Consider the following 56,560-nt stretch of genomic DNA (forward strand, 5'->3'; position numbering starts at 1 on the left):
CCGCGTCCTGGACAGCACCGCGGCGGGCTTTCCGAAGGATCGGGTGACCACCCTCGCCGAATCCCGTACGGCCGTCCTGCTGGGCGAGATCCTCGATCTCATCGCCGCCCGCCCCGAACTCGAGGACCCGCGCCTGACCGCCCTGTTCGATTACGACCGTGGTCACGCCGCGCAACTCGAGGCCAGCGTCGAGCGCTATCTGCGCCATCACGGCGACGTGCGGGCCGCGGCCACCGCGTTGCGCATCCACCCGAACACGCTGCGCTACCGCCTGCGCCGCGCCCAGGACATCACCGGCATCGACCTCGACGATCCAGCGGATCGCCTACTGCTCGAGCTGCAACTGGCCCACCACCGCCGCGGCGCGGACCGGACTCGGCACCGGCCGACCCAGCGCTGAGCAGCCACCTGGCGCGGTGTCTATTCCGTCAGCGCCGCTTCCAGGCTCGGCCACGATGATTACTGCGGATTGTCAATGGCCCGGACCGGTACACCCCGGCGGCACCAGCCGGCCGGCCAGCAGATCCTCGATCCACCCGGTGGTCAGTGGAATCGAGAGCACGCCGACGATGTAGTGCTCCCCCGGGAGCGGCTGCAATCGTACGCGGGCGCCCCGCGCGCACCAGTCGTCGAACAGGTGCTGCGCGCCCGCGAAGGGAACGAAGATCTCATTGACGCCGTGGAAGAGGAACACCGGCACGCCCGGCGCGCTGCCGCCTGGCCGGTTCTGTGCCAGAATCCGCTGCACCACAGGCAGTTTCAGTGGATCCGGCACGACCGAGAGCTGTTCCACCCGCAGCGGCGCGATGAGCCCGAGCGCCGTCTCCGGCGAAATGCAGATATCGCGGAACATCCGCGCCAACCGCCACCCGTTGTCGTTGAACAGGCCCAGCAGTTCGGGGTACTCGCGGGACAGCCCGAGCACGGCCGCCAGCAGGACCCCGGTACCCCAGGTGCCGTCCATGGCGGGCAGCAGGGTCTGATAATCCGCCGGGGTCCCCCCGATTATCGCGCCCGCCAGCCGGATCTCCGGCGCATAGGTCGGCGCCAGCTGCGCCGCCCAGCTGGTAGCGATCGAACCGCCGGAATAGCTCGTCATCACCACCGGCGTCTCCGGCCCGAGCCCTGGCATGTTCGCGCGGGTCACTCCCCGGATGGAATCGAGCACGGCGTGCCCGCCCATCAGCCCCGCCGCGTACGCCTGCCGCGGGCCCTGGTGGTCGGGAACGACCACCGCATAGCCCTTGGCCAGAATCAGCCGAATCGCCACGACATCGGCCGACATACTCCGCTCGAGATCCGCGGAGGGCGCACAGGACTGACCCAGCGAGGAGATCGGAAGGTTGTACGACACCAGCGGTCTCGGACCCGTTCCCGGCCACGCCGCGTGCGGCACCAGCAGGGTGGTCACGATGGCGACCGGCCGATCGTGGGAGTCGGTGGATCGCACCAGAAACTGGTTGGCGTCTGCGGCGGGAAACTGGCCGTCGATCGTGCGGGCTGCCAACACGCTCCCCGGCGGCCGGGCCTCGAAACCGGGCTCGGGCGTGAAGAAGGGGTCGGCCGGCGGCGTCGGCATCACGCTGGCCGGATCGTGTGCGGGATTCAACAGATCCGAGATCGGGTCGGCGTGCGCATGCAGTGGGAGCAGCGCCGTCACCAGCGCCACCAGCATCCATATCCGTGTGAACCGGACAGCCGCCACGAGGAGAGATCGTCACACACCGTTCGGTGCACGGCCCGGATTTGCCTCGGCACGGCGATTCGGGTCCGCCGGAAACGTGCACAACCGACAAATCGCCGGGGTGTTCTGGCACCCTGTCCCAATGAGGTGGTCAATCGTCCTGGTCGCCGTTCTGGTACTGGCGGCCGGGTGTGCTGTGCGGGAATCGGATTCGCCCTGGCGCGAGGTATCGCTGCCGCAGCACGGGGCGCGGGTGCTGGATTTCGCGCCGATCGCGGGCGGCGTGCTGGCACTGGGCTCGATCCCGGCCGGCGACGGACGCGCCCCCGCCGCCTGGTCCTCCCCCGACGGCACTCGCTGGACATCGGTCCCCGTACGGCCCGACAGCCCGTACGGCGCACTGGCGGAACTGATTTCGGCGGGCACCGGCACGCATACCGTGGTGCTGGGTCAGGCTTTCGGTGGCGCGCACAGCAATCCGCGCATGACCATCTGGAGCGGCGACGGCCGGGGACTCACCGAGCACACCCAGGCCATGGAGATGTTCGGCGGCCCGCACGCCATCGCGGTGACCGCGGCGGCGGCGCACGGCGCCACCGATCTGCTGGTGGGTGGGTGGGACGGCGACAACGGCCGCTACGGCGCCGCGTACTGGACCTCCGCCGACGGCGCCGACTGGCGGCGGCACGCGGACGATCCGGCGCTGTCGTCCGCACCCGGCGAACAGACCGGCGCGGCCGGGGTCGGCACCGGCGCGCAGGGCTTCGTCATCGTCGGGGAAACCTTGCGCGACAATGTCCTTCGGCCACTGGTGTGGACCTCGCCCGACGGCCTCGGATGGCAGCGTCACGAGCTGCCGGGCGCGAATGCCGTCGCCGCGCGCGTCGGCTGCGGCAATACCGGCTGCACGGTGCTCGGCCAGTCCATCGGCGCCACACCACACGTGCTGTGCTGGCCGTCGGCCGACGCCGACGCCGTGACCGGCCCGGGCGCGTCAACGGTCGACGTGCTCCAGGTCCTGCCGACCGCCTCGCGCGTGCTGGGGCTCGTGGCACTCGACCACGTCGCGCAACTGGCGTCGATGGCGCCGAATTGCACTGAATGGCAACAGATCTCCCTGCCCGCGAGCGCGCCCGGGGCTCGCATGGTCGCGCTGCCTGCCGGCCTGCTGCTGGCCACCACCGAGGCCGACCGCAGCAGACTCTGGCTGCATGCCCTGCCGTGACGGCAGGGCACCGCTCACCGCATCACCACACGACGGGCAGCGACCGCACCCCGTACACCATGGCGTCGTACTTGAAGTCGATCTCCTCGGTCGGCACGGACAGGCGCAGCCCCGGCACCCGCCGGAACAGCGTCTGCAGCACCATGCCGAGCTCGATGCGCGCGAGCTGCAGACCGATGCACTGGTGCCGGCCCGAGCCGAACGCCAAGTGCTGCGCGGCATTCGCGCGCGCCAGGTCCAGGGTGCCCGGCTCGGCGAAGACCCCCGGGTTCCAGTTCGCGGTGGCCAGGTCGAACACGATCGGGTCGCCTGCGCGGATCACCTCACCGCCGACCTCGATGTCCTCGATGGCGACCCGCCGCAGCCCGGTGTCGACGATGGTCATGTAGCGGATCAGCTCGTCGACCGCATTGCCGAGCACCTGCGGGTCGTCGGTGTCGCGAATGATCGCCAGCTGCTCGGGCCGGTCGAGCAGCGCGATGACGGCCAGCGAGATCATGTTCGCGGTGGTCTCGTGCCCGGCGACCAGAATGCCGACCGTCTGCAGCGCGGCCTCCCACACCTGCAGTTGACCGTCGCGGACCAGTTCGGCGACATCGGAGAGCAGATCCTCGGCCGGGTTCTCGGTCTTGGCCTCGACCAGCTTGTTGAGGTAGCCGAGCACCTCCAGCGTCGACTGCTGCTGCTCCTCGGCGGTCGCGTTGCCGCCGAAGCCGAGTTCGGTGGCCTCCTGGAAGAACGCGTGGTCCTCGTAGGGGACGCCGAGCAGTTCGCAGATCATCAGCGACGGTACCGGCAGCGCCAGCGCCTTCATCAGGTCCGCGGAGTTGCCCTGCTCCAGCATGGCGTCGATGGTCTCGTCGATGTGCTTCTGGATATTGGGCCGCATGGCCTCGAGCCGCTTGGGGGTGAACGGCTTGGCCAGCATGCGCCGGTAGCGGGCGTGCTCCTGGCCGTCGGTGTTGAACATGGTGCGCGGGCTCATCTCCGCGACCGCCTTCATCCCCTCGTGGATGTGCGGGTAGGAGGGGTGGTGGTTGTCGGCGCTGACGCGGGAATCGGCGAACAGCTCACGCGCCTCGGTGTAGCCGGTGATCAGCCACGGCTGCTTGCCCTCCCAGGTCCGGACCTTGGAGATCGGGCCGGCGTCGGCGAGTTCGCGGATCTCCGCGGCGGGCGCGAACGGGCAGCTCGCGGAGCGGCGACCGGGATAGAAGGTCGGCTCGGCGGGGGTCTCGGTGCTGGACTCAGGCATGTTCGGGTCAATCCTCGATGTGTATGGCTTGCGCTGGGCAGAATTCGGCGGCCGTTCGCACGGCCGGGGCCTGCTCCGGCGCCGGATTCTCGTCGAGCAGCACGACGACGCCGTCGTCGTCGCGCTGGTCGAAGACTTGGTCGGCACGCAGCACACAGTGACCGGCTGCGATGCACTTCTCCTGGCTGACAGCAACTCTCATGGCGCGTCCGGCCGCGAGTCAGCCACGATCCGCGTCGGCGTCGCAGACGCGACGGACCTGCTCCCGGATCGCCTCGGTCACGCGGCCCATGAGGGCGTGACTGTTGCGAGTGGTGTCGTAGTTGACGTGGATGATGAGCCGCTCGGCGACGGTCCACACGGTCAGCTTCGGCGGCATGCCCAGGGCCATGCCGAACGCGTCATCGGAGACGAATTCGAGTCCGCCGGGGATCGAAGGCGTCTGTTCCACACCGAGATTCGCCATACCCAGCGTGGGCTGCGCACCGAAGATCGCGGCGGTCTCCGGGTCGAACGCGCGCTGTGAGGCCCGCATGAACAGGGCCGGGAACCGGGCGTCGAGGGCGGCGCGCATGGCCACCTCGGTCGCCTTGGCCAGCTCGATCGGATCGGTGTCGGCGGCGGCGAAAACCGGGGTGGCCACCCCACCCGCGCAATTGAGCAGTGTCGACTGCGGGATCGGCTCGGCGAGCGAGGCGCGCAGATCCACCGCGTGCCCGAACACCATCGGTACCGGCCCGGAGTCCGACTCGAGCTGGCCGCGCACCGCGACCATGGCCACGCCGGTGACCAGGCTGTTGACCGAAACACCCTGCGCGCGTGCGACACCGAAGAGGGCCGCGCTCTGCTCGGGGTCCACCTCGATGCGCTGGATGGCGAACCGGCCCACCGGGTCGCCGACGCCGTCGCCGTCGCGGGGCAGCTCGAGTGGCGCGGGCACCGCGTCACCGGCGGCCGCGATACCGCGCAGCATCGCGACCAACTCGTCGACCTCGGTCTCGGTGACACTGCCCGCCAGCAACGTATCGATACCGTCGACCAGTGCGTTGTCCGAATTCGACGGCGGCAGTGGCGAACCCGCCAACTGGGCGCCGTAGCGCTGCCACATGTCGTCGCGCAGCGCCAGCGCCGACCGTCCATCGCACATGCCGTGGTGCATGATCAGCACGATCTGGTCGAGACCGCCCTCACGCAGCACGTGAGCCTTGAAAAGGCCGGTGCTCCAGTCCTGTTCGATGTTGACCAGCCGCTGATAGCCGTCGGGTCCCCACTCGGTGACCTCGAGCGGGGGCTGGTACTCCTCGCGAACCCGGAAGACCGGCTCACTGCCGGGCTCGTGGACCATGACCGCGCGCAGCAGCGCGTGGTCGGCGGCCAATTCCGCCAGCACCCTGCGCATGACGTCGGGGTCGATCTCACCGCGTACCGTGGTCGCGACGAACAGCGGCACACCGGCTTTCGGCACATCGCCCCAGCGAGCGTCGGGGTCGAAATGCTTGAACTCGAAAGACGACAGCGGTCGTTGACTACTCATAAAGCCCTGGCACTCCCCATTGTGAAACATGCCCTTCCGACCATACACACGACTGGGACAATCGTCAGGACTGTTGTCAGTAACCGGTTCCGGCTCCGAGTGCCCGAATGTCTTCCGGCACAAGAATGTTGCCTGGCCTGCCCAGATGCTACGGGCGGACGAGATGACCGGCCCGTGCGCTGAAGGCAAGGGCGCCGGCACCTTCGAGTTGCGGCGCTGAACTGAACCACAGCTCGTTCAGAATGATCGCCATCCTCTCGATGGTCGAAATCCCAGGGCACGCGCCTATGCGAGGGCTCGGTGGGCTGAACGGCGCTGAACGGCACTCGCAGGGATACCGCCCTGCGGCCCGGACGGTTCCGCACACCAGGCGAGTGACGCACATCACCGTGCCGGGATGTCACAACGGTGGGAGTCGGCGGCACTTTGTGTCGTCGAGTCGTCACCACCCCGAGGAGTAATCGACATGACCAGAATCGGCATCATCATCGGCAGCACCCGGCCCGGCGGCATCGGCGAGAACGTGGCTCGCTGGGTGCAGGCCATCGCCACCGAACATGCAGGCGAGACAGCCGAATTCGAGCTGATCGATCTGCAGGATCACCGGCTCCCCCTGCTGGACGAACCCGTCCCGGCGGCCCGCACGCCCGGACAGCACCCGTACACCCGCCGCTTCGCCGAGCACGTCGGCTCCTGTGACGCCTTCATCTTCGTGACCGGCGAATACAACACCGCACCCCCGTCCTCCCTCACCAACTGCATCGACTACCTGTACGCCGAATGGGCCTGCAAGCCGGTCGCCTACGTCGGCTACGGCATCTACGGCGCCGTGATGGCGATCCAGAAGCTGCGCGCCCAGGCCGGTGTCCTGCGCATGGCCGACATCGGCCCGCAGCTGGCCCTGACCCTGCGCGACGACTTCGTCGCCTACACCGAATTCCGGCCCCAGCCACCGCAAACCCCCGCCCTGCACGGCGTGATCGACGAGCTCCTGGCCTGGACCCACGCCCTGACCCCGCTCCGCGAACCCGCCACCATCGCCTGACCAGAGCGGGCAGACATCCTGCGCCCCAGCATGTTCGGAGCCGATGGCCGACCGCGTCGTCATCGCCGCCGGCGCAACCCCGCCGGGATCCGGTGGATCCGGCACGGAACCGCGATCAGCTAGTCGCCGCTGGCCGCGCCGATCAGAATCTGCCACGGCCAGGCCGGGTCCGACGGATTGTCGGGTAGCTCGGTGAGCAGGTCGGCGGCGGTGCCCGAGACGGGGGCGGTGAGCATGCCGACGGTGGCGTCGATGATGTTGGTGGTGAACAGCGCGGTGCGCGGATCGTCGGCGGCCGGGGCAGCGTGTTCGAGACCGGCCAGGGCGCGGACGGCGAGCATCATGCTGAACGACAGGCGGGTGCGCAGGACCGGGCCGGGAATGCGAGTGAGCCGCTCGGCCAGGGCCGCCAGGACGGTCCGGACGCTGTCGGTGACGGCGGGGTCGGCCTGGGTCAGGGCGTAGACCCAGGGGGGCGTGGAGACCTGGGCGAGGAAACGCAGGTAGTGGGCGTCCGGGCGGGTGGCCTGTTCGGCGAGCGGGCGGATCAGGGCGTCGGCGAGTTCGGGGACGCCGAGGCGGCGGCTGTCGTGGCCGAGTTCGGCGAGCAGCTCCCAGCGGCGCTGGTTCACCTGCCCGGTGTGCTGCTCGAAGATCTCCCGGACCAGCTGTTCCTTGGTGCCGAAATGGTATTGCGCGGCAGTCTTGTTGCGCTGACCGGCGGCCGCGGTGAGCTCACGCAGCGAGACCGCATCGATGCCGCGCTCGGCGAACATGCGCAATGCGGTCGAAGCCAGGATCTGCCTGGTGGATGGGCCGTCTGACACTCCGACATCGTAGTGATCCGGTCCCGGTCCCCGAGCGAGGCGCACCCTGCCCGGGGGTCGGGACGGTGAGAACTATTTGGCCGCAGGCGTATTGGGCACGAACGGCTCGTTGATCGTGGTGAAGTACTGGATCACCGACGCCACCGCCACCGGCGCGGTGACCAGGAGCGCACCCGCGAATGCGCCGATGCCCGCGCCGATGGCGATGCCGGCCAGGCAGCCCGCCAGCGGACCCGCCCCGAACAGGGCGGCGAGAATCCCGGTGACGACCGTGCCGACCACCGCGCCGCCCACACACCCGGCAACGCCGCCGATGGCGGTCCCCAGGGCCGCTCCCCCGGCCGCGGCGCTGGTGATCTGCAACGAAGCACGGGAGAAGGCCGCCTGCTCACGTTCGTACCGGGTCCGCCACGGCGCCTCCTCCTGATACGGCAGGGCGACGGGCGTCAGCGTGGCGGTGTGGCCGTCCACCGACGCCTGAATCGGGTAGTCGGCGTTGTCGATTCGGACGGTCAGGGGAATCCCGGCCAGCACCTGACCGCTAGCCGCCTTGATCTTGAATACGCCGTCCTCGACGACCATGCTGCCGGCGTCGGTGGTGATGACCGCGGCGGAATCGGTTGCCTCGACACGGTAATTCACGCCGGTATCGGGTGCCGCCGCTTCCGTCGTGGCCTCCGCCGCCGCGGTGGCGGCGGTCGGGGTGAGTGCGACGGTGGCCAGGGTGGCAGCGGCGATGAGGCTTCTGGTGTGCACGGGGATCTCCTCGTAGAGCGCGCGAAAGGGCGAGGTGGCGGGAATGGCCCGCGGACCACCTCACCGGTGATGTGCAGGGAATCAGGCATGTGGAACCTGTCACAGTGCCGCCGCCGAGCGAAGGCATAAGTCCCGGTCAGCGGGACTCTCGGGCTGCGCGTGGGACCTTCCGATCGGATGTCAATACCCAGGCCCGGGGACCAGACCGGCCTTTGACAAGTTGCCTCCTCGAGGCATACGCCTTAAGGCAGTCGCCTTACAATTCGGATCTATCGAGGAGGGTTCCATGAGACCTGTCCGAGGCAACCGCGCTCTCTCCGCTCGCACCGCACGGGCACTGGCCGCAATCGTCGTCACCGCGGCACTGGCGGCCTGCGGGACCACCTCCGGCCCGGCCGCGCCGGCCGATACGGACACCACGATCCGCACGGCCTACGACTACGCGTTCCCGCTGTACTTCCTTTCGCAGCTGCGATGGAACGCGCTCGAGACCACCGGCGGCCGCACCAGCACCACGCTCGATCGCTTCGCGCACTCCCGCACCGTGGCCGGGCCGCAGGACACCTGGGCCAACGCGCCGCTGGTCGACGCGCTGTATTCGACTGCGTGGACCGATCTTTCGCGGGGACCGGTCTTCCTCGACACCCCCGACACCGGCAGCCGCTACTACGTGCTGACCCTCATCGACTTCTACTCCAACACCTTCTTCTACGCGGGCCCGCGCACCACCGGCAGCGGCGCCCTGCGCTATCTGCTGGTCGGACCACAGTGGAACGGCCAAGCGCCCCAGGGGGTCTCGGTCGTGCACGCGCCCACCAACGACGTCTACGTCAACCTGCGGGTCCAGACCACCGGCCCCGCCGATCGGGCCGCCGTCAATGCCGTGCAGGACGGGTTCACCTTCACACCGATGCGGCCCACCACGACCGAGCCGACCACCCGCGTCCGGCCGGTTCCCGGCGACCCCGAGAACTACCTGGCCGTGGTGAACCAGATGTTGACCCTCGATCCCCCGCCGGCCGCCGACCGTCCCCTGCTCGACACGCTCCGCCGAGTCGGCATCTGCGGCGCGGACTGCAGCTTCGACCGCCTGCCGCAATCGGTGAAAGACGCCTGGCACAGCCTGTTTCCACAGCTCGGCACCTACATGAAGCAGTACGCCGAACAGACCGCGAAGGCCAAGGGCTGGATCGACTACAGCCCGCCCGGATCCCTGCTGGGCACCACCGGCCAGCACGACTACGGGCAGCGCGCCCTGGCGCTGGGCAGCGGCACCGGCATGCTCGGGCTGCGGCGCGAGGAGGCCAACTACTGGATCACCTTCACCGACGGTGCGGGACAACCGATGACCGGGAGCACCGCCTATACCCTGCACCTGCCGCCGGGCGGCATTCCCTCCCATGCGTTCTGGTCGGTATCGCTCTACGAGATCCAGCCGACGGGCCAGTTCCTGACCCCCAACCCGATCAACCGCTACGAAATCGCGGGCAACACACCGGGAGTCGTCACCAACCCCGACGGCAGCATCGACATCTGGATCCAACCCGAGACGCCGCGCCCCGACCGCCGGGCGAACTGGCTGCCCGCCCCGGCCGCCGGCCACCCGTTCATCCTCTTCGCCCGCTCCTACGTCCCCGGCCCCGACATCCTGTCGGGCCGCTTCACCATGCCCGCGGTCACGCCGATCGGCTGACCGGTTCCGGCGGCCGATTCCTTTCTCCGGTGGCGGCGGTCTATCTGGTGACAAACCGAGAAGGAGTGCTGATCACCATGACCATCCCCACCACCATGCGGGCCTTGCGGCAGACCTCGCTGCAGGGCCCGCAGGACCTGCGTCTGATCACCGATGCGCCGGTACCGGTTCCCGGTCCGGGCGAGATCCTGATCCGGGTCACCGCCGCCGGAGTCAACTTCGCCGACATCTCCCAGGCCCGCGGCACCTTCCTGGGCGGACCGCGGCCACCGTACACGGCGGGATTCGAGGCCGCCGGTGAGGTCGTCGCGGCGGGAGACGAAGTGGCCGAATCGCTTTCGGGGGCCCGCGTCATCGGCGTGGGGGCCGGTGCGTTCGCCGAATACGCGGTGCTGCCCGCGGCCGCGGCCGTGCCGATCCCGGCCGGATGGAACGCCGAGCAGGCACTCGGACTGGTCGTGAACTGGCCCACCGCGCTCGCCGCATTGAAACCATTGGGCCGCATAGCCACTGGTGAGACGGTGCTGATCCATGCCGCAGCGGGCGCGACCGGCCAGGCTGCGGTGGCCATGGCCAAGCACTACGGTGCGATCGTCATCGCCACCGCCTCGCCGGGCAAGCACGAGATCGTGCGGGGACTCGGTGCCGACCACGTGCTGGACTCGCGGTCCGAGCACCTCGCCGACGACGTCCTCGAGCTGACCGACGACGCCGGAGCCGATCTGGTGCTCGAATCCGCCGGTGGCTCGACCTTCACCGCGAGCCTCGCCGCGGCCAAACGGGTCACCGGACGGGTCGTCGTCTACGGCATGGCAGGTGGCAACAGCGCCATCACCAACTGGGAATTGGTGTACAAGTACCAGATTCACCTCATCGGCCTCAATATCGGCGTGCTGATCCAGACCGCACCCCACGTCTTCGGCGAGGTTATGGCCGAAATGTTCGCGCTCATCGCCGCAGGTGTTCTCGCACCCACCAGACCCACCGCCCATGATCTCGCCGACGGCCCGAAAGTCCTCGCGGAAATGGAATCCCGCGCCACCATCGGCAAATTGGCCCTGCTGCCCTGACCGCTCCGGACACCCGCTGACCTGGGTTTCGATTCCTTCGGACCGGCTTCCCGGTCGTCATGGGCGACGGACCCGATCAGCGGGCACACGATCCGGAAAGAGAGCAGCCCATGACGAGCAGCCAATCTGCAGCCCGGCGGCAGCCTAAACTCGCCGCATGACGGCGCACCTGGCGGAGGCGGCCGATCGGAGCCGCTTCACCGCCGAAACCGAGCGATTCCGCCGGGAACTGCTGGCGCACTGCTACCGCATGGTCGGCTCGGCCCACGACGCCGAAGACCTGGTCCAGGAGACCTACCTGCGCGCCTGGCGCGCCTACTCCGCTTTCGAGGGTCGCGCATCGGTTCGGACCTGGCTGTACAAGATCGCCACCAATGTCTGCCTGTCGGCGCTCGAGCCGCGCCGCATCCGAGTACTGCCCTCGGGCCTGGGCGGTCCCGCCGACGGGTCCGAGGGCGCGCCGAGTCGCCTTGCGCCGGGCGAGGTTTCGTGGCTGGAACCATGCCCCGACGGTTGGATCGCAACTGCCGCGGACGATCCGGCCGCCGCGGTGGTCGCCCGCGAGTCACTCCGCCTGGCCCTCATCGCGAGCCTTCAGCATCTCCCCGCCCGCCAGCGCGCCATCCTCATCCTGCGCGAGGTCCTGTCCTTCTCCGCCGCCGAAACCGCGGAACTCCTCGGCACCACAACCGCGGCGGTCAAGAGCGGCCTGCAGCGGGCCCGCGCCCGCCTGCACGAATTGCCCTCGGGGCCAGAGGAATTGCTCGAACCATCCGATGAGCGGGCGCGGGCGCTGCTCGACGGCTACATCGCCGCCTTCGAACACGCCGACGCTGCCCTCCTGCAGCAGGTGTTGCGCGCCGACGCGACGCTGGAAGCGACCCCGTTCCGAGATTGGCAGGCGGGCCGGGCGAACTGCATCCGCATGCTCGACGCCTACGTGATGGGTCGGCCCGGTGACTGGCGGATGCTACCCACCACGGCCAACGGCCGGCCCGCCGCCATCGAGTATCACCGGGACACCGAGGGCGTGCTCCGCGGCCACGGCATCGTGGTCCTGGCTCCGACCGCCGCCGGTGTTCGCGGTGTCATCTCGTTCCACGACCCGGCGCTGGTCGCATTGTTCGGATTCCCCGAGGTGCTCGCGGAGTGAGTCGGTAGAAAAGGGTTCTCGGCGAGCGCTACTGCCGAGATTCGCGAATCCCTCACGGTGCAAATGCATTTCATGCTCGATGGGTAGAAAAGTATACCCGTAATTCGAGCCGATAAACCATCGACATAACTTTTGAATTGCGACCGCCCAAATCGGACAAACATCACTTGCCGACCAGCGTCGTTCGTGGCACCGTATACGAGGGTTTGGCTCAGTTCAACTCACGACGAGGAGTTTCGAAATGAGTAGCGAACTTACGTGCGATGCCTCACTCGAGAACGCCTTCGACTTTCTGCAGCTACAGCCCGAAAACTCCGCTGTGTTCGGCGCGGTCAATTCCCGGAAGCAGTCGCTGCATATCGTTCTCGCCGCTCCACCGTATTTCGACATCCCACCGGTCGGCTACGGCGGTATCGAGGCTGTTGTCGCCACGCTGGCCGATGAGCTGGTCGATCAGGGTCACCGCGTCACGCTGCTCGGCGCCGGCCACGCCGGTACGAAGGCTCGATTCGTCCGGGTCTGGGACGAGATCCAATCCAAGCGGCTCGGCGAGCCGTACCCGGAGATCGTCAATGCCATGAAGACCTGGCAGATCATCGAGGCACTGCACGCCGAGGACCCGGTGGACGTCGTGCACGATCACACCTTCGCCGGCCCGGCCAACGCGGCCGCGTACCGGGGGCTCGGGATTCCCACCGTCGTCACCGTGCACGGTCCGGTCGACCCCGAGATGCACGAGTACTACCAATCGCTCGATCACAGTGTGCGGCTCGTGGCGATCAGTGACCGGCAGCGCGCGCTCGCGCCGGATCTGAACTGGATCGGCCGCGTGCACAACGCGATTCGCCCCTCGGAATGGCCATTCCGCACCGAGAAGCTCGACTACGCCCTGTTCCTGGGCCGCTACGCGCCCTACAAGGGACCCCACCTGGCGCTCCGGGCCGCACACTCCGCCGGAGTGCGCCTGGTCCTGGCGGGCAAGCTCAACGAACCGCCCGAGCACGAGTTCTTCGACAACTACATCGAGCCGCTGCTCACCGAGAGCGACGACGTGTTCGGCGAGGCCGACGCGACCGCGAAACGCCATCTACTCGCCGGCGCGCGCTGCCTTTTGTTCCCGATTCGGTGGGAAGAACCCTTCGGCATTGTCATGATCGAGGCCATGGTCTGTGGCACACCGGTGATCGCGCTGCGCGGCGGCGCGGTGGACGAGGTCGTCGAACATGGCGTGACCGGATGGATCTGCGACGATCCCGACGAACTACCCGGATACATCGCCCGCGCCGATGAGATCGACCCCTACGCCTGCCGGGAGCGTGTCGAAAGGCTGTTCGCGACGGACCTGTTCGCGCAGGGCTACGAGGCGGCCTATCACCGGGCGATCGAGATGGCGGCGGAACGGGCGTCGCGAACCTCTGTCCGGGTGCGGGTACCCGCGGGGTCCCGGATCCTCAGCAGCCAGGCGCCCGGCGGTCGCCCGTGAATGTATTCAATGCCGGCCCACCCGTTCTCATCGAGGGTGGCGCCGGCGTGATCACCCTCGTCGAGGCCGGAACCTTCTGCCTGTCCGACCGACTCGGGGACATCCACCCCGGCACCGCCCACGGTTTGTACTACCGGGACACGCGCATCCTGACCCGATGGGAGCTGCGCGTGGACGGTCTTCCGCCGGAACAGCTTTCGGTGGTCGTGCGCGAACCCTTCCGGGCGCGATTCGTGGCGCGCAAACCGCCACCGCACGGTATCGCCGACGCGACGGTGCTGGTCCAGCGCCGTCGCGTCGTGGGTGAGGGAATGCAGGAGATCATCAGCGTGCTCAATCTCGGCGACGAGGACACCGCCCTGACCGTGGTTCTCGATGCCGAGGCGGACTTCGCGGACCTGTTCGCGGTCAAGGAGGGCCGGGCGGGCGGTGGCGGCAGCGAGTCGGCCGCCACCGAGCAGGCGCTGCGCTTCACCGACCGCAGTCAGCAGGGGCGTGGCATCATCATCACCGTCGACGAGGACGCCGAGGTTCAGCCCGGATCGCTGACCTGGCAGGTGCTGGTCCCGGCACACGGCAGCTGGCAGACGGTGGTGCACTGCCAGCCGATCAACGACCATCGGGCCGTCCCGATGAACTTCGACGACAACGACGAATACAGCCCGGCGGACAAGATCCGCCGCTGGCGCGCCTCGACCACCACCCTCACCGCGAGCGGCGCCGGCCTCAACGCCATCCTGCAGCGCACCGAGACCGATCTGGGCGCGCTGCGTCTCGACGATCCCACCGACGGCACCTCCTATGTGGCCGCCGGCGCTCCCTGGTTCATGGCCCTGTTCGGCCGCGACAGTCTGCTCACCTCGTGGATGGCATTGCTGCTGGATTCGGACCTGGCCCTGGGCACACTGCGCCAGCTCGCGAAACTCCAAGGCACCGAGTCGAATCCGCTCACCGAGGAGGAACCCGGCCGCATCATGCACGAGCGGCGCTACGGTCCCGGCAGTGATCGGGTGCTCGGCGGCAGCATCTACTACGGCACGGCCGACGCGACCCCGCTGTTCGTGATGCTGCTCGCCGAATGCCGTCGCTGGGGTATCGGCGCGGCAGCCGTACAGGAGTTGCTGCCGGCCGCTGACGCGGCGCTGGCCTGGATCGACACCGACGCCGACCTCGACGGCGACGGCTTCGTCGAGTACCGGCGCAAGACCGACCGCGGACTCGCCAACCAGGGATGGAAGGACAGCTGGGACGCGATCGGATTCGCCGATGGCCGCCTCGCCGACCCGCCGATCGCCCTGTGCGAGGTGCAGGGCTATGTCTACGCGGCCCGGATCGGCCGCGCCGAATTGGCCGAGGAGGCCGGCGACCATGCGCTCGCCGAGCGGTTGCGCACACAGGCGGCCGACCTCAAAGCCCGCTTCGACGAGGCCTTCTGGATGCCGAAGAGCAGCTGCTATGCCCTGGCCCTGGACGGCTCGAAGCAGCCGGTCGATGTCGGATCGAGCAATCCCGGCCACTGCCTGTGGACCGGTATCGTGCCCGATGAACGCGCGGCCGAACTGATCGAGCGGCTGGGCGCGGCGGATCTGAACAGCGGATTCGGTTTGCGCACACTGTCTTCCAGCGCTCGCCACTTCAATCCCATGGGTTATCACACCGGTTCGGTGTGGCCGCACGATACGGCCATCGCGGTGGCCGGTCTGATGCGCTACGGCCATATCCCGGGCGCGGTGGACCTGAGCGTGAAGCTCGCGAGCGGACTGCTCGAGGCCATCCTGGATTTCGGGGCCCGGCCGCCCGAACTGTTCTGCGGCTTCGCGCGCTCCGATTTCAGTTCCCCGGTGCCGTATCCCACCTCGTGTTCGCCGCAGGCGTGGGCGAGCGCGGCGCCCCTGCTGCTCATGCGCTCGTTCCTGGGCCTGATGCCCGACGTCCCCGGACGCACACTCACCATCGCGCCGCGCCTGCCCGACCGGGCGGGCCTCATCCGGCTCGCGGACCTCCGCCTGGGTCCGGCGACCGTGACCATCGAGGCGTGCGGCACCGACGCGAAAGTCCAGGGCCTGCCGCCGGATTGGCAGCTGAACCGGAAATAGCGACAGGCGGTGTCGGTCGATCCCGGTGCCGACCGGTTGTCCCGTACAAGAATGGCGGCCAGGCGGCCGCCATTCTTGTACGGTCGGTACCTGTGACCGGAGGGGGTATCCATGGCCTGGACCCGGGCCGCGGGTACCAGGTATTCACCGCGGCCGCGGTGACAGCTGTGAAGACCTAGGTGTATCGACTCGAGAGGTTGGGAACGCGGCCGAGACACCCCGTGGAAAAAGCGGGCCTCGACTATCGCGGCCGGCTCAGGCTGGCCAGCACAGCTTTCCCGCTTGCTCGCCCGACGCGGCCGCGTCGGCGAGCGACGGCAGATCGAGCTGATAATCGCCGGCGAGGTATATCGATCCGAGCGGATTCCGCAACGTCGGAAGCGAGTTCCTGCGGCCCGGCGCCCAGAACGGGACGACCCGATGGTGCTCGCGCACAACGGCGTCGCCCAGCTTCCCGTCCAGCTCGGGGAATACGGTGAGCAGGTCCTTCGTGAATCGCGACAGGATTTCCTCGTCGGGCAGGTCCAGCAATGCGTCGGCGTGAGCCCCGCCGGCGGAACAGGCCAGTGCTCCGCCCGGCTTTCGATCGCCACCGTTGCGCATCGCGGCGGCGTGGTTGAATACCGCTTGGAACGACAACTGCGGCGTCGAGACTCCGAAGAAGTCGTCCCAGCGCTGCGGCCCCACCTCCTCGGTGAAGAACCCGACCACTACGTACCGGCCGTACGTGATGTCGTTGAAAGCGACGCGGTACCGCTGCTGCGGGAGGCCTGGAATGATCCGCTCGGCAATGTCGCCGGGCGCGGTCACGATTCGCACGCTCGGCGCGGATCCTCGCCGGACGGTCACCGTCGAGGTAGTCGACGACGACAGAGATCCGGCAGATGGTCGTTTCCCTCGGGAGGCTATGGCCATCAAAAAACGGGCGGTTCTGGTCGAAGATGATCCAAAACCGCCCGCAGGCCTACTGACTGTGTCCGGAGGGGGACTTGAACCCCCACGCCCTAATACGGGCACTAGCACCTCAAGCTAGCGCGTCTGCCATTCCGCCACCCGGACCGGTGATGCTCAGCAAGGTTATCGGATCGGACCGCCTGGACCAAATCGGTCGATGTCCTGCGTGTTCACCGAGAATTCGGAGGCGGTGGGAGTGGTTGCCGCCGGGCCGGTTCGCGACCCGGCAGGCCACCCCCCGATCTCAAGCCTTCAGCGCCTCCAGCAGCGCGGCACGCTGCCGGGAACCCAGGCCGCCGATCCGGCGGTCGGCGGGGATCTCGGCCTCGTCCATCAGCTTGGCCGCCTTGACCGGGCCGATGCCCGGGAGCGCCTTGATGACCGCCGCCACCTTCGTCTTCTTGACCAGGTCCTCCTTGTCGGCGCGCTTGAGCACGTCGGCGAGGCTGACCGACCCCTTCTTGACCTGCGCGATGAGTTCCGAGCGGGCCTTACGAACCGCCGCGGCCTTCGCCAGCGCCTCGGAGCGTTGTTCGGGGGTCATGGTGGGCAGAGCCATATGTCCTTACCTTTCACTCGTTCGCTGGTACGTCGCCGACGATTCAACATGACACCGGGCCCTCCGCAAGTACGACACACCGCGTGGACGTGGCCTACACGTCGATCGACCAGCGAAATGCGGACACCGGACATTGGTCGCACTCTCGAAAATACACCGGTCATGCGACCAGGAGTTTGCTGGAGAGCGTAGCTGGCAAATTCGGGACGCGGCGGGTGGTATCGGTACTACCGTGGGCCCGAACATCACCGGGCACCGGCGGAAGGCGGGGCAGATGAAGGGGTCGTATACGTACGCCGAGCCGACCACGACCGCACCCACACTGGCGGACCGATACGACAGCGCAGACCCCGTGACCTGGAACGGAGCGCAGGTCTACCCCCTGCACTCGGAGAGTCTCGGCGGCTCCCCCGCCACGGTCCGGCTCACCGTGCGCAGCGCGGCCCCGCTGCCCGGCGTCCGCAGCCTCGGTATCGGGCTCGCCGTCGACCGTGGTGATGTGTTGCTGGAAGGCCGCCGGCTCAGGGGGGTTGACGTCTGGAGCGATGCCATGTCGGGCGGCATCGAGCTCCAGGTGTGCCCTGCCGAGACCGATGCCGCCATCACCCTCACCCCGGTCTGGGTGGACGACACCGGGGCCACCGTCTCCTGGACCGGTAACTACGGCATGCTCATCGCCCGCGAACCCGCCATGACGGTCCTGCACTGCAGCACCGGCGTCGGCCCGCCCGACTTCGGCGAACTGGTCGTGGAGCTCACCAGCGGCCCCACCCCGCCGCCGCCCCCGGCTCCGCCCACCGATGCCAGCCGCTACCAGAACGCGCTCTACGAGCTGGGCGTGGCCATGCAGAGGCGCGGCGACGAGGAGCAGGCCTGCCAACTATGGACGCAGGCAGCCGAATACGGTCATCCGGGCGCCGCCTACGACCTCGGCGTCTTCCGCTATCGCCGGGGCGATTTCACCGAGGCCGAGCGCTGGTGGCGCACCGCCGCGACCCAGGGTGACCCCCGCGCCATGGCAGGTCTCGCCGAACTCCTCAATCGCCGCGGCAATCCCGATGAAGCCAGGGCGTGGCGGGCGGCCAGTACCGCGGATCATCAGTACCCGTGACGCACTTCGTCACGCGGACTTGTAGCGGCGCAGGTACTGCCCTGTCAGGGAGGCCGGATCGCTGAGCAGTTCGGCAGGAGTACCGGTGAACACGACCTCGCCGCCGTTCTTGCCGCCGTCGGGCCCGAGGTCGATGACCCAGTCCGCGTGTGCGACCACGTCCAGGTTGTGCTCGATGACAACGACCGTGTTCCCGCGCTCCACCAGGTTGTCCATGAGCGTGAGCAGGGTGTCGACATCGGACATGTGCAGGCCGCTGGTGGGTTCGTCGAGGACGTAGACCGTGCCGGTGTTCTGCAGCTGCGTCGCGAGTTTGATGCGCTGGCGTTCGCCGCCGGAGAGGGTGCTCATGGCCTGGCCCAGGCTCAGGTAGTCCAGGCCGACCTCGTTCATGGTGCGCAACTTGGCATTCAGTGTCTTCTCGGGGAAGAACTCCACGGCCGCCTCGGCGGAAAGCTCGAGGACATCGGCAATCGACTTGCCGCGCAGGGTGAGCGCGAGGACCCGATCGGAAAACCGCCGCCCGTCACAGGATTCACAGTGGGTGGTGACCGGGTCCATGTAGGCGATCTCGGTGATGATGACGCCGCGGCCGCCGCATTCGGTGCAGGCGCCGTCGGAGTTGAAGCTGAACAGGCCGGCCGGTTCGCCGGTCGCCTTCGCGAACAGCTTGCGGATCGGATCCATGAGCCCGAGGTAGGTGGCGGGCGTGGACCGGGAGGACGCGGCAATGGCGGACTGGTCCACGAAGACCGATTCCGGGTAGCGGACCAGGAATTCATCGCGGATGAGGCTGCTCTTGCCCGAGCCCGCGACACCGGTGACGGCGGTCAGGATGCCGGTCGGAATGGCGACGGTGACATCTTTCAGGTTGTGCGCGTTGGCATTCGCCACCGTCAGCGCGCCCGTCGCGGACCGGAAGTTCTCCTTGACCCGGAAGGTGCGGCGCAATCCCGCGCCCGTGGGGGTCTCGGCCACCCGCAACTCGGCGAAACTGCCGGTGAACACGACTTCGCCGCCGTGGACGCCCGCGCGCGGACCGACATCCACGATGTGGTCGGCGATCTGGATGACATCCGGATCGTGCTCGACGACCAGAACGGTATTGCCCTTGTCCCGCAGCGCCTCCAGCATGTGGTTGAGCCGCCCGACATCGCGCGGGTGCAGGCCGACGCTGGGTTCGTCGAAGATGTAGGTCATCCCGACCAGGGTGCTGCCCAGGTGCTTGATCATCTTCAGGCGTTGGCCCTCACCGCCGGACAGGGTCGAGGTGGCGCGGTCCAGGCTCAGGTAGCCCAGCCCGATGGCAGCGACGCGTTCGAGCGCGACCCGGGTGGCCGCGGCCAGCGGGACAGCGGCCGGGTCGTCGATCTCCCCGAGGACCTCTATCAGATCGGTGATCTGCAGCCGCGCCCAGTCGGCGATATTGCGTCCATTGATAGCGGTGGCCAAGGCCTTCGGATTCAGGCGCGCCCCTCGGCAGGCCGGGCATGTGCCCTCGGTGAGGAAGCGCTGGATCTGTTCGCGGGTCTTCTCCGACAGCCCCGAGGTGTCGCGCTTGAGCCGGGTGCGGGTGAATTTGTCGACCAGGCCTTCGTAATTGGCTTTCCAGGTGCCTTTCGCGAAAGACAATTCCACTTTGCCGCCGGTGCCATGTAGCAGGTCGCGCCATTCCGTGTCGTCGTAGTCGGCGAGTTTCTTGTCCGGGTCGAATCGGCCGGAGTTGGCATACATCTGCCAATCGCCGCTGCCGACGGTGTAACCGGGCACCAGCAGCGCGCCCTCGTTGAGTGATTTCGTGCGGTCCACGAGTTTGCCCGGGTCGGCGGTGATGGCCACGCCGAGTCCGTCGCACTCGGTGCACATGCCCTGCGGGGTGTTGAAGGAGTAGTCGTAGACCAGTCCGGTGGACGGAGAACCGAAGCGCGCGAACAGGGCTCGGATCAGAGCGTAGATGTCGGTCATGGTGCCGACCGTGGAGCGCGGCCCGCCACCGACCGCCTTCTGGTCGATGATGACGGGCGCGGTGAGGTTCTCGATGGCCTCGGCGTGCGGGCGTTCGTAGCGCGGCAGGAAATTCAGGACGAAGGCCGGGAAGGTGGCGTAGAGCTGCCGCTGGGATTCGATGGCGATGGTGTCGAAAACAATGGAGGACTTGCCGGATCCGGAGACGCCGGTGAAGACGGTGATCCTGTTCTTGGGAATGTCGATGGAGACGTTGCGCAGGTTGTGCTCGCGGGCGCCGAGGATCCGAATTGTTTCGGTGGAGGCCAGGGACATGCACCCACCATGCCAGTACGACCCCCCTCAACGTGCGGGGAAATGTGATATAAATCACAGCACACTGCCTGAATCTCCGGGTCCAGCCCCGATTGCCGAACCGTCGCGCCCATCTACAGTGGCGGTCGATCGCGCGGCCGACACCGCCGCGCACGACCCACGAGGAACCGCATGATGAACACCGCGCGATGGACGGCCGTGGCGGCCGCCGCACTGGCCGTAGCCCTGCTCTCGGGCTGCTCGGATGTCGAGAAGGCCCTCAACCAGGGCGGCGACACCAAGTGCAGCGACTACCTCGCCCAGAACGCCGACACTCAGCGGGTCACCATCACCAAGTTCATCAAGCAGCAGACGGGCAACGACCACGAGCCCGCCGGCACCCAGGTGGACCTGTCCATGGCCGCCGTCCAAGGCCTCTGCCAGATCCAGGCGAACAAGGACACCCCCATCAAGAACGCCAATCTGGCCGGCATCCTCCACTAGTCCCTCAAACCTGCCCTCGCGCACCCTGTTTCGCCTGGCCAAGCCCCGATTTCCGTTTCCGCCAACCTCTCCGCTAATCTTGTGCAGCATCACCGGTCCGGGTGGCGGAATGGCAGACGCGCTAGCTTGAGGTGCTAGTGCCCGTATTAGGGCGTGGGGGTTCAAGTCCCCCTCCGGACACAACGAGAGAGCGAGTTCCCAGGATTGACAAGGGAACTCGCTCTTCCTCATTCGTCGACGACGAAATCCAATGTCTTCCAGATAGTTTCGACGGCAGCCGGAACCTTGGTCGAGCGAGCCCGAACACGACGTTCGTGTCGGCCGGTGTCGCCGTCGCTGCGGCCGTGACACCGTCCTAACCGTTGCCGCGCTCCCCGATGCTGAAGGGCATGTGGGACAGGGTGTGGTGGACCATGTTGGTGAGGGTCACGATGTCGAAGACCGGGATGTGCAGTAGCTGCTGGATGGCGTGACCGTACGGCACGAGGTCGGTGCATTCGATGACCAGCGCACCCATGTCGGGGTTGTCGGCGGCCAGTCGGGACGCCTCTTCGAGGACTTCCGCACCGAGGCGGTCTGCGTCGAGGTTGTCGCGGCGGCCGTCGAGGACGACCTCGCGAAATTCCGGGTGCCCGGCCATTCCGGTGACACAGATCGGAACGGACTCGCCGCCGATGGCTTCCAGGTGGCGGCGGGTGAGGGCCTGTTCGTCGGCGACGAGCAGGCCCACGGTGCGATCGGTGGCGAGCATGCGGTGGACCATGGGCAGTTGGATGAGGCTCGAGCTGTAGAGCGGGACTCGGACGGAATCGGCCAGCCGCTGCTGGAACAGGACCAGGAATCCGCAGGCGGCGGCGATCGCGTCCACGCCTTCGGATTCGAGCTCGCGGGCGGCGTCGATGAACGGTTCGAGCAGGGTCGGATCCGCCTCGCTCACCACCCGGCGCGGGGTCGCACCGGCGACGACCTGGTAGACGACCGGGAAGTCGAAGGTCGCCGGATTGCGGATGTGGCCGGGGAGCTTGGTGAACGTTGTGTCGAGACACAGGACACCGATCCTCACGTCCATTCTGTCTGCCATGCCGTCGCCGCTTCAGGTGGGTGCGCCGAAACGATTCGGCCGCAACGGGATCGGGTCGGTGAATGGCTGCTCACCCGCCAGGAGCTGACCGACGAGTTCGCCGCCGGCGGGCGCGAGCCCCATGCCGATATGGCCGTGTCCGGCGGCGACGAGGAGGTTGCGGAGATCACCGGCGGGACCGATCAGGGGCAGGCTGTCCGGGGTGCACGGCCGCAATCCACTCCAGCTCTGCAGGATCGGTGTCTCCTCCAAGTCGGGCAGGAATTCGCGCACGGCACGCCGCAGCGCCCGTAGCCGGTGTTCGGAGACCGCGCAGCTCATCCCGGTCAGCTCGAGCTGTCCGCCGATCCGCAGCCGGTCACCGAGCGGGACCATCGCCACTCTGGCCTCGCTCAGCAGCACCGGCAGGCCGGGCGCGCTCGGCGGCATGGCCACGGTGAGGCTATGACCTCGGATCGGTTGCAGCAGCAGATCCGTTCCCGCCATGTGGGCGCACTCGGCGCTCCATGCGCCCGCCGCGATGACCACATGACCGGGGCGTAGTTCCCCGCGAGTAGTGTTGAGCCGCACGATATTCCGATCCCGTATGCCGAAACCGGTGACCTCGGTGTGCTCGCGGATCTCTACGCCCGAACCGCGCAGGACCCGGCCGAATTCGATGAGGAACTCCGGGACGCGCAGATATGCACCCTCGGGGTTGTACAGGGCGCCGTGAATATCGAACGTCGTCTTCGGTGCGAGTTCGTCGAGCTCACCGGATCCGAGGACCCGCAGCGGCACACCACCGGCAACAGTGCGCGCCACGGTCCGGCTCGCCTCGTCGAAGCCCGCCGGGGTCTTGAAAGCCAACACGATGCCCGGTGATTCGAGCAGAGCGGTCATGTTCTCCGAAGCGCACAGCGCGAGCAGGATCGCGAGACTGCGCGTCTTCATCCCGATCAGTACCCGGAATCCGTTCGCCGCGGCCTCGGCCGAGCAGGCGCGCCGGAAATGCCGCAGCCAGTGCGACAATTCGGCGTCCAGGCGCGGCTCGATGTACCAGGGCGCGTCCGGATCCGTCGCACCCGCGGCGGCGATAGCGAGCATGCCGGGTTCGGCCAGGGGTGCGGCACCGTGGGTGCCGACGAATCCCGTGTTGCCGGCCGAGCACGATTGCGGTCCGCCCAGCGCACCGCGCTCGAGCACCGTGACAGTCGCCCCGCGCCGACGCAACTGCTGCGCACAGAACAGGCCGACGACTCCCCCGCCGATGACCACCACATCCGGGTCCTCGCGCACGGGAGTTCCCTCCTCGAGCCTCATGAGCGCGACCTAGACGCTGACGACGAAGAAGTTCGTCGGCAGATTGACCACGACCCGCTCGTAGATCTCGGCCTTCAGCGCGATCCCCGGCTCGGTGAAGGTGCCCGCGGGCGGCTCGGCGAATCGGATCACCGAACGTCCCGCGTCGAAAAGCTGTGCGCCGTGGCCGAAATCGCCGACGATGGCGGTCCCCGGTTCGACCAGCCTGGTGCGGACGATGAACACACCGTTCTGTTCGAGGTCGTCCATCAGCCGACCGTTGCCCATGGCACGGTAGTAGTCGACCGGGTTGATGATCATGCCGTCGGCGGTGCCGCCCATCTGCTCGATCTCATTGCAGGCGCGCAGGATTGTCGAGGTGAAGGGTCCCCGCTCGGTCATCCGCTCGATCTCGGGCATGTTCAGCAGCCCGCCCTCGCCGCTGATGATGGTGTGGTTCTCGGCGGTGCACAAGCGCACGATCAGGCGGTAGTTGAGGAAATTCTCGAAGGTGTCGGGGTCCTTCCACAGATCCGGCGGGACCTGCACCCACGCCGTGGTGGTGAGCAGCTCCGGAATCGGCGACTTGTGGAATCTGCTGGCCAGCTCGCGCCGAACGTCCGCGCCCGCGATGGAGGTGTCGCCCGGGGCGGGTGCGCTCTCGTGCCAATAGAACTGGCGCGGATCGCGCGACAGGTCGATGGTCTTGAGCATATTGCGGGCCGGATTGCGGGGTTTGCGCCGCGAGCTGGTCAGGGAATCGGTGATCGTCACGTCGTATTCGACCGCCGCGTCCAGCCCGTGCTGTCCGCAGGCCTCGACGAACATCCGGCCCGGCGACAGCTCGTGTGTGCGGTCCGCGACGACCTGCGCCAGGGTCTGTTTGATCGAATCTGCCTTCAGCATGTCCCCTCCTGGGAAACGGTGTAATGCGATGAGGACGCGCCGAGCACGCTCGATCCGCCGTCGATCAACTGGACGGTGCCGGTGATGTAGCCGGCCCGTTCGCTGGCCAAAAACGCTGCCAGGGCGGCGATTTCGTCGGGCTGGGCGATGCGGCCCACCGCGGTCTTGCTGCCGACTGCGGCCAACTCCGCCTCGATCCGCCCGTCCGCGCAGGCCTGCGCCAGCACCCGTTCCAGCAGCGGAGTGCGGGTCGCGCTCGGTGCGAGCACATTGACGGTCACACCGTCGCGCCCGACGTCCGCGGCGAGGGCCTGCGCGAACCGCACGATCGCCGCCCGGCTCACTCCGGACAGGGCCAGTCCGCCGATGGGGACCACCGCGGTCTCCGATGCCACCAGAAGTACGCGGCCCCATCGCGCATTCCGCAGGTGCGGCAAGGCCGCCAACGCCAGCTGGACCGCGGGCATCAGGACCGTGTCGACCGCCTCCCGGTACGCGGATGCCTCGAAGGCCGTCGCGCTCCCGGTGGGCGGTGTGCCGCCGCTGACGGCGACGATGTGGAGTCCACCGAACTCCGCGGCGACCTCGTCGACCCAGCGGAGAGCCGCTCGAGGGTCGGTGATGTCCACGCGTGTTGCGTGGACTCGCCCGCGTGCCATCGCTTTGATCGCGCGTTCGGCGGCGGTCAGTCGTCCCGGGTCGCGGGCTCCGATGGCGACATGCGCGCCCTCGGCGGCCAGCTCCTCGGCGATCGCCAGCCCGATGCCGCTCGATCCGCCCGCGATGAGTGCGACCTTGTCCGTCAGCCCCAGATCCACTGTCGCTCAACCTCTCCCATGTCGACCGGGGATCAGATACCCGTACCGGATCGCCAGCGGCCAGGACAGCGCCGTCACTGTCGCCTTGGCCGAGTTCGGCAGCGCGCCGCGCCACGAGTCGTCGGTCGGTCGGATGACGGTGACGCCGGTGTTGAACCGGTCCGGGTTCCCGGTGACCGTGTGATTGGCGTGCAGCTCGATCGTCCGGTCGGTCATCGGGTTGGCCGCCGGATCGATCTCGCACAGTCGCAGCACCGTGTCGACCGTCCCCGCCGGATCGGCGATGAAGTCCTCATATCGCAGGAACAGCGACCGCCGCGGATACCGGCGGCCGATCGCGTGCGACGCGAGGTTGAAGCCGCTCCAGTAACCGGTGCTCTTGCCCGCCGACATGGCGTACACGTATTCCTTCGGCTTGCTCCATGATTGGGCGACGGCCCGGGGATCGCGCACCAGATGCAGGTAGTACGGGGTGATCCCGTCGAGGTACGACAGCAGTGCCGCCTCCCCCGGCATCTTCGAGGTATCGACGATCACCCGCGACCGGCTGCGTTCGGCGATGGCGCGGTAGACCTGGGCCAGCAGGTCCGCATGCGCGCGAATCGGCTCATTGCGCAGGCCACGCCCGAGCACCTGCCACGTGTGCCTGGTGCGGACGTAGCCGAGTTGGTGCCGAATCACCGTGTCCGCGTGGTCTTCCAGGGTGGCCCCGTCGGGCCTGCCGACCGGCAGAATGGTGGACCAGAACGGGCAGTCGACGAGCTTGTGCCCGCAGCCGCACAGCTCGTTGACGCCGCGCCCGGCGGCGTTCTTCCACAGGAAATGCAGTTCCCCGACGTGGAATACGCCCGGAATCTCATTGAGGATATTGCCGAGAATGGTGCTGCCGTTGCGGCACCATCCGGTGACGCACAGGACCTTGACCGGGGGCGCGCTGCTCATCCGCCGCCTCCTCTCTCACTCGGTTGGTGACCGATTGCCGAATCGTGCAGGCCATGATCGCGGCGGTGAACGCGCAGCCCGCGCCGACCAGATACACGGCGGGATAGCCGAGCCCGCTCGCGATGGCACCGGTCGCCGGGCCCCAGACGAACAGCCCCAGATCCCAGAACGAGGTGTAAGCCCCCAGTGCCGCACCCTGTTTCGAGCTCTCGGCGTTGTTCATGACCATCAACGCCAGCGAAGGGTGCAGCAGTGAGAAGCCGACCCCCATGACGATGACGCCCAGCACCGCCACCGGCAGGTTCGGCGACCACGCGACGATCAGCAGCCCGGCCGCCTCGCCGATACCGGACCAGGTGCCCACGCGCCGCGGTCCGAGCTGGTCCGGCAGCTTTCCGATGACCAGCCGCGTACCCGCGTACACCGCGCTGAAGACGGCCAGAACGACGGCGCCGGAACCGATCCCGCGCACCTGGAGGTCGCGGATGATGAAAGCGGCCAGCCCCACATAGCCCGCCGCGGCGAGAGCGAGGGCCAGTCCGGGCAGCGCCGCGGGCTTCAGCATCAGCCCGCGCCCCCCGCTCGGCCGCGCGAGCTCCGGCTCGGGCCCGGCAATGGTGATCAGGGCGAGTCCGGCGAGCGGCGCGGCCGCGCACAGCGCCCACACCGCCCCGATCCCGAAGTGCCGCAGGGTCGCACCGAGCGCCGTCCCCGCCGAGATGCCGCCCCACATGGCCACCCCGTAGAGCCCGATCAGCTGGCCGCGCCGATTGTGTGGCGCGAGCGTGACGGTCCAGGCCGCACCCGCCACGAACAGCGCGGCCTCGCCGACACCTACCAGCAGCCGCACCACGATCAGCCCGGCCAGGCCGAGCGGCAGAAAGTACAGCAGCCCGCCGACCGCGATGGCGAGCGCGCCGAACCGCATGACCTGCCGATAGCCGTGCCGGTCGGCCAGCCCGCCGAACACGGGCCGGGTGAGAAGCGCGGTCAGGGCGGTGGCCGTCACCACGACGCCCACGCTCAGATCGCCCGCGCCGAACCGGTCGCGAACATGGTCGGGCAGCGCCGGAATGGCCGCGGACAAGCCGAGATAGCCGCAGAACAATCCACCGAACACCCCGGCGAGCGCGAGCCGCGGCAGCGTTCCGGTATCGGGTGAGGCCGTCATGGTCGCCCTGCCCACGAGGAATTCGCGTCGACCTCCGTCGTGGTCAGGGCGGCCGCGACCTTCCGGACCGCGGCGACGAGATCATCGCAATCAGCCCGCGACAGCGTCGAGGACAGCGGAATGTCCACGGCCCGTTGCAGATAGCGGGTCGCATTGGGCAGGGATGCCTGCACGGCGGCGGTGTCCTTGCCGCGGAACAGGAATCGCCAATTCCAGAAGGCGCGAATATTGTGATCGGAGTCCGAGCCGAGGTTGCGCGCCTCGATACCCTCCTGGCACAGCGCCCGCGCGAACCACTGCGCGCGACCCTCGGCAACCTGGAAGATGAAAGCCTCGCCCAGATACGCGCCCGGCGCCACCGGCTGCCGGATTCGAATGCCGTCGAGGTCGGCCAGCTCCGCGGCGACATAGTCGTAGTTCTCGCGGAAGGCGGCCAGCCGGATCGGCAGCCGTTCCAGTTCGGATCGCAGCAGCGCGGCCCGGATCTCGTCCATGCGGAAGCTGTACAGCGGCAGCTCCAGGTCGGTGGCCAGCGGTGACCGACCGTCGCCGAAATGCCGCCGCAGCCGGCCCTCGTATGCGCCCGAAAGCACGGTGGCCCGGGCGAACAGGGTGCTGTCGTCGGTAATGAGGAAGCCGCCCTCGCCGCTGTTGAGCGACTTGTCCGACTGGGTGCTGAAGGCGCCCGCCAGGCCGAAGGTGCCGAGTTTGCGTCCGTTCAACCGCGCGCCGAGCGCGGGGACGGCATCCTCGAACACCGGAACGCCCTGCTCATCCGCGAATCGGAGCAACGCGCCCATATCCCCGGCGAAGCCACGCATGTGCACCACCACGATCGCCCGGATTCGCGGTGTCCACCGCCGGCGCAGATCCTCCACGTCGAGGTGGAGGTTCTCGTCGGCGTCAACCAGGAACGGCGTGCATCCGGCGAGCAGAATGGCGCTGGGTGTGGCGGCGAAAGTGAAACCGGGACAGGCGATCAGGTCTCCCGGTTCAACTCCGGCGGCCATGATCGCCAGCGCCAGCGCGGTGGTACCGCTCGAGGTGGCCAGCGCGTGTGCGGACCCGAAATAGCGGCACAGTTCCGCTTCGAATCGCGCGCACTCGGTCTCATGCGGCGGGCGATGGTCGTACCGGAAATAGAGATGGCTGCGAATCGCGCGCAGCGCCGCTTCCTCGTCCTCGGGATGGACGCACACCGCGCCCCGGTCATAGGTCGGCCAGGGTATGCGCCGTACCGGATCACCGCCGTTCAGGGCCAGCCGCGCACCATGGGCCGGCTGCGTGTCCGGTGCCGTCGGGGCCGATGCCGAATCATCGATCACATTGTCCGCCATCATGTTTATGGCACCGACCGACCAGGAATCGGCGGTACTTGCCTGCTTGCCTGCCGAGACTCTCGGAACCGGGAAACCTCGGTGAATGTTCAAGGCACGCTACGCCGAACCTGCGGGATTCATGACCGGAATATCGTTAAGTTCTGGTCACGCGTCCGAAATTGGCTGATATCCGCAATCGCCTGTGCCCCAACAGAATCAGTGCTTCACTGGGTGCAGGCGGCCCTGCATGACATGAGCGTGGCCGCCGGATATGCGGTGCGAGTGGCGGATTCGTCGCATCGCAAGAAGGCACCACCCTTCTGACGATCTTGAATCCGTTGCGCAGCAATAGTTGTCGGCAACGCACACCCCCCTGACATCCCTGCCGACCTCGGTCAAGGGCTTCGCCGCGAACCAACCGGTCCCGGCCATTCGGGCATCGATCATGCTGTTGCCCAATGGGTTTCCAGTCGTCGATCACCGTGGCGCGGACAATGACGGAAACGCACGACTACGGCCTCGACTGGAGGTATGCGGCCGCTCCCGATGAGCACCCGCGGCCGCAACCGTGCGGGTATCTGATCGGGGCGGGTTGATACGGCCACGACCCTCGCGCAGGAGGTCATCACTCCGGCCACCTTCACCTGTGTCCCACAGTATCCGGGCATCGGGACAACCCTGACAGGGCGTCTCGAGGGTCAACCCCGGGGCGGCATCGCCTGGTTGGCCGGGATGCACGACATTGCCAGCATGGTGGGGACGGTGCTGAACCACTTCTGGTAATCGGTCCACTCGGATACCGGAATATCGTTGTGCGGCAATGACGGCGGCTCATGGATGCCGGTGATCACCAGCCCGTGAGCGGTCAGCTGTTCGGCATACCAGGACAGCGGGCGGTGGTAGTGACGATGCCCGCCGAAGGACTCGATCCACCGTGTCTCGTGCTCCAGGTAGCCGGTGACCTTTCGATAGCGCTCGCCGCAGGGTCCTTCGTCGACGATGTTCTGGCTGAAGAACGCTGGATGCAGAATCGAGAAGACGAACACGCCGCCGTCCCGCAATGCTGCCGCGACATCGGTGAGCAACTGGTCCAGTACCGGAATATCCATCAGGACCATGTGCGCGACGACCCTGTCGTATCGGCCCGGGCCGGGTAATCCGAGCGTGAGATCGTGGTGCTGGAAGTCGATCTCGGGGTATCGGGTGCGCGCGGCCGCCAGCAGCGCCTCGCTGCCGTCGATGCCGGTGACGCGGGCTCCGGCCTGCCGCATCTGTTCCGCGAGCCAGCCGTGCCCGCACCCCAGGTCCAAGACATCGAGATCAGCGATCGAACCCAGGCGAGACCACAGGAACCCGTGTATCCGCCGATAGAAGCTATCGGCGGGACCCGGCACCGTCGCTGCATAATTGTCGGCGACCGCATCCCACAGACGCAGATCATCAGAGCTGTTCGTCACCGGAAAAGCCTGCCCGGCAACGGCATACCGAGCAAGCCGGTTCCGATCGGCGCGGAACCGCTCGTGCAGAGCGCGCCGAAACCGGCCTGCTCGCGGGTCGTCAGGATTCGGTGGCGCGGTGGTGGCCCTCGGTGAAGAAGGCGAACAGGGCTTCTGCGGTGCCCAGGGCGGTGAGGGTGTGTGCTGCGCCGAAGGATTCGTTCCAGAAGGGGCCCGTGTGGGGGTCCCAGGGGCCGACGTAGGCGTAGGGCTCGGGGATGTGGGGGTCGCCGGGTGAGACGCCGTAGTTGATGCGGTCCGCGGTGATGCCGAGGTCGAAGTGTTCGGGCCAGAGGACGGGGGTTTCGGTGGGGTTCAGGCGGCGGAGGGCGCGATCACCCCAGTCGAAGGCTCGGGCGATGGTCTGGGCGTGGTCGAGGTCGACGTGGATGGTGTCGGTGAGGGTGCAGCCCGAGCTGTCGGAGTACAGGTCGGCGGGTGCGCCGGCGTCGATGCCGGCGTGGTCGGCCAGTTCGGCGAAGGTTGTGCCGCTGAGCTTTCCGACCACCGAACCATCGACCAGCAGCAGATCGCCGTCCACCGCGATCGACGGGGGATGGATCGTGCTGAATCCGCCCGGGGCTGGGCGCAGCTTGATCGTGCCATGGGCGCGGTACTGCGGGCCGGCCATCAGCAGTTCGGCCACACCGTGGAGACTGCGGCGGGTGCGGGTGTAGTCGTCGGATTCCATAGGTATGTCCTTCCTCCGGGGGCCGCCGAGGGACAGGGTCGAGAATATTCCACGGATCCTGCCCGATGCGGTCAGTGGGTGGCGAGAGGGTGGCAGGCGATGAGTTCGGTGCGGGCGATGCCCGACTCGCGGTGCTGGTGGATGCGCTGGTATTCCGGGGCGGTCACCATGTCGAGAAATGCTCGGCGGCTGGGGTATTCGACGAGGGCGACGTAATCCCAGTCGGCGTCGCCGATCAGGGTCTGCTGCGGTTCGCCGTGCCACAGGAGGCGGCCGCCCTGCTGTGCGACCAGGGCGAGGACGGCGGCGCCGTAGGCCGCGTATTCGGTGCGGTTCCGAAAGGTGATCAGGTTCAGCATGACGACGGGGCCCTCGTCGGTGGCGGTGGCGAAGCGGGTGAACTGGTCGGGGTCGGGGGTGATCGCCATGAGGTGCCTCTTCTTTCGGCGGCCCGCTCAGCCGGTGAGCAGGCGGGTGAGGACTGTCGTCATCGCGGCGCGGGCGGCGGTGACGGACAGCGACTGGTGGCGGCGTAGGACGTCCCAGGTTTCCCAGGAGCACAGGGCGTAGGCGGCCTCGCGGGCCGGGGGGTCGAGATCCGCGAGTTCGGGCAGGTGGGTGCGCAGGTGGGCGCGCAGCGCGGCGCGGCTCTCGTCCAGTCGTTCGGACAGGACGACGGATTCGTGTTCACGCAGCAGGGCGGCGCGGCGGGTGCCCGCGACGCGTTCGAACAGTTCGGCCCGCAGTGCGACCAGGCGATCGACGCGCTCGTCCAGGTCGCCGCTCACGGGTTCCATGAGCAGTACCCAGTGCCGGGCGATCTGCGTCTGCGCGGCATCGAGATACAGCGTCTCCAGGTCGCGGAAGTGGTGATACACCGAGCGGGTCGCGACTCCCGCGCGTTCGGCCACCGCCTGCGCGGTGGGCTGCAGGTTGCCCTCCTCCATCAGCGTCAGCGCGGCGTCGAGCACCGCCTGACGGTTCTTGGCTCCACGTGCGGTCCGTCCGTCCATCATCGGCCACCCTACACACCGGCAAGGGTAGTTGCACGCTGCATGCAACAATATTATCGTGCCCCTCATGCACGCATTGCGGACACCGGACGAGCGGTTCGCCGCCCTGCCCGACTTTCCCTTCGAACCCTGCTACCTCGAGGTCGAGGCGGGCGACGGCAGCGATTCCCGGCTGCGGCTGCACTACCTCGACGAGGGCCCGCGCGACGGCGAGATCGTGCTGCTGCTGCACGGCGAACCGTCCTGGAGCTTCCTCTACCGCCACATGATCCCGGTACTGGTCGCGGCCGGGAAACGCTGCATCGCACCGGATCTGATCGGTTTCGGCCGCAGCGACAAGCCCGCCGACCGCGCCGAGTACACCTATGCCCGCCACGTCGAATGGGTCCGCGAGGCCCTGTTCGACCACCTGGACCTCTCGGGCATCACCCTGGTCTGCCAGGACTGGGGCGGGCTGATCGGCCTGCGGCTGGTCGCCGAGCACCCCGACCGCTTCGCCCGGGTCGTGGTCGCCAATACCGGCCTGCCCACGGGCGAAGCGAAACTGACCGACGCCTTCACCGCCTGGCAGCGGTTCTCCCAGGAGACACCGCAATTCCCCGTCGGCGGCATCGTCGCGGGCGGCTGCCGCACCGAGCTGTCCCCCGCGGTGGTGGCCGGATACGACGCCCCGTTCCCCGACGAGACCTACAAGGCGGGCGCGCGCGCCTTCCCGATGCTGGTCCCCACCCGCCCCGACGACCCGGCAGGCCCCGCCAACCGGCACGCGTGGGAACAGTTGGCGCACTTCGGGAAACCGGTGCTCACCGCCTTCTCCGACGGTGATCCGATCACCGCCGGCGGCCACCGTGCCTTCCAGGAGCGGGTGCCCGGCGCGACCGGCCAGCCGCACATCACCATCACCGGCGCCGGTCACTTCCTGCAGGAGGACCGCGGCCCGCAGCTCGCGACGGTGGTGGCCGAGTTCATCGCCGCCAACCCGGCGCCCGACACCACCGGAGGATCCACGAAATGATCAGCAGGCGAGGATTTTTCGGAACCGGCGCAATGGCCGGAGCCACCGCCGCGGCGGTCGCCGCCACCGGCCCGGCCGCCGCGACCCCGCGACGCATGGACAACCATCCCAACCGGCCCAATATCCTGGTGGTCCTGGTCGACGAGATGCGCACCCCGATGTGGTTCCCCGAGCAGTCGGTGCTCGACACCATCCTGCCGAACATCGCAGCGCTGCGGGACAGGTCGGTCTCCTTCGAGCAGCACTACACGGCCGCCAACGACTGCACGCCCTCGCGCGGCGCGCTGGTGACAGGCCTGTACTCGCATCAGACCGGCTGCCTGTCCACCTCGCAGTCGGAGCTGGCGGCGGGCTTCCCGACCTGGGGGTCCATGCTGCGCGAGCAGGGCTACCGCACCACCTGGTGGGGCAAATGGCACCTGGGCCACTACGCCGACACCACCCCGGGCGGCCTGGACCGCTACGGCTTCGACGGCGGCACCTACCCCTCACCCAACGGCGCGCCCGAACAGGGCCTGCAGATGGACGGACGCATAGTCGACCAGTTCGTCGACTGGTTCAATACCGATGCGGGACAGGGCCCCTGGTGCACGACGGTGTCACTGGTCAACCCGCACGACATCCAATGGTGGCCGCGCTGGACGCGACGCACGCTGGCGTTCAACAACATTCCGCGCTGGATCAACGACCTACCGGGCAATTTCGAGACCCTCGAGCAGCTGTCGCGCAAACCGCGGCTGCAGAAGGCCCTGGTGGAGGTCTCGGCGGTGACCTTCGGGGTGGCGCCCTACGGCACACCCGGGGCCGATCAGGAGTGGATCGACATGCGCAACCTCTATCTCTGGTTCCAGCAGCAGGTCGACACCCAGATCGGGCGGGTGCTCACCGAATTGGCGACCCGGCCGGAGGTCGCCGCCAACACCGTCGTGGTGTTCACCTCCGACCACGGTGACTACGCCGGTTCGCACGGCCTGCACGGCAAGGGCGGCGGCGCCTACGACGAGGCCATCCGCGTGCCGCTGTTCATCCACGACCCGCGCGGTCAGCTCACCCCCGTGCCCGGCACCCGCGACCAGCTGACCTCCAGTATCGACCTGGCCGCGCTGCTGCTGACCATCGGCACCGGCGGCAACGGGTGGCGGGCCGACGACCGGTACGCGCACCTGGCCGGGCGGCACGACATCGCCGCCGTCGCCGCCGATCCGGGCGCAGCCGGACGACCGTGGATCCTGCACACCACCGACGAGCATTCCATCGAGGAGGCGGCCGTCCGGTTCAACGACGACGCACCCGGTCACGTGATCGCACTGCGGACCGCGGACGCCAAGTTCGTCCGCTATTCGCACTGGGTGCCGGGCTCCGCGCAGATCGATCCGGCCGAGCCGGAGGAATACGAGCTCTACGACTACTCGACCCGCGACGGACAGCTCGAGCTGGACAATGTCGCGGCCGTCGGCGGCGGCCTGCGCGACACCATGAGCCGGTTGCACGACGAAGCCGTCAGCACCGAACTGCACCAGCCGCTACCCTCCTACCTGCAGCAGGCCCAGCAGGACGGATGGAACGATTACAACACCCAGACCGCGAAACCCTTCGGGGAGCAGCTCTTCGACTTCCTGCGGGACGGTATCGGTGCGAAATAGCGTGCGGGGCAACCTCGTCACCGGGGCCGCGGCCGGGTTGCTCGCCACCGTGGCCGGTACCGCGGCCGCCGTCCCGATTCCCGCGGTGCCGGGGTCGCCGCCCGGATTTCTCGGCAATCCGGCTGTGGCACAGCCGGTCACCGATGTGCCGCCGGTGCCGCAACATCCCTATCTCGCGCCCAATGGCAGCTCCGGCATCCACGACGACGGGTGGATGAGCAACACCAGCACCCGCCCGGGACCGCTCGGGCACGACCCCCGCGTGGTGTCGGCGGTGATCGGCGGGGAATGCGGGTCGATCACCTTCGACCGCGCCGGCCGCATCGTCACCACCTGCATCGGCCCCTCCCCGGCGCTGTACCTGCTGGACCCGGTCTCCTTGAATGTGCTGGGCCGCAGCGCGTTACCCGGCGATCCGGGCGCGTTCCTGCGGCCCGGCGCCTTCGGGAACTTCACCGGCGGCGCCTACTTCTATCTGGACAACGAGGATCGCGCGGTGATCGCCTCGCGCGACGGCCACATCCGGGTGTTCGCCGAGAACGCCGGCGGCGACGGTTTCACCCTCGCGCACGACTACGACCTGACCGGTGTGCTGCGGGCCGGGGAGACCTTCAACTCGGCGCTGCCCGACAGCGACGGGCTGCTGTGGTTCGTCACCCGGACCGACGGCGTGGTCGGCACCCTCGACCTGAACACCGGTGCCGCACAGGTGATCCGGCTCGGCGACGGCGCCGAGGGTGAGATCGAGAACTCCTTCGCCGTCGGTAATGACGGCGACGTGTACATCGCCACCAACCGTGAGCTGCTGCGCTTCGATGCCGGCCCCGGCGGCGCACCCGCCGTCACCTGGCGGGTCACCTACGCCAACAGTGGACAGCACAAGCCCGGCCAGGTCGACGACGGCACGGGCACCACACCCACCCTGCTGTCCGGCGGCTATGTCGCCATCACCGACAACGCCGACCCGATGAACGTCGTGGTCTTCCGCACCGCGCCCGGGGCGGCGCAGCGGCAGGTGTGCGCCGTGCCGGTGTTCGAGGCGGGCGCCAGTGATACCGAGAACTCGTTGATCAGCGCGGGAAACGCGCTGATCGTCGAAAACAATTACGGCTACACCGGTCCCGAGGCCGCCCTGCTGGGCAAGACCACCACCGCCGGCTTCGCCCGCATCGACATCGACCCCGACGGCAACGGCTGCCACCAGGTGTGGGCCGACACGACCGAGGCCGCTCCGACCGTCGTGCCCAAGCTGTCGCTCGCCACCGGCCTGATCTACACCTACACCAAGGGCACCGAAGCCAGCGATCCCTGGTACTTCACGGCCCTGGATTTCCGCACCGGAGCGACGGTGTGGAAGCAGCTCACCGGCACCGGCCCCGGGTTCAACAACAACTACGCCGGAATCGCCATCGGACCGGACAGCACCGCCTATCTCGGTGTGATCCCGGGCCTGATCGCAGTCCACGACGGCTGATCGATCGAGAGCCGGTGCACGGCAACGGCTCTCGATCCACCGGCACGCCTCAGGCGTCCGCCACCGTCGCCCACGGATCGACCGGCACCACGCCGACCGCGTGCCCCGAAGCATCCAGCAGCCGCCCCCACGACTTGAACGCCCGGAGCACGAGACGCTGGTCGATGACGACCGCATCGGTCAGTGCCGTGGTGATCCGGCCGAGGATGGCGCTCAGATCCGCGATGCGATGCACCTGGGCCATCACCATGATGTTCGCCCGCCCGACCGTGGACAGGCAGATCCGGGTTTCCGGCCAGGAGGCGATCTCGGTCCCGGCCGCGTCGAGGTCCCGGTGCGGAACCGACAGCCAGAGCACGTACTCGGTCGGCCAGCCGCCCGCGCCGCGTGCGAAATCGGTTCGGAAGGCCAGCATTCCGCGGCGGACCAGGGCATCGAGCTGACGGCGCACGAGATGCTCGGAGGTGTTCAGCTCGCGGGCCAGATCCCGGTATCGGGCCCGGCCGTCGTGTTGGAGGGCGAGGAACAGGTCCCGGTCGCCGGGCTCGAAAGTGCGGTAGCGCACCGCTTTTCGCGACTCGCCACTTCCCTCCTCGGCGACCGACCGTTGCTGATGGCTGTCGATCGCGCCGAGACGCCAGTGCACGCCGCTGTGCCACTGCAGCGCCACCGTGGAGCGTGCCCGCGCGATGCCCGGCACCGCGGGCAGCCGCTCGAGCAGCAGGGTGCTCAAGGCTGCCGGGCTGTCGGCCAACACCAGGGTGTGCAGGTCGAAATCGCCGTCGGTGCCGTAGACACTCATGACCTGCGGGATCGACGCGAGCCCGGCGGCGACGGCCGCCGCCCGGCCCGGCTGTGCCCGCACCTCGCACACCGCGCCGACCAGCGCCACCTGCGGGCCGGGCACCGACGACACCCACGCGCGCCCGGACTCCGACAGTCGCTGCCAGCGGCGGGCGGCCGTGGCCGCCGAAACCCCGAGCGCCGGGCCCAGCCGTTCGAAGCTGACCCGGGGGTTGGCGTGCAACGCGTCGAGCAGCATCAGGTCGACCTCGTCGAGGCTGCTCTCCCGCACGACTCAGATCCATTCCGTCGATTTCCCGCACTGGATGCACCCATTGTGCGACTCCCCCGCAATTTCGGGGACACGCGGGTGGCCTGCCGTTCACTGAGGACATGAGCGAATCGACGACGACGGGCGTCACGGCACCGCTGGCTCGGTGGGTCGAGCGGTTGACGCCCGAGCAGATCCCCGAGCGGGTGCGGACCCGCGCCAAGCACCTGCTGCTCGACGGTGTGGCGTGCGGTCTGGTGGGCGCGCAGCTGCCCTGGTCCCGGATCGCCACCTCGGCGGTGCTGGACCTGGAAGGCGCGGGCGCGGCGACCGTGATCGGAACCGGGGCCACCACCGGCGGGCCCGCGGCGGTTCTGCTGAACAGCACCTTCATCCAAGGCTTCGAGCTCGACGATTTCCATCCGCTCGCTCCCCTGCACAGCACCTCGCTGATCCTGCCGGTCCTGCTCGCAACCGCCCAGCAGCTCGGCGGGGTCTCCGGCGCCGCGGCCCTGACCGCCGCGATCGCCGGGTTCGAGGTCGGACCGCGCGTCGGATTGGCCCTGCACGGCTCGGAGATGCTCTCCCGCGGCTGGCACAGCGGCCCGGTCTTCGGAACCCACACCGCCGCAATGGTTGCCGGAAAGCTGCGGGCGCTCGATGCTGCCCGGCTCGAGGACGCGCTCGGCATGGCGGGCACCCAGTCCGCCGGTCTGATGGCCGCCCAGTACGAGGCGATGTCCAAGCGCATGCAGCACGGATTCGCCGCCCGTAACGGCTATTACGCGGCCGGTCTGGCCGCAGCCGGGTACACCGGGATCAAGCAGGTCTTCGATCGGCCCTACGGCGGCTACCTGTCGGTCTTCGGCGAGGGCCACGACCCGGACCCCACCCGGGTGATCGCCGGTCTGGGCGAGGGCTGGCACACCGAGCTCATCATGGTGAAGTCGTATGCGGCCCAGGGCGGGCTGCACGGTGCCGTCCAGGCGGCGCTGGAGCTGCGCGCCCGTCACCACATCGATCCGAAGTCGGCCGCGCACATCGAGATTCGCGTCGGCCACACCGTCTACCACCATGGCTGGTGGGAGCCGGAACGGCCGTTGACGGCCATCGGCGCGCAGATGAATCTCGGCTACGCCGCGGCGGTCGCGCTGCTCGACGGCCAGGTGCTGCCGCCGCAGTTCACCCCGGCCCGGCTGGACGCCGACGATGTCTGGGAGCTGCTCGGCAAGGTCGAGGTGAAACTCGACGAGAACATCCAGAACGGCCCTGTCCACGAGCGTTTCGCCACCGAACTGGCGATCACCCTCACCGATGGCACGGTGCTCGCACAGCGGATCGTCCAGCCGCACGGCGGCCCCGCCGACCCGGTCACCGACGACGAACTCGTCGCCAAGTACCGCTCACTCGTCGGTCCCCTGGTCTCGCCCGATCGACTCGACGCCATCCAGCGGGCAGTGCTCGGCATCGACGAACTCGCCGATCTGCGCGAGCTGGCCGACCTGCTCGCCGCGCCCGTCGCCGGCGCCCTCGACAACCTGGAACAGGATCACCTCCGGTGACCACCCCGTCGCGGGCGCGACTGCGCGCCGCCCTCATCGACCGTGCCGAAATCATCGTCGCCCCGGGCGTATTCGACGGCCTGTCCGCCTCCCTGGTCCGCCGGCTGGACTTCCCCGCCGCCTACCTGACCGGCGCCGGCGTGGCCGCCAGCGGTTTCGGACTTCCCGACATCGGGCTGGTGACCCAGACCGAAATGGTCGAGCGCGCCCGCATGCTGGTGCGCGTCCTCGGCGACATCCCGCTGCTCGCCGACGCCGACACCGGATACGGCACCGCGCTCAATGTCGTTCGCACCGTACGCGAATACGAAGCCGCCGGCGTCGCCGCGATCCAGCTCGAAGACCAGGCCTTCCCCAAGAAGTGCGGGCACCTGCCCGACAAGGAGCTGATCGAGTCCGAGGAGTTCGTCACCAAACTCACCGCCGCACTGGAGGCGCGCACGGATCCGGACCTGGTCGTCGTCGCGCGCACCGACGCCCGCGGCCCACTCGGTCTCGATGCCGCCATCGACCGGGCCAACACCTACGCGGCGGCGGGCGCCGACGTGATCTTCGTCGAGGCGCCGCAGGGCACCGCCGAGATCGAGCGCATTGCGCGGGAGGTGTCCGCGCCCCTGCTCATCAACCTCGTCCTCGGCGGCCTCACCCCGATCGAATCCGCCACGCGCCTGCGGGAACTGGGCTATTCGATCGCCATCCACCCCTCGCTCCCGCTGGGCGCCGCGGCGTACGCGATGCTCACCGGCCTGGCCGAGCTCGCCGGCCGCGATCCCGGGCCGCTGCTGCCCGCGAAACCTGCCGAGTTCTTCGATCTCGTCGGTCTGGCCGAATGGTCGGAACTGGGCGAACGCTACCGTGAAGGAGGCTGAACCATGGGCATGACCATGATCGAGAATCTGCTTGCCCGCAAGGCCGGTGTGCCGCGGGTGCGGCCCGGGGACATCGTGACCGTCGACGTCGACATGTGCGTCCTCATCGATCTGCAATTCGCCACGCTGTGGCAGCAGCCCCGGCGCATCCACGATCCCCGCAAGGTCGCGGTCGTCATGGACCACGCCGTGCCGGCGCCGTCGCTCAAGGATGCCGCGGGCGGTCCGAGGGCGCGGAAGTTCGTGGCGGACTTCGGGATCGAGCACTTCTACGATGTCGGCCGGCACGGAATCTGCCACCAGGTCATCGCCGAGAACGGCCTGGCCCGTCCCGGCGAGGTGCTCGCCTGCACCGATTCGCACACCTGTGCGGGCGGCGCGTACAACACCGCCGCCCGCGGACTCGGCCCGGCCGAGGTGTACTCCATCCTGTGCACCGGCGCCACCTGGTTCGAACTCGCACCCACGGTGCGTTACGAACTCACCGGCGCGCTCCCGCCGGAAGTCAGCGGCAAGGACGTCTTCCTCTATCTCGCCGACACCTATGGTGACGCCACCAACCAGAATCTCGAATTCGGCGGCCCGGGCCTGCCCACGGTCCCGCTCAACGACCGGCGCACGATCGCCACCCAGGTCGCCGAAATCTCCGCCGACTTCGCCACTTTCGGTGTGGACGACGTGCTGCGCGAGTTTCTCGCCGCGCGCGAGGTGACGGATTTCGTTGCCGCCGATGCGGATCCGGACGCCGAATACGCCGACATCCGCACGATCGACCTGTCGGGTCTCGAACCCTACGTCGCCCGCCCGGGCACGGTGAGCCGCAACGGGGTTCCGGTCTCGCAGGTCGAGCCCCGGCGCATCGACCAGGCGTTCATCGGGTCCTGCGCCAACGGCCAGCTCGACGATCTCCGCATCGCCGCGCAGATCCTGCGCGGCCGGACCGTCGCCCCCGGCGTCCGGCTGCTGGTCACGCCCGCCTCCCAGCAGGTCTACCGGGACGCCATGCGACTGGGATACCTGCAGGACATCGCCGATGCCGGTGGGGTGGTGACCAATTCGACCTGTGGCGCCTGCTTCGGCTACCACATGGGCGTGGTCGGACCGGGCGAGGTCTGTTTGACCTCGAGCACCCGCAACTTCACCGGCCGCATGGGCAGCACCGAGGCCGAGATCTACATGGCCGCACCCGCCACCGTCGCGGCCTCCGCCGTCACCGGCTACATCACCGACCCCCGGAGCGTCACCGCATGAGCACCACCATCACCGGCCGCGTCTGGGTCTTCGGGGACTCCCTCGACACCGACGCGATGTACCCGGCCTTCGCCATGAAACTCGAGCTACCCGAGGCGGCCCGGCACATCTTCTACCAGGTGCGGCCCGGCTGGACCGATCTCGTCGCCCCCGGCGACATCGTCATCGCCGGAACGAATTTCGGCGTCGGCTCTTCCCGCCCGGTCGCCGCCCTCTTCCAACATCTGGGTGTCGCCGCCGTGGTCGCGGAGAGTTTCAACTCGCTGTTCTTCCGCAACGCCGTGAACGCGGGACTGCCCGCGATCACCGCACCAGGGATCACCGAGCAGTTCCAGGACGGCCAGACCGGCACTTTCGATCTCGCGACGGGCACGTACAGAAACGAGTCCACCGGTATCACCGGCCTGGGCCGCCCCCTTCCGCCGTTGCTGCTGGAAATCATCAGCAGCGGAGGGATTCTCGCGCGCCTGGCCGAGCAGGGCTTCCTGTCGTGACCGCAACCGACCCCACAGAATCGGACCAACATGGCAATTCGTTTGATCGGAAGACTCCTGCGTCCGGTGCGAGCCGGATTCGGCCGCATCGCTTGGTTCGATACGGCCGTCCAGCACGCACCGGAAACCCTGGCGGTGGGCAGTGCCGCCTTCGCTGACGGCGAGGACATTCCGCGCCTGCACGCGGGAACGGGAGTGGGAGACAACGTATCCCCATCACTGCACTGGTCGGGTGTGCCGGTCGAGGCCGTCGAGCTGGTGCTGATCATCGAGGACCCCGACGCGCCTGTGCGTCGTCCGGTTGTGCACGGCGTGTTCACCGGAATCGATCCGCGCATCACCGGCGTCCAGGAGGGAGCGCTCGGCGCGAATGACGGTGGGACGAGCAGCGGCATCAGGGTGGGCACCGGGAGCTTCGGCCGCCGGGGCTACGCCGGTCCACGCCCCGTCCCCGGTCACGGACCACACCGCTACGTCTTCCAGCTCCTGGCGCTCGATCAGCCGAGCGGATCGAGCGATGGCGCAACCTTGCCCACCGTCCTCGCAGCCGTCACCGGGCATGTGATCGCCCGCGGCAAACTCACCGGCCGCTACGAACGGCCCTGAAACGCCGATCATCGGGATCGACCGGGTCGGCCGGCAGCGGAATCGGGAGGTGGCAAATAATCAGCTGTGACGACCTCTTCGATCGGAGGAGAACGGATGGAACGCCTGACCAACCCGCCTACGGGGAGGGGCCCGGTCGACTGGTTCACCGGCGTTGTCTGGTTCGACCAGATCTACCGTGGCGAGGAACCGTCACGAACCCGGGTCAACACCGTCCGCTTCGCGCCGTGCGCCCGCACCGCCTGGCACACCCACGCGGTCGGGCAGACCCCGCACGTGACCGACGGCATCGGCCTGGTCGCCGGGCGGAGCGGCCGGGTCATCGTGATGCCCGGCAAGACCGTCCACACCCTGCCCGGCGAATGGCATTGGCACGGTGCGGTTTCCGATCGCTTCATGAGCCACCTGGCCATCTGGGAGGGCACCGGCGACCCGGACCAGCCCGAGACCACGTGGGGTGTGCACGTCACCGACGACGAGTACTCCCATGCTGCAGCGCACCTCTCGCAACCCTGACCGAAATCGGTATCGAGCGAAGGAGTCTCATGCGAGCGACCTACATCTACGGTGCCGGTGACGTCCGCGTCATCGACGTTCTCGATCCCGTCGTCCAGAACCCCACCGACGCCCTGGTCCGTGTGGTCCGTAGTTGCGTGTGCGGTTCCGATCTGCACCCGTACCACAACATGCCCGCCTCCGAGCGGGGCCGATCCATAGGGCACGAATTCGTCGGCGTCGTCGACGACGTCGGAAGTGAGGTTCGCACGGTAAGGAAGGGTGATTTCGTGATCGCCCCCTTCGCCTGGTCCGACGGCACCTGCGACTTCTGCCGTGAGGGACTGCAAACCTCTTGCCGCCACGGCGGTTTCTGGAATGCGGGCGACGTGCGCGGCGGCCAGGCCGAGGCCGTGCGGGTGCCGCTCGCCGACGGCACCCTCGTCCCGGTGCCTGTCGAGGAGGACTCGCCGCTGGTCCCGTCGCTGCTGACGCTGTCGGACGTGTACGGCACCGGATACCACGCGGCCGTGAAGGCCCGGGTCACCGCGGACACCACGGTCACCGTGATCGGTGACGGCGCGGTCGGTCTCATGGGTGTCCTGTCCGCGCGGCAGCTGGGCGCGCCCCGGATCATCCTCATGGGCCGCCACAAGGAGCGCACCGATCTGGGACGCGAATTCGGCGCGACCGACGTGGTCGCCGAGCGCGGCGCCGAGGGCATCGCCGCGGTGCGCGAATTGACCAGGGGTGACGGCACCCACGTCGTCATCGAAGCGGTCGGCCACATGCCCGCCTACAAGCAGGCCCTGGGTGTGGTCCGCCCGGGCGGCGTGATCAGCCGCGTCGGCGTCCCGCAATACGACGACGCCCCGGTCGGATGGGACCTCTTCGGCCCCAACATCACCCTCACCGGCGGCCCCGCACCCGCCCGCGCCTACATCGAAACCCTGCTTCCGGCAGTCCTCGACGGCACCGTCGACCCCGGCCGGGTCTTCGACACCGAACTCCCTCTCGACGACGCACCCGCCGCCTACCGCGCCATGGACAGCCGTCACTCCCTGAAGGTCCTCCTCCGCCCCTGAGTCCATCGAGATCTACCGCGAGGTATCGGAGTACGACTGGCGGACGAACGACGAATTGGCGCGTCGGAGACAACGCCCCGCGCCGCCGTCACGGGCTCGACCAGGGCGCAATCGGTGCGCCTCGGCCGAGGTCAGCGGCAGATCGGCACGGCCGATGGCCGCACAACGACCGGTCGTGACAGGCGATTTCGACACTCCCGGACGGTCCGCACGCGTCGCTGCCGGCTGGCGATCGGGTGTGCCCGTCACTACGGTGGGGCGGGCAATCGGAAGCCAGGAAGCGGGGGTGTGTGGATGCCGTTGTCGACGGCCGAACAGGTGATGGCCACGAATCAGGATGCGCCACAGCGGCGCTCGATTCCGCTGGTCGTGGTGTGGCTGGTAGCGGTGCTGGGTGGACTGGCCGGGTGGTACTACCTCGGGCAGGTGCTGGCCGCGCCGCGCGCGATGCTGCACCTGGTCGATCTCGGCGTGTATCAGATCGCGGCAGACCGTGTGGTGCACGATGTTTCGGTGTACGACACCCCGTTGCGGGGGCACACGCGCGGAGTGTGGGAGTTCGTGTACACCCCGTTCGCGGCGCTGATGTTCGTGCCGCTGGCGTGGCTGCACGGGTCGGTCTTCACCTGGGCCGGGGCACTCGCGAATTTCGCGATGCTCACCGGATCCGTTTGGGCGGCACTGTCGGTGCTCGGCTATCGGCGCGACCGCCGCATGCTGATCGTGGGCCCTGCTGCTGCCGCTCTGCTGCTGTTGTGTGAGCCGATCCGGGAGACCGAGGCCTTCGGGCAGGTCAATATTCTGCTGCTGCTCCTGGTGCTGGCCGATATGGCGCTGCCCGATTCCTCCCGCGGCAAAGGCGTGCTGACCGGTATCGCGGCCGGTATCAAACTGACCCCGGCGTTCTTCATCGTCTACCTACTGGTGACTGGCCGATTCCGGGCGGCCGCCACCGCGACCGGCGCCCTGGTCGCCACGATGGTGATCGGCCTGGCCGTGCTGCCGAAGGATTCGCTGACGTTCTGGAGCGGCGCCTTCGCCGACCCTGCCCGGGTCGGTGTCCCCGAGAACCCGCAGAACGAATCCCTGCGGGGCATGCTCGCCCGTACCCTGGGCGCGGCCGGGAGCATCCAATTGCTGTGGGCCGCAGCCGCTCTCGCCATCGCGGTGGTCTGCCTGATCCTGGCCCGCCGTCTCTCGGTCACCGGCCGTGAACTTCCCGCCGTGGTCCTGTGCGGCCTGACCAGCACGGTCGTCTCCCCGTACAGCTGGATCCACCACTGGGTCTGGCTGGCTCCCCTGCTCATCTACCTGGCCGACCTCGCACTGCGCCACCGCTCCCTGCCGACCGTGGCGGGCCTGCTCGTCGTCTTCCTCGTCTGCTCGGGCGGCGTCTTCGATCTGCTGGACCTGCACTACGGCAGCGTTTTCGACCTCCCGAACCGCGGCCCCTTCGCCGTCCTGGACCACAACGCCTACATCTGGCTCACGCTCGCCCTCTTCGCCGCCACGGCCATGCTGACACGGCGCGGTTCCGCGCGTGTCCGACCCGGCCTCACAGCCGGTATCGGGCGACGAAGCGCCGCAGGATCTCCTGCGGCACCGTGATGTGCTCGCGGTGCCCGAGCTCGGTCAGGGAGTCGGCCTCGCTCGGGTCGAAATAGCCTTCGTGGCGATAGATTTCGATGCGCAGCGCCAGGCCCCGGCCGTCGAGTTCGGGGTGGAACTGGGTGGCGTAGACGTTCTCCCCGACCCGCACCGCCTGTACCGGGCAGACGGCCGAACGCGCGAGTAGCACCGCACCCGGCGGAACGTCCTGGCAGGACTCCTTGTGCCCGACGAAGGCCCGGAACGTCTCCGGAAGCCCGTGCAGCAGAGTGTCTTTCGCCGCGTTCTCGGTGAGTTCGATGGTCGTCGCGCCGGGGGTCTCGCCGTAGCGCTCGGTGCCGACCGGCCCGCCCAGCACGTCGGCGAGCATGCTCAGCCCGTAGCACGCGCCCAGGTACGGGACGTCGCGGCGCACGATGTCGATGAGCAGCTTCTTCAGCTCGGGTTCGAAGACCCGCTGGTAGTCGTACTTCTTGGCCTCGGGATAGCTGAGGTTGCTCGGCCCGCCGCCGACGATCACCGCCCAGTGGTCGTCGAGATCGAGATCGGGCATGCCGCGATTCATCTCGACCCGCACCACGTCGGCGGCGGCGAGCCCGCCCGCATCGAGGATCGCCTCGTATTCCTGGTCGGAGGCCGCTTGCTCGGGTCGCAGCTGCAGCAGCAGGCAAGACTTGGGCATGTCCACATTGTGGGCGGTCGGTCCGCTCCGGTTGGGGGCTATGCGGGGATTGACCTCGAGTGCGCTCGAGGTTGCAGAGTGGAATCATGACCCGACCAGTAGAAACCTGGAACTCCGTCTACGACGAGGACACCGCGCCCTGGGTGATCGGCGAACCTCAACCCGCCATCGTGGCACTGGAACGCGCCGGCGAGATCCGCGGCCGTGTCCTCGAGCCGGGCTGCGGTGCCGGCGAGCACACCATCCTGCTCACCCGCCTGGGCTACGATGTCCTGGGCGTCGACTTCTCCCCCAGCGCAATCGAATACGCCCGCGCGAATGCCGCCGCCCAGGGCGTCCCGGCAGTCCGGTTCGAGGTCGCCGATGCCCTGGCCCTCGGTGGCAGTACCGACTTCGCGGGTGATCCTCCGGGCTCCGCGCCCGCCTTCGACACCGTCGTGGACAGCGCCCTGTTCCACGTCTTCGGCACCGAACCCGAGGCCCGCGCCGCCTACGTCCGCAGCCTGCACGCCGTCTGCAAGCCCGGCGGCGTGGTCCACGTCCTGGCGCTCTCCGACGCCGAGCCCGGCTTCGGCCCCCGCATCAGCGACACGGTGATCCGGGAGTCCTTCGGTGCGGGCTGGGAACTGGAGAGCCTGGAACCCACCCGCTACCGCGGCCGGGTCACCGCCACCGTCGCCGATGCGGCGGTGGGCCTCGAGGTGTCCCCCACGGGCCTGGTGGATGTTGCGGCTTGGATGGCACGCATCCGGCGGCTCTGATACAGTTCGCCTACCTCATCGGTAATTCTTCCGAAAACAAAGTACGTGCAACCCTGGGTTACACGTACTTTTGTTTTCAGTCCTGTCGCTGTCTTCTGCCCCGATGCACCCGGTCGCTCACCAGCGCTCGCAGCGCCGGATCCTCCTCGCCCACGTGCAATGACCGAATCCGTTGCACCGCAAGCGCATCCGTCCCGGTGACACGCTGGCTCAGGCGCTCGTGCTCCACCCACGACGGGCTCATGAACGTCTCGACGTGACGGTCCGGGTCGGCCGGATCGGAGTACATCGCCCAGTGCATGGCCCCGTCACGGCGGCGCGAACGCCGCAGGTCGGGGATGGCGGCATGGAAATCGGCCAGGTGCTCGGCGGGGATGCGGTACTCGACGGTGAGCATGATCGGGCCGTCATCGGGGGCCAGCGACAGGGGCACGTACGGTTCCAGCACGTGCGCGGCCCGGACGTCGATCTGCTCGGCGGCCGCGAGCCGAAACCACAGGCCCAGCACCGTCTGCACCGCGAGCGCCACCCCGGCCGCGGTGAGTGCCGTGGGCAGTCCCGCGGTGCCGGCCACCGCACCCCAGCCGGCCGCGCTCACCGCGAAGCCGAGCTGGAACACCAGCTGGAACACCGCCAGTCCGCGGCCGCGAATCCAGCTGGGCAGCACCGATTGTGCCGCGATATTGAGCGTCGACATGACACCCATCCCCGCCATGCCGGCGAGGAACAACACCGGCAGCGCGGGTGGGAAGGCGGTCAGCTGCGCGACCGTCAGCAGGCAGGCGGCGTAGAGCAGACTGCAGGCCAGCGCGATCCGATCGGGGGAACAGCGGTGCCGGATCCGCGGCAGCACCAGTGCGCCGCACACGCCACCGAGCCCGAGTACACCGAGCAACAGACCGTAGGTGGTCGCCGTCTGATGCAGACGCACCCGGGTCACCACGGCGAGCAGGGACGGCAGTGCGCCATAGCAGAGCACGAAGGCGGCGGCGCGAACCAGCACCGCGCGCAGTTCGGGCGCATTGGCCACGTAGCGCAGGCCGGTACGGATGGCGGTGGTGAGATGCTCGGGCGGTAGTGCCGTCGTGGTGGGCCGGCGTCGCCAGACATACACCACCGCAAGCACTCCCAGGAACGACACGGCATTGAGCAGGAAGACGCCACCGGAGCCGACCGCGGCCACCAGCACGCCGCCGATGGCCGGTCCGATCGCCTGCGAGGCCGTCATCGCCACGGAGTTGAGGCTGATCGCGGCGGGCAGCTGTTCGGCGGGCACCAGCTCGGGGGTGATCGAGCTGAAGGCCGGCATGCCGAGCGTCGCGCCGGTGCCCAGCAGCAGCGTCGCGGTCAGCAGCAACGCCGGATTCACGCTGTGCGACAGCGTGAGTGCGCCGAGCAACGTCGCCACCACCAGCTGCCACGCCTGGGTGAACAGGATCAGGCGGCGGCGGTCGAGGATATCGGCGAGCGCGCCCGCAGGCAGGGCCAGCACGAAACTGGGCAGGGCACTGGCGGTGGACAGCAAGGCCACCAGCGCGGCCGATCCGGTCAGCGTGGTCATCAGCCAGGAAGCGCTGACCAGATGCATCCAGGATCCGACGTTGGAGGCGATCGAGGCGATCCACAGGGCGCGAAAAGTATTGATGCGCAAGGGTGTCCACGGTGAGGTCGCCGAGGGTGTGCTCATCCGTCAGAGGGTACGGATCCGACCTGGCATCGGCGCGTCCGTTCGCGACGGGCCGAACGGTCGGGGCCGGCACCCGGCCGCCCCGTCGCCATCCTGACCGCGATCGGCAAGGAGGCCAAGGGGATTCGCTTCGGGACCTCCGACAGCCCCGCCGCCGACCCGGTGACGTCGGGTTGACGTACCCGGCGCGGCGGCCGCAATGGATTGTGTACCCGCGTGATCGCGGCGGTCTAGTGATCGCGGTATGCCATCAGCTGGGCCAGCGCGGCCAGGTCGTCGGAAGCGAGATCGCCGGGCAGGGCCGCGAAGGCGGCATCCAGCGCGGCGGAGGCACGGCGCAGGGTGCGCTGACGGCCGCCCGCCTGCTCGATCAGGTCCGCCGCCCGGGCCGCGCGGGCCGCGGTCATGGGATGGCGGGACCGGTAGAGCCGGGCCAGTTCGTGTCCGGCAGCGGTGCCCGATTCCAGGGCGCACACCACCGGGAAGGACTGTTTGCGGTGAATCAGGTCGCTGTGCGCCGGTTTTCCGGTGACCTCGGGATCGCCCCAGATGTCGATGAAGTCGTCGACGAGCTGGAAGACGAACCCGATCTCGATACCGAAGGTGTGCATCGCCGAGACCACGCGGTGGTCGGCCCCGGCGCACAGCGCACCCAGCGCGCAGGCGCAGCCCAGTAGCGCACCAGTTTTCCCGGTGGCCATGGCCAGGTACTCGGCGATGCTGACGGTGGGCCGCGTCTCGAAGGCGCAGTCGGCGTACTGGCCGCGGCACAGCATGACCGTGGCCTCGGCCAGCCGAATGACCGCCTCGGCGGTGACGGTCTCCGGCGCGCCGTCGCACAGCACGCCGAGTGCGGCGGCCTGCAGCGCGTCGCCGAGGATCGTCGCGTTGGTCTCGCCCCAGATGCTCCAGACCGTCGGCCGCCCGTGCCGGAACGGATCGGTGTCCATGACATCGTCGTGGACGAGTGAAAAGTTGTGCAGCAGTTCGACGGCCGCCGCCGCGTGCACCGACTGCTCGACAGCACCACCACAGGCCGCGGCGGCCGCGAAGGTCAGGGCCGGGCGCAGGGCCTTGCCCTGCGCGCCGGTGACGATCGTCCCCTCGGGATCGCACCATCCGAAGTGGTAGCCGGCCATCACATCCAGCGGTTCTGCCAGCGCGCCCACCGCCGACCGCAGCACCGGGTCGATGGCGGCCCGGGCCTCGCACAGGCGTCTGTGGGCTCTTCGCCCGGTGCCCGCGTCGAGCGGGCGAGATATGGATTCTGGTGCGTGGGCACAGGTTTCGTCATGCCCGGCCAAGGCGGCCGAGGCCGGGCGGGACAGCCCCCACCGGCCCTTGCCCTCGCTGTGCTGTCCTACGGTGAATCGGATCGGTTTCGACGCTCGCATAATCGGCCCCGCTCGCTCGGACACGGTTGCCGCAGCCACCCGGTGGCCGCTGGGTAGCCATGCTCAGAAGATGCTCATAGTCCCATCGCAGCCTGAAACCTGGGGGTTGCCTGCGGACTTCATTTCGGCAATGCCGACCGGTTTCGTGCCTCAGGTCAGTGGCAGGCCGTGCTCGAGCGCCTCCGAGGGTGCGCTCGTGTAGCGGGCCGCCTGGTAATGGTAGTCGTGGTTGGCGCGTACGTAGACGGTGTATTTCTGGGCGGTGGCCAGCGCGTCCGCGCGCTCGCGGCCGATGAGGCCGGCATCGTCGAGTTCGGTCGGCAATCGTTGCACCGCCTCGATCATGTGCTCGACGCATTCGTTGAGCATGCCGTTGACCAGTTTCCTGGCCTGAGCTCGGCTGTGCCCGTGGTGATATTGCGCGAGCAGGACCGAGTTGTAGAGGTAGCCGGAGGCCTCGTCCGAGGCAACCGACAGCACATCGTTGAACAGGCCCATGTGCTCGACGGCCGCCGAGCGCAGGGTGCGCATGGCGGGCAGGTGCCGGACGGCGGCGGACAGGTCCATGCCCTCGGCGCGTTCGCTGATATCGAGAAAGACATACAGCGCCACGCCGTCTCGCCGATGCGCGCGGTAGGTCTCGAGGTCGGGCAGATTGCCGGAAAGTCTCCCGACGCTCTCGGTGTAATAGGTCCAGAGCCAGTCGTGGATCTCCCGACGCACGCTGTGCCGCCACGCCGTCGACCGGCCGTGGCACAGACGCTTCCACAGATCGGCGAACGCAACAGCCAAGACGCCGGAAGGTGTTGTTGTACCGTCCAGTACGGCCTCGATGGCGGCAATGGCCTCGAGACACCGGTGCGGATCAGGGATTTCGATGTCGAACTGATCGTCGACGATGAAAGCCCATGCGGTGTACTGACTCAACAGTGTGAGCTCGCCGAGGCTCGCGGCCGGGCACCACAGTGCGTACATCCGCGCCGGGCGGGTGCGTTCCATGCGACGCCGGGTGGGCTCGGTGGGAACCAGCCCGAACGCCTCCAGCCAGGACCACATCCCCGCTTCGGCTTCCGGCTCCGCGGGATTGACGCCCGCAGCGTCGAACGGCATGAAGAACTCGATCGCTTCCATCCGAAACTGCCTATCCCCCAACCATTTACCGACGACATCGTAACGATAACGGCATTTCGGACGTTTGAGCTCGCATTTGAAATCTCACTGAGTAGGATTCTGCGGGCTCGACGGTCGTCAGTCGGGCAGCCGGACGAGGCGCTGGGCACCGTCGAAGAGGGTCCGCTCGGCCACCCGCGTGGCCGCCAGGGCGGCCAGGGTCGTGGCCGCGAGCAGCATGTACATCACGACGATCTGGTAGCGGATGGCCGTCAGCGGATCCACCCCCGCCAGAATCAAACCCGTCATCGCACCCGGCAGACTGATGAGACCGACCACCTTGGTCGAGTCGATGGCCGGGATCAGCGCGGTGCGCAGCGCCGAACGCTGATTCGGCAGGAACGACTGGTATGCCGAAAGACCCAGTGCCAGCCGCGCTTCCACGGCATCGCGGGCCCGGCGCGCGTCCTCGACCAAACGGCGCAGAGCGATTCCGGTCGATTGCATCGCCGACGACACGATCATGCCGCCCACCGGCACCACCACCCGCGCCTGCGTCGAGATGATGCCGAGCGCGATCAGCGCGCCCAGGGTGATCGACGCGCCGAACGCCACACCGATGGTCGCCGAGCGCGTCGCGTGCGGCAGTCCCGCTCCGCGTCGCCCGGCCACCTGGCCGGCGATGACGATCATCAGGACCACCCAGCCCAGCGCACCCGGCAAGCCGGTGTGGCGGAACAGGATCAGCAGAATCGCGCCCACCGCGACGAGCTGCACCCCGGCCCGGGCCGCCGCGATCAGCAGTTCGCGGGTCAGATGCAGCTGCTGCCGGTAGGCGATGGCCGCCGCCAGCGCGACCAGGACCAGCGACGCGCCGACGCCTGTCCAGTCGGGCACCGAAAGTCCCTGGGTCATGGCTGATTCCCCGCTTCCGCACCACGTGTGAGCCGCCCGGCGGCCAGCGTCCACACCTCGTCCGCCACCTCCGCCACGAATCCCGGGTCATGGCTGACCAGCACCACACTGCCGCCGGCGGCCACATGCGCCCGGATCAACACACCGATCGCCACCGCCGACGCCCCGTCCAGCGCCGAGGTCGGCTCGTCGAGCAGCAGCACCCGCGGCTCCACCGCCAGCGCCCGCGCCAGGCACACCCGTTGCGCCTCACCCCCGGACAGCTCGGCGCAGCGGCGCGCCGCGAACCCGTCGGGCAAGCCGACCGCCCCGAGCAATTCGCCCACCCGCTCGGAATCGACGGCCTGCCCCACGCGCACCTCCGCGGCGACCGTATCGGTGAGCAGCACCGGACGCTGCGGCACCAACCCGACCTGCCGCCGCAGCGCCAGCACATCCAGGTCGGCCACCGGGACCCCGTCCAGCAGCACCCGGCCGCTGTCGGGTTCCGCGAACCGATTCAACAGCCGCAGCAGGGTCGTCTTGCCCGCCCCGCTCGGTCCGACCACGGCCGTGCACCGCCCGGCCGTGAAGGTCGCATCGACCTCGACGAGTACCGAGGTCGATCCGTGGCCGAGACTGACCCGGTCCAAGACAATGCTGGGCACCGCCTCACCCTGCCCCACTCCGGATCGGCGACGCGGCGCGGGGTCGCCTACTCGCCGGCAGCCGCCGGCAGCCCGGCGATCCGTCGCAGTCCCTCGGCGAGTTCCGCTCCGGTGGGAGCGGTTTCGGGGTCGATGAGCGCCTGCGCCGCGATGCCCACCAGCAGCGCCTGATAGAGCGCGCCGACAGTCCGGCCGGTGTCGTCCGCGCCGGTGTCGCCGAAGAGCCGGGCCAGCCCCGACCGCGACTCGTCGGTCTGCTCGGCCAGCTGGGCCCGGGTCTCGGGATGGGAGAGCGCGTCGAAGGTCGCTCCCCACAGCCCCCGGTGCGCGGTGATGGACTCGCGGACCGCATCCCAGCGAGAGGCGAAGTGCTGCAGCGGATCCGGGCCCGGGTCGACCGCGTCGCCCAGTGTGCTCGCGAGTTCGTCGCCCCACTCCCGGGTGGCCTCGACGAGGGCGGCGGTGAGCAGCGCCTCCTTGGTCCCGAAGTGGTAGCCGATGGCGGCCATGCTCACCCCCGACGCGGCGGCGATATCGCGCACGGTGGTGCGGGCATAGCCCTTGTCGAACAGGCACTGCCGCGCGCCGGCGAGCAGATCCTCACGATTTCCCATGCCCGCCAGACTAGCGCATACGCATCAGACGTATGTCTTGTGCAATTGCCCAAATCGGTTCTATGGTCGAGACATGCGGCAGACGAGCACCAAGAACGTCCTCATCTCCGGCGCGAGCATCGCGGGGCCCGCCCTCGCCTTCTGGCTGCAGCGCTACGGATTCACACCCACGATCGTCGAGAAGTCCCCCACTCCGCGGCCGGGCGGGCAGGCCATCGACGTCCTCGGCACCGCCACCGAGGTGGTCCGGCGAATGGGCCTGCTCGAACAGGTCCACGCCCGCAGCACCGGCAAGCGCGGCACCTCCTACGTCGACGCCGCCGGGAAGGTCCGCGCCCGCATCTCCGCCGAGATCTTCAATGGCGTCGGGGCCAACGGCGACACCGAGATTCAGCGCGGCGATCTGGCCGAGGTGCTGTACGAGGCGACCCGGGACAGCGTGGAATACCTGTTCGGCGACTCCATCGCGGCGCTGCGTGAGGACGAGAACGGCGTCAATGTCACCTTCGAGCACGCCGCGCCCCGCACCTTCGACCTGGTCATCGGCGCGGACGGCGTCCATTCCCACACGCGCGCGCTGGCTTTCGGCCCGGAGTCCGGCTTCCTGCACCACATGGGGTACTACATCGCGATCTACACGACCCCCAACCTGCTGGACCTCGACCACTGGGAACTGGACTACAACACTCCCGGCACGATCGCGGGCAGCTACAGCGCCCGCCACAACACCGAGGCCAAGGCCATCTTCGCGTGGGCCTCCGAGCCCCTGGACCACGACTACCGCGACACCGCGGCCCAACGCCGCATCCTCGCCGAAACCTTCGCGGGCCAGGGCTGGGAGGTGCCGCGCCTGCTCGCCGAACTTGCGGACGCCGCGGACTTCTACTTCGACGCCATGGCACAGATCCGCATGGACACCTGGTCGACCGGCCGCATCGCCCTGGTCGGCGACGCCGGCTACTGCGCCTCCCCACTCTCGGGACAGGGCGCCAATCTCTCCCTCGTCGGCGCGTATGTGCTGGCCGGGGAATTGGCCGCCGCCGCAGGCGATCACCGCGTGGCCTTCGCCGCTTACGAGCGCGAGATGCGCCCCATGGTGGACGCCTGCCAGCGCCTCGCCGCCGGCGTCGGCGGCTGGTACGCCCCGAACTCCAAGGCCATGATCGCCTTCCGCAACCTGAACGTCCGCCTGCTCCGCTACCTGCCCTGGCGCGGCCTCATCGGCGGCGCACCGCAAAAGGTCGCCCGAACCATCACCGCCAAGGATTACCGGATCGGCGAAAAAGCGGTCTGACGTGATGCCGGACCCTTCCGAACGAGATCTATTGCACACGAATTTTCGACGCGATGTTCAGGCATGCTGGCAGATGTGGAGCGACTCAACGGTTTTCGATCTGACCCGCGTCAGCTCCTGCTCATCGAGCATGAACTCCCACCGCGCTCAATCGGCTAGGGGAAGTGCTGCCGTCTCCGGGTGCACCGGGAACTAGGCAGCCTAGTACCGTCATGGTCCATGATCAGGGCTGTCGTGTTCGATGTTGGCGAAACGCTCGTTGATGAGACCCGCGAATACGGGACGTGGGCGGATTGGCTTGGCGTGCCACGCCACACGTTCGTTTCAGTTTTCGGTGCAGTGATCGCAAGCGGCAAGGACTACCGCGAGACCTTCCAGATCTTCCGGCCCGGATTCGACCTGACCGTAGAGCGTGAAGCACGGGCAGAGGCCGGCCGCCCGGAGACCTACGGCGAAGAGGACCTCTACCCCGACGTCCGGACCGCGCTGTCGAAGCTGCAGGACATGGGCGTGTGGGTCGGGATCGTCGGCAACCAGACTGTTCGATCGGGCCGGATCCTTCGAAGCCTCGACCTGCCTACCGATTTCATCGCCACCTCCGACGACTGGGGAGTCGAGAAGCCGTCGACCGCCTTCTTCGAGAAGGTCGTCGAGGTCGCGCCATGCGAGGCCGGTCAGATCGTCTACGTTGGCGACCGGATCGAGAACGACATCGCCCCGGCGAAAGCGGTGGGCATGCGGACCGCCTACATCCAGCGCGGCCCGTGGGGATGGATCCAGCGAGACAAGCCCGAGGTCGCGGAGCTTTCCGACTGGAAGATCCACGACCTCCACGAGCTGCCCGAAATCGTTGCCGCAGAGAATGGTTAGACGGCCCGCGACCTGATCATGGTGTGCCAGGTGTAGAGCTTTTCGTCGAGCTCGCGGACCCTCGGCAGCGAATCCCATTCCCGCAGCGTCTGCCGTACAGCCTTCACACGATCCATCGCCGTGGCGTACCAATGCTGCCCGAGCAGGTCGAGCGCCTCCCCGAGGCGCTCACATGCCTGCTCGGGGTCACGGTCGAGCACCGCAGCGGCGGCGAGATCCGCGTAGACCACGGCACGCTGCTTGATCGCCTCGGCGGGCAGCCCCTCCAGCGTTCGCTCAAGCGTCTCGCGCGCGGCCGCCGCGCGGCCCGCAGTGATCTGCGTATTGCCCTTGAAGCCCGCGAGGCGTGCCGGCGAGAACCAGTCCAGCCACACCGGGCTCGGGGCCTCGTCCTCGTCGTGCTCGGCGTACATCTGCTCGGCATGCTCGAGCAGTTCGAGCGCCCGGTCGATGTCGCCGATCCTGGTTTCCACTTCGGCCTCGACCGCGTCGAGCCAGGCGATCATCTCCGCACTGGCATCGCCGCGGTCGGCGAAGATCCGTGCGGCACGGAGGTTTTCACGCGCCTCCTCGATGCGATCGGTGTCGCCGGAGAAGGCAGGCGCGAATGCCATGTGCGCCAACGCCGCAGCGCCCAGCAATGCGTCATCGGCGCGGCTCGCGGCCTGGAGCGCGAGCGCGAAAGACGGCTTCGCCAGCTCGGGTTGCTGTAGATCGAAGAATTCCAGCCGACCCGCGAGGAGACTGGTCTCCGCGACGGCGCGCGCCATCAGCGAGCGCGCTGCACCAGGAATCTGATCCAGATGGTCCCATCCGAGCGCGGCGTGCTCGGCCACGAGCCGCTGGAGACGATCGGCCGGCACCGACCAGTACATATGGCGGTACGCGGCTGCCGAGGCCATGAAATCCGATGCCACCGATTGGGGCAGCATCCCGGGCGCGGCTCCGGCATGGCGAGACGCCCACGTCTCACGACTTCCTATCGCCTGCGGGCGAGGCGATTCGGAGCCGGACCGGCGCGATGAGCTGAACCCCAGCTCAGTAATCGGGCGGTTGAACAGAGCCTCCAACGCTTGGGCGTGATCGGCCTGCGGCCACGGCGGCGCGTCCGATTCCCAGCGTCCGATGGTCTTCTTGGTGACCGAGATGCGCAGGCCGATGCTTCGGGCGGCTTCGTTGAGCGCCTTCGCCAGATCCTCCTGGGACCGGTAGCCGAGGCTCATGCGCGCGATACGAAGCGGGGGCGGGGACGTCATGGTTACGAGCCTACCCCCTACTTGGGTATACATGTCCCCTTGGAGACAAACAATGTCTACACGATGTCCCCTCAAATGGCCTGTTTTGGGACATCAATTAATGAGATGGTGGAGACACAGCTCCCGGTTGCCGGGTAGCCCCAGACCCCGCAAGGGGGATGACGTCGCCGGTTCGTTTGCGTTCGTAGCCATACCCACGCATCGGGCCGGCGACGTCTCCGGCATTCGGGCATAACCCACCGAACGTC

At 68.4% G+C, this 56,560-nt stretch carries 53 protein-coding genes and 2 tRNA genes (1 of these 55 running past the window's edge); 25 read left to right on the forward strand and 30 right to left on the reverse strand.

Annotated features, from left to right (window positions below; translation table 11 throughout):
* Positions 1-400: the 3' portion of a PucR family transcriptional regulator gene (locus ACQP1O_RS23115; RefSeq protein WP_433560576.1), read on the forward strand. 1,412 nt of this gene lie to the left of the window's left edge; 400 of the gene's 1,812 nt are visible here — the last part of the coding sequence; its start codon lies off the left edge, out of view; it ends in the stop codon at positions 398-400.
* 72 nt (positions 401-472) lie between these two features.
* On the opposite strand, the gene ACQP1O_RS23120 is transcribed toward ACQP1O_RS23115, so the two are convergent.
* Positions 473-1,705 carry a lipase family protein gene (locus tag ACQP1O_RS23120; RefSeq protein ID WP_433560577.1) on the reverse strand — a complete coding sequence of 411 codons (1,233 nt, stop codon included), beginning with the start codon at positions 1,703-1,705 and terminating at the stop codon, positions 473-475.
* Positions 1,706-1,826: 121 nt separating this feature from the next.
* Between ACQP1O_RS23120 and ACQP1O_RS23125 the strand changes: the two genes are divergently transcribed.
* A complete protein-coding gene (locus ACQP1O_RS23125) occupies positions 1,827-2,909 on the forward strand; it encodes a hypothetical protein (RefSeq protein WP_433560578.1) in 1,083 nt (360 codons plus the stop codon).
* A gap of 22 nt (positions 2,910-2,931) precedes the next feature.
* On the opposite strand, the gene ACQP1O_RS23130 is transcribed toward ACQP1O_RS23125, so the two are convergent.
* The 3 genes from ACQP1O_RS23130 to ACQP1O_RS23140 are packed head-to-tail and all read right to left on the reverse strand — an operon-like array spanning position 2,932 to position 5,698.
* Positions 2,932-4,176 carry a cytochrome P450 gene (locus ACQP1O_RS23130; RefSeq protein WP_433567760.1) on the reverse strand — a complete coding sequence of 415 codons (1,245 nt, stop codon included), beginning with the start codon at positions 4,174-4,176 and terminating at the stop codon, positions 2,932-2,934.
* Positions 4,172-4,366 (reverse strand): ferredoxin, encoded by a 195-nt coding sequence (locus ACQP1O_RS23135; RefSeq protein WP_433560579.1) that lies wholly within the window; start codon positions 4,364-4,366, stop codon positions 4,172-4,174. Before ACQP1O_RS23135 ends, ACQP1O_RS23130 begins: the two co-directional genes overlap by 5 nt.
* An 18-nt stretch (positions 4,367-4,384) precedes the next feature.
* Positions 4,385-5,698: a phthiocerol/phthiodiolone dimycocerosyl transferase family protein gene (locus ACQP1O_RS23140; RefSeq protein WP_433560580.1), complete on the reverse strand. Its 1,314-nt coding sequence runs from the start codon at positions 5,696-5,698 to the stop codon at positions 4,385-4,387.
* 466 nt (positions 5,699-6,164) lie between these two features.
* Between ACQP1O_RS23140 and ACQP1O_RS23145 the strand changes: the two genes are divergently transcribed.
* Positions 6,165-6,743: an NADPH-dependent FMN reductase gene (locus tag ACQP1O_RS23145; RefSeq protein ID WP_433560581.1), complete on the forward strand. Its 579-nt coding sequence runs from the start codon at positions 6,165-6,167 to the stop codon at positions 6,741-6,743.
* A gap of 119 nt (positions 6,744-6,862) precedes the next feature.
* On the opposite strand, the gene ACQP1O_RS23150 is transcribed toward ACQP1O_RS23145, so the two are convergent.
* Together ACQP1O_RS23150 and ACQP1O_RS23155 are read right to left on the reverse strand one after the other, a co-directional pair.
* A complete protein-coding gene (locus ACQP1O_RS23150) occupies positions 6,863-7,570 on the reverse strand; it encodes a TetR family transcriptional regulator (RefSeq protein ID WP_433560582.1) in 708 nt (235 codons plus the stop codon).
* Between the two features lie 72 nt (positions 7,571-7,642).
* On the reverse strand, positions 7,643-8,326 hold the full coding sequence (locus ACQP1O_RS23155; RefSeq protein ID WP_433560583.1) for a hypothetical protein: 684 nt from the start codon (positions 8,324-8,326) through the stop codon (positions 7,643-7,645).
* A gap of 286 nt (positions 8,327-8,612) precedes the next feature.
* Here ACQP1O_RS23155 and ACQP1O_RS23160 point away from each other — a divergent pair, with 286 nt between their 5' ends.
* The 5 genes from ACQP1O_RS23160 (at position 8,613) to ACQP1O_RS23180 (ending at position 15,821) form a co-directional block, all read left to right on the forward strand.
* Positions 8,613-10,019, forward strand: a complete 1,407-nt coding sequence (locus ACQP1O_RS23160; RefSeq protein ID WP_433560584.1) for a DUF1254 domain-containing protein — start codon at positions 8,613-8,615, stop codon at positions 10,017-10,019.
* Between the two features lie 77 nt (positions 10,020-10,096).
* Complete coding sequence (locus tag ACQP1O_RS23165) at positions 10,097-11,089, forward strand: zinc-binding dehydrogenase (RefSeq protein WP_433560585.1); 993 nt, start codon at positions 10,097-10,099, stop codon at positions 11,087-11,089.
* A 157-nt stretch (positions 11,090-11,246) separates the two neighbouring features.
* A complete protein-coding gene (locus ACQP1O_RS23170; protein WP_433560586.1) occupies positions 11,247-12,242 on the forward strand; it encodes an RNA polymerase subunit sigma-70 in 996 nt (331 codons plus the stop codon).
* A 241-nt stretch (positions 12,243-12,483) separates the two neighbouring features.
* Positions 12,484-13,725, forward strand: a complete 1,242-nt coding sequence (locus tag ACQP1O_RS23175; RefSeq protein WP_433560587.1) for a glycosyltransferase family 4 protein — start codon at positions 12,484-12,486, stop codon at positions 13,723-13,725.
* 47 nt (positions 13,726-13,772) lie between these two features.
* Positions 13,773-15,821, forward strand: a complete 2,049-nt coding sequence (locus ACQP1O_RS23180; protein ID WP_433560588.1) for an amylo-alpha-1,6-glucosidase — start codon at positions 13,773-13,775, stop codon at positions 15,819-15,821.
* A gap of 255 nt (positions 15,822-16,076) precedes the next feature.
* On the opposite strand, the gene ACQP1O_RS23185 is transcribed toward ACQP1O_RS23180, so the two are convergent.
* From ACQP1O_RS23185 to mihF, 3 genes are all read right to left on the reverse strand, one after another.
* Entirely contained in the window at positions 16,077-16,844 is a 768-nt protein-coding gene (locus ACQP1O_RS23185; protein ID WP_433567761.1) for an FAD-dependent oxidoreductase, read from the reverse strand.
* Positions 16,796-16,880 (reverse strand) — tRNA-Leu (locus tag ACQP1O_RS23190). The genes ACQP1O_RS23185 and ACQP1O_RS23190 overlap by 49 nt, the downstream gene beginning before the upstream one ends.
* A gap of 139 nt (positions 16,881-17,019) precedes the next feature.
* Positions 17,020-17,334, reverse strand: coding sequence for an integration host factor, actinobacterial type (gene mihF / locus ACQP1O_RS23195; protein ID WP_040857743.1), 315 nt, complete (start codon positions 17,332-17,334; stop codon positions 17,020-17,022).
* Positions 17,335-17,608: 274 nt separating this feature from the next.
* On the opposite strand from mihF, the gene ACQP1O_RS23200 reads away from it, so the two are divergent.
* Positions 17,609-18,445, forward strand: coding sequence for a tetratricopeptide repeat protein (locus ACQP1O_RS23200; RefSeq protein ID WP_433560589.1), 837 nt, complete (start codon positions 17,609-17,611; stop codon positions 18,443-18,445).
* Between the two features lie 9 nt (positions 18,446-18,454).
* Here the strand turns inward: ACQP1O_RS23200 and ACQP1O_RS23205 are convergent, their stop codons facing one another.
* Complete coding sequence (locus ACQP1O_RS23205) at positions 18,455-20,725, reverse strand: ATP-binding cassette domain-containing protein (RefSeq protein WP_433560590.1); 2,271 nt, start codon at positions 20,723-20,725, stop codon at positions 18,455-18,457.
* A 171-nt stretch (positions 20,726-20,896) separates the two neighbouring features.
* Between ACQP1O_RS23205 and ACQP1O_RS23210 the strand changes: the two genes are divergently transcribed.
* The gene (locus ACQP1O_RS23210) at positions 20,897-21,208 is read left to right on the forward strand and encodes a hypothetical protein (RefSeq protein ID WP_433560591.1); all 312 of its coding nucleotides are present in this window, start codon (positions 20,897-20,899) and stop codon (positions 21,206-21,208) included.
* Between the two features lie 95 nt (positions 21,209-21,303).
* Positions 21,304-21,388, forward strand: a tRNA-Leu gene (locus tag ACQP1O_RS23215).
* A gap of 175 nt (positions 21,389-21,563) precedes the next feature.
* Here ACQP1O_RS23215 and ACQP1O_RS23220 read toward each other — a convergent pair.
* The 11 genes from ACQP1O_RS23220 to ACQP1O_RS23270 all read right to left on the reverse strand — a co-directional run bounded on the left by ACQP1O_RS23220 (position 21,564) and on the right by ACQP1O_RS23270 (position 31,929).
* A complete protein-coding gene (locus tag ACQP1O_RS23220) occupies positions 21,564-22,271 on the reverse strand; it encodes an aspartate/glutamate racemase family protein (protein WP_433560592.1) in 708 nt (235 codons plus the stop codon).
* Positions 22,272-22,301: 30 nt separating this feature from the next.
* Entirely contained in the window at positions 22,302-23,591 is a 1,290-nt protein-coding gene (locus ACQP1O_RS23225) for an NAD(P)/FAD-dependent oxidoreductase (RefSeq protein ID WP_433560593.1), read from the reverse strand.
* A 9-nt stretch (positions 23,592-23,600) separates the two neighbouring features.
* A complete protein-coding gene (locus ACQP1O_RS23230; protein ID WP_433560594.1) occupies positions 23,601-24,476 on the reverse strand; it encodes a family 3 encapsulin nanocompartment shell protein in 876 nt (291 codons plus the stop codon).
* Positions 24,470-25,294: an SDR family NAD(P)-dependent oxidoreductase gene (locus ACQP1O_RS23235; RefSeq protein WP_433560595.1), complete on the reverse strand. Its 825-nt coding sequence runs from the start codon at positions 25,292-25,294 to the stop codon at positions 24,470-24,472. Before ACQP1O_RS23235 ends, ACQP1O_RS23230 begins: the two co-directional genes overlap by 7 nt.
* A gap of 6 nt (positions 25,295-25,300) precedes the next feature.
* Positions 25,301-26,236 (reverse strand): sulfotransferase, encoded by a 936-nt coding sequence (locus ACQP1O_RS23240; protein ID WP_433560596.1) that lies wholly within the window; start codon positions 26,234-26,236, stop codon positions 25,301-25,303.
* Positions 26,151-27,407, reverse strand: a complete 1,257-nt coding sequence (locus ACQP1O_RS23245) for an MFS transporter (protein ID WP_433560597.1) — start codon at positions 27,405-27,407, stop codon at positions 26,151-26,153. The genes ACQP1O_RS23240 and ACQP1O_RS23245 overlap by 86 nt, the downstream gene beginning before the upstream one ends.
* Entirely contained in the window at positions 27,404-28,747 is a 1,344-nt protein-coding gene (locus tag ACQP1O_RS23250) for a DegT/DnrJ/EryC1/StrS family aminotransferase (RefSeq protein WP_433560598.1), read from the reverse strand. The genes ACQP1O_RS23245 and ACQP1O_RS23250 overlap by 4 nt, the downstream gene beginning before the upstream one ends.
* 677 nt (positions 28,748-29,424) lie before the next feature.
* A complete protein-coding gene (locus ACQP1O_RS23255) occupies positions 29,425-30,183 on the reverse strand; it encodes a class I SAM-dependent DNA methyltransferase (RefSeq protein ID WP_433560599.1) in 759 nt (252 codons plus the stop codon).
* Positions 30,184-30,283: 100 nt separating this feature from the next.
* Complete coding sequence (locus ACQP1O_RS23260) at positions 30,284-30,913, reverse strand: hypothetical protein (protein ID WP_433560600.1); 630 nt, start codon at positions 30,911-30,913, stop codon at positions 30,284-30,286.
* A 71-nt stretch (positions 30,914-30,984) separates the two neighbouring features.
* Positions 30,985-31,341: a DUF1330 domain-containing protein gene (locus ACQP1O_RS23265; RefSeq protein WP_433560601.1), complete on the reverse strand. Its 357-nt coding sequence runs from the start codon at positions 31,339-31,341 to the stop codon at positions 30,985-30,987.
* A 27-nt stretch (positions 31,342-31,368) separates the two neighbouring features.
* Positions 31,369-31,929 (reverse strand): TetR/AcrR family transcriptional regulator, encoded by a 561-nt coding sequence (locus ACQP1O_RS23270; protein ID WP_433560602.1) that lies wholly within the window; start codon positions 31,927-31,929, stop codon positions 31,369-31,371.
* A gap of 64 nt (positions 31,930-31,993) precedes the next feature.
* On the opposite strand from ACQP1O_RS23270, the gene ACQP1O_RS23275 reads away from it, so the two are divergent.
* Genes ACQP1O_RS23275 through ACQP1O_RS23285 form a run of 3 tightly spaced genes read left to right on the forward strand, consistent with a single transcriptional unit; the run spans position 31,994 to position 36,058 of the window.
* Entirely contained in the window at positions 31,994-32,941 is a 948-nt protein-coding gene (locus tag ACQP1O_RS23275) for a haloalkane dehalogenase (protein WP_433560603.1), read from the forward strand.
* Complete coding sequence (locus ACQP1O_RS23280; protein WP_433560604.1) at positions 32,938-34,584, forward strand: sulfatase-like hydrolase/transferase; 1,647 nt, start codon at positions 32,938-32,940, stop codon at positions 34,582-34,584. Before ACQP1O_RS23275 ends, ACQP1O_RS23280 begins: the two co-directional genes overlap by 4 nt.
* 1 nt (position 34,585) lies before the next feature.
* Positions 34,586-36,058 carry a hypothetical protein gene (locus ACQP1O_RS23285; RefSeq protein ID WP_433560605.1) on the forward strand — a complete coding sequence of 491 codons (1,473 nt, stop codon included), beginning with the start codon at positions 34,586-34,588 and terminating at the stop codon, positions 36,056-36,058.
* A gap of 49 nt (positions 36,059-36,107) precedes the next feature.
* On the opposite strand, the gene ACQP1O_RS23290 is transcribed toward ACQP1O_RS23285, so the two are convergent.
* Complete coding sequence (locus ACQP1O_RS23290; RefSeq protein ID WP_433560606.1) at positions 36,108-37,133, reverse strand: Lrp/AsnC family transcriptional regulator; 1,026 nt, start codon at positions 37,131-37,133, stop codon at positions 36,108-36,110.
* 101 nt (positions 37,134-37,234) lie between these two features.
* On the opposite strand from ACQP1O_RS23290, the gene ACQP1O_RS23295 reads away from it, so the two are divergent.
* From ACQP1O_RS23295 to ACQP1O_RS23330, 8 genes are all read left to right on the forward strand, one after another.
* Positions 37,235-38,674, forward strand: a complete 1,440-nt coding sequence (locus tag ACQP1O_RS23295) for an MmgE/PrpD family protein (RefSeq protein ID WP_433560607.1) — start codon at positions 37,235-37,237, stop codon at positions 38,672-38,674.
* Positions 38,671-39,543, forward strand: coding sequence for an isocitrate lyase/PEP mutase family protein (locus ACQP1O_RS23300; protein ID WP_433560608.1), 873 nt, complete (start codon positions 38,671-38,673; stop codon positions 39,541-39,543). The genes ACQP1O_RS23295 and ACQP1O_RS23300 overlap by 4 nt, the downstream gene beginning before the upstream one ends.
* Before the next feature lie 3 nt (positions 39,544-39,546).
* On the forward strand, positions 39,547-40,794 hold the full coding sequence (locus tag ACQP1O_RS23305) for an aconitase/3-isopropylmalate dehydratase large subunit family protein (protein WP_433560609.1): 1,248 nt from the start codon (positions 39,547-39,549) through the stop codon (positions 40,792-40,794).
* An 8-nt stretch (positions 40,795-40,802) separates the two neighbouring features.
* Positions 40,803-41,288: a 3-isopropylmalate dehydratase gene (locus ACQP1O_RS23310; RefSeq protein ID WP_433567762.1), complete on the forward strand. Its 486-nt coding sequence runs from the start codon at positions 40,803-40,805 to the stop codon at positions 41,286-41,288.
* Positions 41,289-41,318: 30 nt separating this feature from the next.
* Positions 41,319-41,894, forward strand: coding sequence for a YbhB/YbcL family Raf kinase inhibitor-like protein (locus tag ACQP1O_RS23315; protein WP_433560610.1), 576 nt, complete (start codon positions 41,319-41,321; stop codon positions 41,892-41,894).
* 96 nt (positions 41,895-41,990) lie between these two features.
* Positions 41,991-42,410 carry a cupin domain-containing protein gene (locus ACQP1O_RS23320; protein ID WP_433560611.1) on the forward strand — a complete coding sequence of 140 codons (420 nt, stop codon included), beginning with the start codon at positions 41,991-41,993 and terminating at the stop codon, positions 42,408-42,410.
* Positions 42,411-42,439: 29 nt separating this feature from the next.
* The gene (locus ACQP1O_RS23325; RefSeq protein WP_433560612.1) at positions 42,440-43,474 is read left to right on the forward strand and encodes a zinc-binding dehydrogenase; all 1,035 of its coding nucleotides are present in this window, start codon (positions 42,440-42,442) and stop codon (positions 43,472-43,474) included.
* 294 nt (positions 43,475-43,768) lie between these two features.
* Entirely contained in the window at positions 43,769-45,082 is a 1,314-nt protein-coding gene (locus tag ACQP1O_RS23330) for a glycosyltransferase 87 family protein (protein ID WP_433560613.1), read from the forward strand.
* Here ACQP1O_RS23330 and ACQP1O_RS23335 read toward each other — a convergent pair.
* Complete coding sequence (locus ACQP1O_RS23335) at positions 45,030-45,764, reverse strand: glutamine amidotransferase (protein WP_433560614.1); 735 nt, start codon at positions 45,762-45,764, stop codon at positions 45,030-45,032. The two genes, ACQP1O_RS23330 and ACQP1O_RS23335, sit on opposite strands and share 53 nt — an antisense overlap.
* A gap of 86 nt (positions 45,765-45,850) precedes the next feature.
* Between ACQP1O_RS23335 and ACQP1O_RS23340 the strand changes: the two genes are divergently transcribed.
* Positions 45,851-46,525, forward strand: coding sequence for a class I SAM-dependent methyltransferase (locus tag ACQP1O_RS23340; RefSeq protein ID WP_433560615.1), 675 nt, complete (start codon positions 45,851-45,853; stop codon positions 46,523-46,525).
* Positions 46,526-46,601: 76 nt separating this feature from the next.
* Here ACQP1O_RS23340 and ACQP1O_RS23345 read toward each other — a convergent pair whose 3' ends face one another.
* From ACQP1O_RS23345 to ACQP1O_RS23370, 6 genes are all read right to left on the reverse strand, one after another.
* Positions 46,602-48,212 (reverse strand): MFS transporter, encoded by a 1,611-nt coding sequence (locus tag ACQP1O_RS23345; RefSeq protein WP_433560616.1) that lies wholly within the window; start codon positions 48,210-48,212, stop codon positions 46,602-46,604.
* 230 nt (positions 48,213-48,442) lie between these two features.
* Positions 48,443-49,606, reverse strand: coding sequence for a polyprenyl synthetase family protein (locus tag ACQP1O_RS23350; protein ID WP_433560617.1), 1,164 nt, complete (start codon positions 49,604-49,606; stop codon positions 48,443-48,445).
* Between the two features lie 150 nt (positions 49,607-49,756).
* Positions 49,757-50,737 (reverse strand): terpene synthase family protein, encoded by a 981-nt coding sequence (locus ACQP1O_RS23355; RefSeq protein ID WP_433560618.1) that lies wholly within the window; start codon positions 50,735-50,737, stop codon positions 49,757-49,759.
* Between the two features lie 117 nt (positions 50,738-50,854).
* Complete coding sequence (locus tag ACQP1O_RS23360) at positions 50,855-51,631, reverse strand: ABC transporter permease (protein ID WP_357005905.1); 777 nt, start codon at positions 51,629-51,631, stop codon at positions 50,855-50,857.
* The gene (locus ACQP1O_RS23365) at positions 51,628-52,278 is read right to left on the reverse strand and encodes an ABC transporter ATP-binding protein (RefSeq protein WP_433560619.1); all 651 of its coding nucleotides are present in this window, start codon (positions 52,276-52,278) and stop codon (positions 51,628-51,630) included. Before ACQP1O_RS23365 ends, ACQP1O_RS23360 begins: the two co-directional genes overlap by 4 nt.
* A 47-nt stretch (positions 52,279-52,325) precedes the next feature.
* Entirely contained in the window at positions 52,326-52,892 is a 567-nt protein-coding gene (locus ACQP1O_RS23370; RefSeq protein ID WP_433560620.1) for a TetR/AcrR family transcriptional regulator, read from the reverse strand.
* 73 nt (positions 52,893-52,965) lie between these two features.
* Here ACQP1O_RS23370 and ACQP1O_RS23375 point away from each other — a divergent pair, with 73 nt between their 5' ends.
* Both ACQP1O_RS23375 and ACQP1O_RS23380 read left to right on the forward strand, forming a co-directional pair.
* Entirely contained in the window at positions 52,966-54,186 is a 1,221-nt protein-coding gene (locus tag ACQP1O_RS23375) for an FAD-dependent monooxygenase (protein ID WP_433560621.1), read from the forward strand.
* A gap of 219 nt (positions 54,187-54,405) precedes the next feature.
* Positions 54,406-55,056 (forward strand): HAD family hydrolase, encoded by a 651-nt coding sequence (locus tag ACQP1O_RS23380; protein ID WP_433560622.1) that lies wholly within the window; start codon positions 54,406-54,408, stop codon positions 55,054-55,056.
* On the opposite strand, the gene ACQP1O_RS23385 is transcribed toward ACQP1O_RS23380, so the two are convergent.
* Positions 55,053-56,279 (reverse strand): hypothetical protein, encoded by a 1,227-nt coding sequence (locus ACQP1O_RS23385; protein ID WP_433560623.1) that lies wholly within the window; start codon positions 56,277-56,279, stop codon positions 55,053-55,055. The genes ACQP1O_RS23380 and ACQP1O_RS23385 overlap by 4 nt on opposite strands.
* Positions 56,280-56,560: the final 281 nt, after the last annotated feature.

Source organism: Nocardia sp. CA-151230, from assembly GCF_050942175.1.
GTDB lineage: Bacteria > Actinomycetota > Actinomycetes > Mycobacteriales > Mycobacteriaceae > Nocardia.

Coding starts and splice junctions, on each gene's coding strand:
- ACQP1O_RS23125 (WP_433560578.1), top strand. CDS start 1,827: ATGAGGTGGTCAATCGTCCTGGTCGCCGTTCTGGTACTGGCGGCCGGG.
- ACQP1O_RS23135 (WP_433560579.1), bottom strand. CDS start 4,366: ATGAGAGTTGCTGTCAGCCAGGAGAAGTGCATCGCAGCCGGTCACTGT.
- ACQP1O_RS23140 (WP_433560580.1), bottom strand. CDS start 5,698: ATGAGTAGTCAACGACCGCTGTCGTCTTTCGAGTTCAAGCATTTCGAC.
- ACQP1O_RS23145 (WP_433560581.1), top strand. CDS start 6,165: ATGACCAGAATCGGCATCATCATCGGCAGCACCCGGCCCGGCGGCATC.
- ACQP1O_RS23160 (WP_433560584.1), top strand. CDS start 8,613: ATGAGACCTGTCCGAGGCAACCGCGCTCTCTCCGCTCGCACCGCACGG.
- ACQP1O_RS23165 (WP_433560585.1), top strand. CDS start 10,097: ATGACCATCCCCACCACCATGCGGGCCTTGCGGCAGACCTCGCTGCAG.
- ACQP1O_RS23170 (WP_433560586.1), top strand. CDS start 11,247: ATGACGGCGCACCTGGCGGAGGCGGCCGATCGGAGCCGCTTCACCGCC.
- ACQP1O_RS23175 (WP_433560587.1), top strand. CDS start 12,484: ATGAGTAGCGAACTTACGTGCGATGCCTCACTCGAGAACGCCTTCGAC.
- mihF (WP_040857743.1), bottom strand. CDS start 17,334: ATGGCTCTGCCCACCATGACCCCCGAACAACGCTCCGAGGCGCTGGCG.
- ACQP1O_RS23200 (WP_433560589.1), top strand. CDS start 17,609: ATGAAGGGGTCGTATACGTACGCCGAGCCGACCACGACCGCACCCACA.
- ACQP1O_RS23205 (WP_433560590.1), bottom strand. CDS start 20,725: ATGTCCCTGGCCTCCACCGAAACAATTCGGATCCTCGGCGCCCGCGAG.
- ACQP1O_RS23210 (WP_433560591.1), top strand. CDS start 20,897: ATGATGAACACCGCGCGATGGACGGCCGTGGCGGCCGCCGCACTGGCC.
- ACQP1O_RS23225 (WP_433560593.1), bottom strand. CDS start 23,591: ATGAGGCTCGAGGAGGGAACTCCCGTGCGCGAGGACCCGGATGTGGTG.
- ACQP1O_RS23230 (WP_433560594.1), bottom strand. CDS start 24,476: ATGCTGAAGGCAGATTCGATCAAACAGACCCTGGCGCAGGTCGTCGCG.
- ACQP1O_RS23240 (WP_433560596.1), bottom strand. CDS start 26,236: ATGAGCAGCGCGCCCCCGGTCAAGGTCCTGTGCGTCACCGGATGGTGC.
- ACQP1O_RS23245 (WP_433560597.1), bottom strand. CDS start 27,407: ATGACGGCCTCACCCGATACCGGAACGCTGCCGCGGCTCGCGCTCGCC.
- ACQP1O_RS23250 (WP_433560598.1), bottom strand. CDS start 28,747: ATGATGGCGGACAATGTGATCGATGATTCGGCATCGGCCCCGACGGCA.
- ACQP1O_RS23260 (WP_433560600.1), bottom strand. CDS start 30,913: ATGGAATCCGACGACTACACCCGCACCCGCCGCAGTCTCCACGGTGTG.
- ACQP1O_RS23265 (WP_433560601.1), bottom strand. CDS start 31,341: ATGGCGATCACCCCCGACCCCGACCAGTTCACCCGCTTCGCCACCGCC.
- ACQP1O_RS23270 (WP_433560602.1), bottom strand. CDS start 31,929: ATGATGGACGGACGGACCGCACGTGGAGCCAAGAACCGTCAGGCGGTG.
- ACQP1O_RS23275 (WP_433560603.1), top strand. CDS start 31,994: ATGCACGCATTGCGGACACCGGACGAGCGGTTCGCCGCCCTGCCCGAC.
- ACQP1O_RS23280 (WP_433560604.1), top strand. CDS start 32,938: ATGATCAGCAGGCGAGGATTTTTCGGAACCGGCGCAATGGCCGGAGCC.
- ACQP1O_RS23295 (WP_433560607.1), top strand. CDS start 37,235: ATGAGCGAATCGACGACGACGGGCGTCACGGCACCGCTGGCTCGGTGG.
- ACQP1O_RS23305 (WP_433560609.1), top strand. CDS start 39,547: ATGGGCATGACCATGATCGAGAATCTGCTTGCCCGCAAGGCCGGTGTG.
- ACQP1O_RS23315 (WP_433560610.1), top strand. CDS start 41,319: ATGGCAATTCGTTTGATCGGAAGACTCCTGCGTCCGGTGCGAGCCGGA.
- ACQP1O_RS23320 (WP_433560611.1), top strand. CDS start 41,991: ATGGAACGCCTGACCAACCCGCCTACGGGGAGGGGCCCGGTCGACTGG.
- ACQP1O_RS23325 (WP_433560612.1), top strand. CDS start 42,440: ATGCGAGCGACCTACATCTACGGTGCCGGTGACGTCCGCGTCATCGAC.
- ACQP1O_RS23330 (WP_433560613.1), top strand. CDS start 43,769: ATGCCGTTGTCGACGGCCGAACAGGTGATGGCCACGAATCAGGATGCG.
- ACQP1O_RS23335 (WP_433560614.1), bottom strand. CDS start 45,764: ATGCCCAAGTCTTGCCTGCTGCTGCAGCTGCGACCCGAGCAAGCGGCC.
- ACQP1O_RS23340 (WP_433560615.1), top strand. CDS start 45,851: ATGACCCGACCAGTAGAAACCTGGAACTCCGTCTACGACGAGGACACC.
- ACQP1O_RS23345 (WP_433560616.1), bottom strand. CDS start 48,212: ATGAGCACACCCTCGGCGACCTCACCGTGGACACCCTTGCGCATCAAT.
- ACQP1O_RS23350 (WP_433560617.1), bottom strand. CDS start 49,606: ATGCGAGCGTCGAAACCGATCCGATTCACCGTAGGACAGCACAGCGAG.
- ACQP1O_RS23355 (WP_433560618.1), bottom strand. CDS start 50,737: ATGGAAGCGATCGAGTTCTTCATGCCGTTCGACGCTGCGGGCGTCAAT.
- ACQP1O_RS23360 (WP_357005905.1), bottom strand. CDS start 51,631: ATGACCCAGGGACTTTCGGTGCCCGACTGGACAGGCGTCGGCGCGTCG.
- ACQP1O_RS23370 (WP_433560620.1), bottom strand. CDS start 52,892: ATGGGAAATCGTGAGGATCTGCTCGCCGGCGCGCGGCAGTGCCTGTTC.
- ACQP1O_RS23375 (WP_433560621.1), top strand. CDS start 52,966: ATGCGGCAGACGAGCACCAAGAACGTCCTCATCTCCGGCGCGAGCATC.
- ACQP1O_RS23380 (WP_433560622.1), top strand. CDS start 54,406: ATGATCAGGGCTGTCGTGTTCGATGTTGGCGAAACGCTCGTTGATGAG.
- ACQP1O_RS23385 (WP_433560623.1), bottom strand. CDS start 56,279: ATGAGCCTCGGCTACCGGTCCCAGGAGGATCTGGCGAAGGCGCTCAAC.